Source organism: Pseudanabaena sp. FACHB-1998 (assembly GCF_014696355.1).
Classification (GTDB): Bacteria; Cyanobacteriota; Cyanobacteriia; order Pseudanabaenales; family Pseudanabaenaceae; genus Pseudanabaena.
In genome coordinates this window covers 57,672-115,342 of the sequence record NZ_JACJQA010000006.1, presented here as the reverse complement: position 1 = coordinate 115,342, position 57,671 = coordinate 57,672, and the positions used below count along the sequence as shown (strand labels likewise).

General features: G+C 43.5%; 42 protein-coding genes and 2 pseudogenes (2 of these 44 cut by a window edge). 17 read left to right on the top strand and 27 right to left on the bottom strand.

All coding sequences use genetic code 11. The annotated features are described in order from the left end of the window. Window positions 1-361, top strand: the 3' portion of a protein-coding gene (locus H6F42_RS03045) for a hypothetical protein (RefSeq protein ID WP_190397883.1). It extends 338 nt beyond the left edge of the window; the window shows 361 of its 699 coding nt (coding positions 339-699); its start codon lies off the left edge, out of view; it ends in the stop codon at window positions 359-361. Window positions 362-562: 201 nt separating this feature from the next. Here the strand turns inward: H6F42_RS03045 and H6F42_RS03040 are convergent, their stop codons facing one another. Beyond that, window positions 563-1,117 carry an Npun_F5560 family protein gene (locus H6F42_RS03040; protein ID WP_190397882.1) on the bottom strand — a complete coding sequence of 185 codons (555 nt, stop codon included), beginning with the start codon at window positions 1,115-1,117 and terminating at the stop codon, window positions 563-565. A 79-nt stretch (window positions 1,118-1,196) separates the two neighbouring features. Between H6F42_RS03040 and H6F42_RS03035 the strand changes: the two genes are divergently transcribed. Beyond that, complete coding sequence (locus H6F42_RS03035; RefSeq protein WP_190397881.1) at window positions 1,197-1,841, top strand: GAF domain-containing protein; 645 nt, start codon at window positions 1,197-1,199, stop codon at window positions 1,839-1,841. 74 nt (window positions 1,842-1,915) lie between these two features. Here H6F42_RS03035 and H6F42_RS03030 read toward each other — a convergent pair whose 3' ends face one another. Beyond that, a complete protein-coding gene (locus tag H6F42_RS03030) occupies window positions 1,916-2,458 on the bottom strand; it encodes a hypothetical protein (RefSeq protein WP_190397880.1) in 543 nt (180 codons plus the stop codon). A 387-nt stretch (window positions 2,459-2,845) separates the two neighbouring features. Here H6F42_RS03030 and aroH point away from each other — a divergent pair, with 387 nt between their 5' ends. Beyond that, window positions 2,846-3,226: a chorismate mutase gene (gene aroH, locus H6F42_RS03025; protein ID WP_190397879.1), complete on the top strand. Its 381-nt coding sequence runs from the start codon at window positions 2,846-2,848 to the stop codon at window positions 3,224-3,226. An 87-nt stretch (window positions 3,227-3,313) separates the two neighbouring features. Further along, a complete protein-coding gene (locus H6F42_RS03020) occupies window positions 3,314-5,389 on the top strand; it encodes a tetratricopeptide repeat protein (RefSeq protein WP_190397878.1) in 2,076 nt (691 codons plus the stop codon). 40 nt (window positions 5,390-5,429) lie between these two features. On the opposite strand, the pseudogene H6F42_RS22260 reads toward H6F42_RS03020, so the two are convergent. Both H6F42_RS22260 and H6F42_RS22255 read right to left on the bottom strand, forming a co-directional pair. After that, window positions 5,430-5,999, bottom strand: a pseudogene (locus H6F42_RS22260) (alpha/beta hydrolase); the annotation flags it as partial. Between the two features lie 60 nt (window positions 6,000-6,059). After that, a pseudogene (locus H6F42_RS22255) lies at window positions 6,060-6,653 on the bottom strand (transglutaminase family protein); the annotation flags it as partial. Between the two features lie 155 nt (window positions 6,654-6,808). Between H6F42_RS22255 and ccsB the strand changes: the two are divergent. Then, window positions 6,809-7,855, top strand: a complete 1,047-nt coding sequence (gene ccsB / locus H6F42_RS03005; RefSeq protein ID WP_190397877.1) for a c-type cytochrome biogenesis protein CcsB — start codon at window positions 6,809-6,811, stop codon at window positions 7,853-7,855. A gap of 147 nt (window positions 7,856-8,002) precedes the next feature. Here ccsB and H6F42_RS03000 read toward each other — a convergent pair whose 3' ends face one another. Further along, complete coding sequence (locus H6F42_RS03000) at window positions 8,003-8,665, bottom strand: hypothetical protein (RefSeq protein ID WP_190397876.1); 663 nt, start codon at window positions 8,663-8,665, stop codon at window positions 8,003-8,005. 211 nt (window positions 8,666-8,876) lie between these two features. Next, a complete protein-coding gene (locus H6F42_RS02995; protein ID WP_190397961.1) occupies window positions 8,877-10,142 on the bottom strand; it encodes an aspartate aminotransferase family protein in 1,266 nt (421 codons plus the stop codon). A gap of 168 nt (window positions 10,143-10,310) precedes the next feature. On the opposite strand from H6F42_RS02995, the gene H6F42_RS02990 reads away from it, so the two are divergent. From H6F42_RS02990 to H6F42_RS02980, 3 genes are all read left to right on the top strand, one after another. Continuing rightward, the gene (locus H6F42_RS02990; RefSeq protein WP_190397875.1) at window positions 10,311-11,999 is read left to right on the top strand and encodes an adenylate/guanylate cyclase domain-containing protein; all 1,689 of its coding nucleotides are present in this window, start codon (window positions 10,311-10,313) and stop codon (window positions 11,997-11,999) included. A gap of 300 nt (window positions 12,000-12,299) precedes the next feature. Then, on the top strand, window positions 12,300-12,506 hold the full coding sequence (locus H6F42_RS02985) for a hypothetical protein (RefSeq protein WP_190397874.1): 207 nt from the start codon (window positions 12,300-12,302) through the stop codon (window positions 12,504-12,506). Between the two features lie 179 nt (window positions 12,507-12,685). Then, window positions 12,686-13,387 (top strand): DUF1345 domain-containing protein, encoded by a 702-nt coding sequence (locus H6F42_RS02980; protein WP_190397873.1) that lies wholly within the window; start codon window positions 12,686-12,688, stop codon window positions 13,385-13,387. A 67-nt stretch (window positions 13,388-13,454) separates the two neighbouring features. On the opposite strand, the gene H6F42_RS02975 is transcribed toward H6F42_RS02980, so the two are convergent. From H6F42_RS02975 to H6F42_RS02955, 5 genes are all read right to left on the bottom strand, one after another. Further along, complete coding sequence (locus H6F42_RS02975) at window positions 13,455-14,630, bottom strand: IS4 family transposase (protein ID WP_242018306.1); 1,176 nt, start codon at window positions 14,628-14,630, stop codon at window positions 13,455-13,457. A gap of 14 nt (window positions 14,631-14,644) precedes the next feature. Next, window positions 14,645-14,839, bottom strand: a complete 195-nt coding sequence (locus H6F42_RS22250; protein WP_190397872.1) for a transposase DNA-binding-containing protein — start codon at window positions 14,837-14,839, stop codon at window positions 14,645-14,647. A gap of 56 nt (window positions 14,840-14,895) precedes the next feature. Beyond that, complete coding sequence (locus tag H6F42_RS02965) at window positions 14,896-15,183, bottom strand: Uma2 family endonuclease (protein WP_190397871.1); 288 nt, start codon at window positions 15,181-15,183, stop codon at window positions 14,896-14,898. A 139-nt stretch (window positions 15,184-15,322) separates the two neighbouring features. Further along, window positions 15,323-15,709, bottom strand: a complete 387-nt coding sequence (locus H6F42_RS02960; protein WP_190397870.1) for a DUF1818 family protein — start codon at window positions 15,707-15,709, stop codon at window positions 15,323-15,325. A gap of 60 nt (window positions 15,710-15,769) precedes the next feature. Beyond that, the gene (locus H6F42_RS02955; RefSeq protein WP_190397869.1) at window positions 15,770-15,994 is read right to left on the bottom strand and encodes a DNA-directed RNA polymerase subunit omega; all 225 of its coding nucleotides are present in this window, start codon (window positions 15,992-15,994) and stop codon (window positions 15,770-15,772) included. 330 nt (window positions 15,995-16,324) lie between these two features. Between H6F42_RS02955 and H6F42_RS02950 the strand changes: the two genes are divergently transcribed. Then, the gene (locus tag H6F42_RS02950) at window positions 16,325-17,020 is read left to right on the top strand and encodes a response regulator (RefSeq protein ID WP_190397868.1); all 696 of its coding nucleotides are present in this window, start codon (window positions 16,325-16,327) and stop codon (window positions 17,018-17,020) included. 122 nt (window positions 17,021-17,142) lie between these two features. Here H6F42_RS02950 and cruF read toward each other — a convergent pair whose 3' ends face one another. Then, window positions 17,143-18,111, bottom strand: a complete 969-nt coding sequence (cruF, locus tag H6F42_RS02945) for a gamma-carotene 1'-hydroxylase CruF (protein WP_242018305.1) — start codon at window positions 18,109-18,111, stop codon at window positions 17,143-17,145. Window positions 18,112-18,490: 379 nt separating this feature from the next. Further along, on the bottom strand, window positions 18,491-19,579 hold the full coding sequence (gene rseP, locus H6F42_RS02940) for an RIP metalloprotease RseP (protein ID WP_190397867.1): 1,089 nt from the start codon (window positions 19,577-19,579) through the stop codon (window positions 18,491-18,493). A 348-nt stretch (window positions 19,580-19,927) separates the two neighbouring features. Here rseP and H6F42_RS02935 point away from each other — a divergent pair, with 348 nt between their 5' ends. Both H6F42_RS02935 and H6F42_RS02930 read left to right on the top strand, forming a co-directional pair. Further along, the gene (locus H6F42_RS02935; protein WP_190397866.1) at window positions 19,928-20,458 is read left to right on the top strand and encodes a DoxX family protein; all 531 of its coding nucleotides are present in this window, start codon (window positions 19,928-19,930) and stop codon (window positions 20,456-20,458) included. A 614-nt stretch (window positions 20,459-21,072) separates the two neighbouring features. Beyond that, the gene (locus H6F42_RS02930; RefSeq protein ID WP_190397865.1) at window positions 21,073-21,399 is read left to right on the top strand and encodes an RNA-binding protein; all 327 of its coding nucleotides are present in this window, start codon (window positions 21,073-21,075) and stop codon (window positions 21,397-21,399) included. A 191-nt stretch (window positions 21,400-21,590) separates the two neighbouring features. On the opposite strand, the gene H6F42_RS02925 is transcribed toward H6F42_RS02930, so the two are convergent. The 4 genes from H6F42_RS02925 to clpS form a co-directional block, all read right to left on the bottom strand. Continuing rightward, window positions 21,591-21,986, bottom strand: coding sequence for a ferredoxin (locus tag H6F42_RS02925; protein WP_190397864.1), 396 nt, complete (start codon window positions 21,984-21,986; stop codon window positions 21,591-21,593). Next, window positions 21,979-22,365 carry a DUF1257 domain-containing protein gene (locus H6F42_RS02920; RefSeq protein ID WP_190397863.1) on the bottom strand — a complete coding sequence of 129 codons (387 nt, stop codon included), beginning with the start codon at window positions 22,363-22,365 and terminating at the stop codon, window positions 21,979-21,981. The genes H6F42_RS02925 and H6F42_RS02920 overlap by 8 nt, the downstream gene beginning before the upstream one ends. 86 nt (window positions 22,366-22,451) lie before the next feature. After that, on the bottom strand, window positions 22,452-22,685 hold the full coding sequence (locus tag H6F42_RS02915) for a DUF2997 domain-containing protein (protein ID WP_190397862.1): 234 nt from the start codon (window positions 22,683-22,685) through the stop codon (window positions 22,452-22,454). Between the two features lie 606 nt (window positions 22,686-23,291). Next, window positions 23,292-23,600 carry an ATP-dependent Clp protease adapter ClpS gene (gene clpS, locus H6F42_RS02910; RefSeq protein ID WP_190397861.1) on the bottom strand — a complete coding sequence of 103 codons (309 nt, stop codon included), beginning with the start codon at window positions 23,598-23,600 and terminating at the stop codon, window positions 23,292-23,294. Between the two features lie 348 nt (window positions 23,601-23,948). Between clpS and sbcD the strand changes: the two genes are divergently transcribed. Continuing rightward, window positions 23,949-25,241 (top strand): exonuclease subunit SbcD, encoded by a 1,293-nt coding sequence (gene sbcD / locus H6F42_RS02905; RefSeq protein ID WP_190397860.1) that lies wholly within the window; start codon window positions 23,949-23,951, stop codon window positions 25,239-25,241. On the opposite strand, the gene H6F42_RS02900 is transcribed toward sbcD, so the two are convergent. Together H6F42_RS02900 and H6F42_RS02895 are read right to left on the bottom strand one after the other, a co-directional pair. After that, on the bottom strand, window positions 25,203-25,865 hold the full coding sequence (locus H6F42_RS02900) for a TatD family hydrolase (protein WP_190397859.1): 663 nt from the start codon (window positions 25,863-25,865) through the stop codon (window positions 25,203-25,205). The two genes, sbcD and H6F42_RS02900, sit on opposite strands and share 39 nt — an antisense overlap. 179 nt (window positions 25,866-26,044) lie before the next feature. After that, complete coding sequence (locus H6F42_RS02895) at window positions 26,045-27,571, bottom strand: leucyl aminopeptidase (protein ID WP_190397858.1); 1,527 nt, start codon at window positions 27,569-27,571, stop codon at window positions 26,045-26,047. A 287-nt stretch (window positions 27,572-27,858) separates the two neighbouring features. On the opposite strand from H6F42_RS02895, the gene H6F42_RS02890 reads away from it, so the two are divergent. Continuing rightward, complete coding sequence (locus H6F42_RS02890) at window positions 27,859-29,487, top strand: TolC family protein (RefSeq protein ID WP_190397857.1); 1,629 nt, start codon at window positions 27,859-27,861, stop codon at window positions 29,485-29,487. Between the two features lie 38 nt (window positions 29,488-29,525). Here H6F42_RS02890 and H6F42_RS02885 read toward each other — a convergent pair whose 3' ends face one another. Both H6F42_RS02885 and H6F42_RS02880 read right to left on the bottom strand, forming a co-directional pair. Next, window positions 29,526-29,996, bottom strand: a complete 471-nt coding sequence (locus tag H6F42_RS02885) for a helix-turn-helix domain-containing protein (protein ID WP_190397856.1) — start codon at window positions 29,994-29,996, stop codon at window positions 29,526-29,528. A gap of 117 nt (window positions 29,997-30,113) precedes the next feature. Further along, entirely contained in the window at window positions 30,114-36,284 is a 6,171-nt protein-coding gene (locus H6F42_RS02880; protein ID WP_190397855.1) for a CHAT domain-containing protein, read from the bottom strand. 463 nt (window positions 36,285-36,747) lie between these two features. Here H6F42_RS02880 and H6F42_RS02875 point away from each other — a divergent pair, with 463 nt between their 5' ends. Together H6F42_RS02875 and H6F42_RS02870 are read left to right on the top strand one after the other, a co-directional pair. Next, complete coding sequence (locus H6F42_RS02875) at window positions 36,748-38,049, top strand: tetratricopeptide repeat protein (RefSeq protein ID WP_190397854.1); 1,302 nt, start codon at window positions 36,748-36,750, stop codon at window positions 38,047-38,049. Between the two features lie 2 nt (window positions 38,050-38,051). Next, window positions 38,052-39,131, top strand: coding sequence for a tetratricopeptide repeat protein (locus tag H6F42_RS02870; RefSeq protein WP_190397853.1), 1,080 nt, complete (start codon window positions 38,052-38,054; stop codon window positions 39,129-39,131). Between the two features lie 195 nt (window positions 39,132-39,326). Here the strand turns inward: H6F42_RS02870 and H6F42_RS02865 are convergent, their stop codons facing one another. From H6F42_RS02865 to H6F42_RS02840, 6 genes are all read right to left on the bottom strand, one after another. Continuing rightward, on the bottom strand, window positions 39,327-47,864 hold the full coding sequence (locus tag H6F42_RS02865) for a CHAT domain-containing protein (RefSeq protein WP_190397852.1): 8,538 nt from the start codon (window positions 47,862-47,864) through the stop codon (window positions 39,327-39,329). A gap of 310 nt (window positions 47,865-48,174) precedes the next feature. After that, on the bottom strand, window positions 48,175-49,620 hold the full coding sequence (locus H6F42_RS02860) for a mechanosensitive ion channel family protein (protein WP_190397851.1): 1,446 nt from the start codon (window positions 49,618-49,620) through the stop codon (window positions 48,175-48,177). Between the two features lie 66 nt (window positions 49,621-49,686). Beyond that, entirely contained in the window at window positions 49,687-51,813 is a 2,127-nt protein-coding gene (locus H6F42_RS02855) for an adenylate/guanylate cyclase domain-containing protein (RefSeq protein WP_190397850.1), read from the bottom strand. Window positions 51,814-52,225: 412 nt separating this feature from the next. Next, the gene (locus H6F42_RS02850) at window positions 52,226-52,924 is read right to left on the bottom strand and encodes a response regulator transcription factor (RefSeq protein ID WP_190397849.1); all 699 of its coding nucleotides are present in this window, start codon (window positions 52,922-52,924) and stop codon (window positions 52,226-52,228) included. A 91-nt stretch (window positions 52,925-53,015) separates the two neighbouring features. Next, window positions 53,016-53,783 (bottom strand): Uma2 family endonuclease, encoded by a 768-nt coding sequence (locus tag H6F42_RS02845; protein ID WP_190397848.1) that lies wholly within the window; start codon window positions 53,781-53,783, stop codon window positions 53,016-53,018. Window positions 53,784-53,947: 164 nt separating this feature from the next. Then, the gene (locus H6F42_RS02840) at window positions 53,948-54,748 is read right to left on the bottom strand and encodes a prohibitin family protein (RefSeq protein ID WP_190397847.1); all 801 of its coding nucleotides are present in this window, start codon (window positions 54,746-54,748) and stop codon (window positions 53,948-53,950) included. A gap of 177 nt (window positions 54,749-54,925) precedes the next feature. Between H6F42_RS02840 and H6F42_RS02835 the strand changes: the two genes are divergently transcribed. Beyond that, complete coding sequence (locus tag H6F42_RS02835; RefSeq protein ID WP_190397846.1) at window positions 54,926-57,259, top strand: transglutaminaseTgpA domain-containing protein; 2,334 nt, start codon at window positions 54,926-54,928, stop codon at window positions 57,257-57,259. Between the two features lie 139 nt (window positions 57,260-57,398). Then, window positions 57,399-57,671: the 5' portion of an allophycocyanin subunit alpha-B gene (apcD, locus tag H6F42_RS02830; RefSeq protein ID WP_190397958.1), read on the top strand. It continues 213 nt past the right edge of the window; only the first 273 of its 486 coding nucleotides appear in the window; its start codon is at window positions 57,399-57,401; the stop codon falls past the right edge of the window.

Sequence of the window (57,671 nt, the reverse complement as noted above, 5' to 3'; positions counted from 1 at the left end):
CACAACAAACGATACAGCTTTTGCGGGTGGTTCTGGGCTCGGAAGTCTGACTTTCAACTTTACATCAACTACTGAGTTATCAACTGGTACGCAATACTTTGCTGTATTTAATGCTCGTAGGACAGGACAGACTGTAATTATAAATAATGAAGCCTATGGTTTCGGCAATGCTTACACATCTACAGGTACAGATTTAACAATTAGAGCTGCTAACCCAACCGATGCACGCTTCATTGCTAGTGCAACTGCTGTGCCTTTTGAGTTTGAGGCTTCGGGTGGTGTAGCTGTATTGGGTGGTTTATTCTTGGCTAATAAGCTTAGAAAGCGCAATCAGAAAGTTGAGCTTGACGAACAATCCTAATTTAAAAAGTTCTGCGGCGCAGGACTTTTGATAATAAAAAAGCTCTGCAACGCGGAGCTTTTTTATTGCCTTGGCACTAGCACAACATTGCAAAAAAGAGAGAGGCGGCGCTTCGCGCCGCCTCTCTCTTTTTTGGGATTTAAACCAAATCCAGTAAATTTTTTAAATTAAGAAATGGCTACGCCATTTCTTAATTTAGTATTAGCCGATCGCTGGCATGACTCTGGGTAGCTCTAGGCGTTGTTGTTGGCTAGAGGGGCGACGGGTGCGACCTGAGAGGCGGAAACTGAGACTTTGTAGCTCGATGTGTAGCTGGCGGTTTTCCTTTTGCAGAGCCTCGATTTTTTGCTTGATTGGCACGATGCGCTCCGCAAACTTGGCGCGATAAATATTGGGCAATTCCTGCACTACTTGCTCGAGCATTCGATTGCGATCTGTCATTTCTTGGATCGTTTGACGTAATTCCACCGCTTCGCGATCGCGCTCTTGGATTTGTACCCTTGAGAGCATTAATTGGTTTTCGACAGCCGCCAACTTCTGCTCCAAAAAGCGCATCTCCTCAGAATGCTGCTCATGCACCTCTGGGTTAGGCAAAAAAGCCGTATTTCCCTTCACCAAGCGAAAAAGTTCTTCGGATAGCTGCTGCACTAGCAGATCCTTTTGTTCTAGCTCGACCTTGAGTAAACTTATTTCCTGCTGGAGCTTGACTGTCATATTTTCAGTGGGATTCGCTAGAGAATTTACTGTGTCATTCATAGGTGCGATTCGTGAGGGAATTTAGGCTAAGATTTATATCACACAAGTGCCAGATTGGCAATTTATATGGAAATCGTCCATGAATGCTAAAACGAGCAATATCCAAGACCAGTCAACATATCAGCGTTTGAATGTTTCTCCTTTTGATGGGCGATTGGATGAGCCAACTTTGCTCAAGGCGGCTCAATCCGCACTGCAATTGCAATCTGCCTTGCTCAAAAATTCTATTTCCTATGCCCAGTCAGTTAGCGGTCGCCTCATTCTCAAAACCACCCTTAAAAATACTTTAGAAACTCTTGTCTCCACGACCGATGCGGCAGAAGGCAGCATTTTTTTGATCGATGAAGATGGTGTAATTCAAGAAAGTATTTTGGCGCGGGGTCCAGTTACCCGCGATCTTAAGGACACAGTAATTACCAAGGTCTTAGATGATGGTCTGGCGGGTTGGGCGTTGCGCCATCGCCAAATTGGAATCATTTACGATGCGATGATGGACGATCGCTGGGTGCAGTTTCCCGATCAGCCCTACGATGCAAGATCAGCGATCGCAGTTCCTCTTATTTACGGCATTGATGCGATCGGGATTATTACTTTGACCCATGCTGAGCCTAATCATTTTGATGATGCGATCGCCACAATGATCCAATACAGCACCGAAAGCATCACCGCAATTATCGTCAATGCCCAACTCCACGCAGAATATCGACCTTTCGGTTTAGTTTAAGAACAAGGAAACCTCGCGTAGCGAGGTTTCCTTGTTCTTGCAAAAAAGCATCGCTTCGCGATGCTTTTTTACTCTTAATGGCTCAAGGTTAAGGCGGTATAGATTGTCCAGCTATCCATCAATAGCAACAGCAAGGTAAACACTAACAAAATTAGATACATCCAAGGTTGAGCAAGGGGACGCACATCGCGAGTATCAATCCCTGTGCGTTCCTGCACCTTTTCCACCAGTCGCGCAAAGCCGACTACGCGCATCGGTAGTAAATAAGCCCGATCCTCAGAATTTTTGCTAACAAAATAATAGACAATCCCCCCCTGTCCCGTAATTCTGGGCTTTAACGCCTTGATATCTTCCCAAGCCAATGACCAACCCTTCCGCAAAAAACTAGGAAACCATCGCGGATAGACCAGCTGAATTCCTTCATCATTTAAAATTACGCGATCGCTTAGCGCCCCATACAAAAACACAAAGCCGATCGCTAAGCCAAGGCTCAACCATGATGCAGGAACCGCCGCATGGGTAAAGTTGCTCAAAAATGGCAGAGGAGCCGTAAGCGCAACATAAAGCAAGAGTAACGTAATCCGAATTAATGGCGAAACTTTAAAAATGTCGGTCATAGATCTAGCTAGAGTAAAAACAGATGTGGGGCAAGCTTCCCACATCTGTTTTTACTCTACTTCCTTCTCACCGAAAAAATATAGCGGTGGTCAGTCTTGGACACAAAACCAGAAGACGAGTTGCGGCGCGAAGCGCCGCAACTCGTCTTCTTGGGTTAACCACAGCTATTTCTTGAGGGGAAAATAGACTTCTCCACCAAGGATTAGAGTGGCGGCGCGATGCGCCGCCACTCTAATCCTTGGTGGAGAAGTGAATAGCTATATTTCAGTCTTTTTGAATTTTTTAGATCGCAATTAACTTAATATTGTCTTTTAGGGGTAGGTTAAGAGATCATAGATATGATTAACAATCGAGATTACTTACATACAGTACGGATGGTGTAAAACGTGGGTTGGCGTGTACGTGGCGTTCGTGGTGCAACAACAGTTGAAGCTAATACTTACGAAGCCCTAGAGAGGGCTGTGCTAGAGCTTATGGAAGAGATCGAAGCACAAAATGATATTGATCCGCGTGAAATTGTAAGTGCCACCTTTTCAGCAACAACGGATATTGATGTGGTATTTCCTGCCAAAATCGCCCGATCGCGATCGCAATGGGAGCATGTGCCGCTTTTGGATGTGCAGCAAATGTACGTCAAGGGCAGCTTAGAGCGATGTATTCGTGTCTTAATTCATGTGAATACACCCCTTGAGCAACATCAAATCAAGCATATTTACTTAAATGGAGCGCGGGATTTACGCCCTGATCTCGTTTACGCCCAAATTTGAGCAACTAAATTTGAGAAAATAGAGGGAGCGCTAAGCGCTCCCTCTATTTTCTAGATACAATCAGTGCAAACGTAAGATAATAGCCCTATGGTCACAAGAATTTTTCTGTGTAACGAGCAGACCGAGCCTGAGATTCGCGATTTCATTCGTGAAGCGATCGCCGATATCTCGGAGGGGGAGCAGTATATCGTTACGTGGAATTGCGGCAATATTCAAACCCTTAAAGTAGGCGATCGCGCCTATTTCAAACGGATTGGCAGCGCTAATCAGGGCTATTTTGCATCGGGAACCGTTGTCCCCGCCGATCGCGAATATCAACTTAAACTGCGATCGGCGCGTTATCGCGAACTCAGCGAAGCCTACGACATCGACTCTCAGGCAAATAATTTGCGGGTGTGGGTGGCTTGGGATGCTTGTGTAAGTTTTGATGAACCTTTAAGGACGGATTATCTACGGCAGTTGCCCCATTTTCAGGGGATGCCCCTTGAGCCGCAGAGTGATGCGGGGGTATTTCGGGACGAATATGTGCGGATGCTCGATCGCGAGTGGGAACGCCAAACCCAAAAGGCTTTTCGGGCAGGGAAAGGGATTAGCCTCGTCGATGTCTATTACCGATGGGGCTTAGAGGATATTCAGCAAGGTTTTCCACAGGATGCGCTAGAGTCCTTTCGCCAAGCTCTGAAACTTAATCCTAATTTTGTAAAAGCATATCTGGGCTTAGGGGATGCCCATGTGAATTTGCGAGAATATGCCAAGGCTGTGGGCGACTATGGCAAGGCGATCTCCATGCGTCCCGATAAGGCAAGACTCGCCTATTACAAACGGGGAGAAATTAACTTTTTGCTGTCGCAATTGCAGCAGGCTCTAGCGGATTTTCAGGCGGCGATCGAGATTGATCCCAACTATGCCGACGCGCATATGTCCTTGGGCAATACCTATCTCAAGCTCAAAAGTTACGAACAGGCGATCGCTTGCTTTACGCGCACCCTTGAACTTGATCCCAATCGCGACCTTGCGGTATTTCGGCGCGGGCGATCGCATTACATTCTCAAGGAATATGCCGAAGCCATTCGCGACTTTAGCCATGCGATCGAGCTACAGCCTAGTAATGTCGATGCCTATTACTATCGCGGCTTGACCTATTCCCAGCCCAACATTGCCGATGAAACCCTTGCTGGTGACGATCTGCGTAAGGCGATCGTGCTTTATCAAACCCAAGGCAAGCCCGATAAGGCAAGAAAAGCTAAAGAGTTTCTAGAAACCTTGGCGATCGATTCTTTGCCTAAAGCGAAGCCTAGAAGCGCCTATGCGATCGCGCCATCGGAAAGCCCAACGGAAGCAGCACCCGAAGCCTTAACCTCTTCTAAACCCATGGTTGTGGAGGATGACGAAACCAGTGACCTGATCATCGCTGCGCCTACCATCGCCACCGAAGCACTGGAGCCAATTGTCACACCCATTTCTAGGGATGAGGCGATCGCGGCTTTTGCGACTTCTGACGAGGCGATCGCGATCGCTCCTGAGCCAGTCGCCAAAATTATCGAAGTCGAAAAAACGATCGAAGTGGAAAAGATTGTCGAAGTCGAAAAAATCGTGGAAGTTGAGAAGGTTATTGAAGTCGAAAGAATTATTGAAGTCGAGAAAATAGTTGAGGTAGAGAAGCTCGTGGAGGTCGAGAAGGTGGTCGATCGCGTGGTGGAAAAAGTGGTTGATCGCGTCGTCGAAAGAGTCGTCGAAAAGCCCATTCCCTTCTCCATCGAAGACCCTAGCACTGCCGAAAAATTGGCGATGATCTCGGTGATGGCTCAGTATATGCGTGACGGCTGGATGGTGCGCTCCGTCGATAAATCCCAATGCGGCTATGACCTCGAATGTCATAAAAATGACCTAAGCGAAGCCATCGTGATTAAAAGCTTTACCAGCGATCGCCAGTCCTTTGCAATTTCGGCGATCGAGATTGAAAATGCTCGCAGCAATAAAGACTTTGTGATGTGGGTCGTCAGTGGCGCAGCCGAAAATCCTGAAATGCGCTGCATCCGAGGACGCGAACTATTCGAGCAGTTTGATCTCGATCCCCTTGCCTTTGCCGCTAGGGTCAAGCAATCGGCAGTTCAGCTCGACCTATCCCCCATTGCCCTAGAAATGCCTCAGTTTGAGACATAACTCCCATCAATAAAAAAGGCGGCGCGATGCGCCGCCTTTTTTATTGATGGTCTAGGACAAACTGGTGAATGCGATCGCAGGTTTCGGGCAGAATCTCATGATGCATCTCGTACTCTTCATACTCGACCGTTGCGCCTAAGCTTTCAAATACCTTTTGGCTATTCCGCGCTGCACTAATGGGAACTACAGGATCGAGCGTACCGTGAGCGATCAAAATTGGTGGGAAAGCCTCATCTGCTAATTCTTGCAACTCCTCTTCGGCAATGTGTAGATAACCGCTTAGCGCAATTAGCCCTGCCAAGGGAAAGACTAACCCCACATCCAAAGTCATTGCGCCGCCTTGGGAGAAGCCTAAGAGAAAGGTCTTTTCTAGCGGTATTCCCGTTAGTGATGGTAAATCCTCAAGGAACTGACTGAGTAATTCACAGCTTTTGGCTAAGCCATCCGTATCAAGATTTTGGAGGTCATACCACATCTTGCCATTGGGCATTGGATGATCAAAGGGAGCTTCAGGAAAAATCCATTGATAGTTGGGCAAATTGATCAACGGAGTTAGAGATACTAAATCATCACAGTTGGCTCCCCATCCATGCAGGGCAACGATCGCACCTTGGGCATTGGGATTGGGTAACTGTTCAGGTAGCGATCGGTAATTTAAGGTCATGCTCAACAGTCCGTAGTTTTGGGCAGCATCTAGCGATATATCTGGAAGATGACGCAGCATATCATCCCATGTAGTTTGGGCTTGCAGTGACTCTACAACTAACGGTAATGGTTCGGCAAGAATAGCAGGAAAATTTGCTTCTTCGGGGAACTGGGTTTTAAAAGCTAGTTGTTCATCGGGCGGTGTGAATTGCGTGTTGATTCCAACTTTGTTACCTCTAGCATCCACTCTATACCAACCAAATTCAGGTAAATAGATCGCATTAAACCCATGCAAACTATAGGGAGCGCCTTGATCATCAATGCTTAATCTCTGATAACAAAATCCTGCGGGAATCTGATTAGCTCGGAGGAGAGCCGCGAGGAGATGGCTCTTGGCATAGCAATAACCTGTTTTGTGTTTTAGTACATCTGATGCTCGACAAGTCACAGGGTTCATTTGATAGTCAACGCTATGGCAAATTTCATCGCGTACCCATTCAAAACAAGCCTTGGCGATCGCCTCTGGTGTTTGATGTCCCAAGGCGATCTGATGGGCGCATTTAATGATTTCAGGATGTTGCCAATCAATAACTGCACTAACTTGTAAATATTCTTCCATCTTCAAAAGCTGGGATTCTCACCTGCGGGATTTTTGGGACTTTAAGGGGCGAATGGTAAGGCTTATCAACATCGCTTACAATAAAAACGCATAGAAAATGCACTTTTAAAAATCAAACCATAACACATTCTAAAAATTGCTGGAGAATTGCCTGAATGCAACTCGTCGCGCTTCAGAACTTACTGGATAACTCATCATTTGCCATCCTTTTTGCAACTATGCTGGTATTTTGGGTGCATGTGGCGTTCCCAAACCTACCCTACTTACGATCGCTAGGAAATGCAGGTATGGCGATCGCCAATCTTTGTATTGCCACCTTACTGGGAGCGCGTTGGATTGATGCTGGCTATTTCCCCCTGAGCAATCTTTACGAATCGCTATTTTTCTTAGCATGGGGCATGACCACCATGCATATTGTCGTGAATAGCATTGGCAAAACCAGCGCCAATGACAATGCTAAGCGACTCATCGGTGCTTTTACTGCACCTGTGGCGATGGGGATTACGGCTTTTGCAGCGCTTGCTTTACCCGCAGGGATGCAAGTATCAGAGCCATTAGTTCCTGCGCTGAAGTCGAATTGGTTAATGATGCATGTGACAGTGATGTTGCTGAGCTATGCGGCTTTGATGACAGGCAGTATTTTAGCGATCGCCTTTTTGATTGTTACTCGCGGTCAGGAAGTAGTGCTACAGGGTAGCTCCTTTGGCACAAACATGCGGAGCATTGCTACAAACCCTGAGAGCAATTCCTCAAATACTTTTGCTGCTTTTGCCGTTGAAAGTATGGGTAGTGCTTTAAATTCAACAAATAGCACCACCTTAACAGCGGAGGCGATCGCTACGCAAACAAGATCGACAACTAAACCGCTATCTTTGCGCCGCCTCACCCTTGGCGAGACTCTCGACAATCTGAGCTATCGGGCGATCGGCTTAGGCTTTCCCCTCTTGACGATCGGGATCATCGCGGGTGGCGTATGGGCAAATGAAGCATGGGGTTCCTATTGGAGTTGGGACCCTAAGGAAACTTGGTCATTGATTACATGGCTAGTGTTTGCCGCCTATTTGCATACGCGCATTACCAAAGGTTGGCAAGGACGCAAACCTGCAATTTTAGCTAGCGTTGGTTTATTAGTAGTGTGGACTTGCTATCTAGGCGTAAATCTCCTTGGTAAAGGTTTACACAGCTACGGCTGGTTTCTCTAAATAAAAAAGCCTCGCGAAGCGAGGCTTTTTTATAGCAATGTAAGTTTTGCTGAGGACATAAAACCCAAAAAGCGAGTTGCGGCGCGAAGCGCCGCAACTCGCTTTTTGGGTTTTGGTTTGTACTGGCTAACTCTTGCTTTGCTGTATTTAAAAATCTTCGCGCTTGCGAAGTTCTTGTTCTAATTTTGGCAAGCTGTCTAATTCAAATACCGTAATTTGTCCAGAATTGGCACTACCTTTGCCATTTTGCAGAACTTCCACCCAATAGCCATATTTTTTGCCCTTGCGAAGTTCTCCCTGCAAGGCGGCTAACAACGGTGAAGCATTTTTAGCTTGCGATCGCCGCACCATCGCCGCCGTGGGATAGGCATAGACCTTCTGAGCCTTGGCATAGTCACGCATAATTTCGGGGCCATAGATTGATCGCAAGGATTCTTCAAGGCGCGATCTAGTCACACCGTTGATAATGTCAAAAAACTTGATCTGCTCACTGCGAATTACCCTCGCCGAGCCTTGGATTTCAGCAATTCCGGGGAGTACCACACTGGCTTGAAACTGAAAGCGCCTAGAGGGAGTGTCACTTTTGCGGACTAACAATCTTTCACCGAGGGCGGGGCGGAGGGCGGGATTTCCTTTGATCCAATCGATAACTTGTTCAGGAGGTTGTCCGGGTAAGGCGATCGCCGAAGGCATGGCTTGCCACTGGGTAGGCAAGGCATAACTAAATACCTGTGCGGCTATTTGCGTCAAAAGCGTGGTGGCGATCGCGATTTTCGCACTGTGGATTTTGGCGCTCTTAAAGCAATTCATGGGACTCCTCTATACCAATCAAGCCTGAAGGAAAATTTTTATGAGAAATTTATTGGCAAATGATGGCAGAAAGGATATCACGGTCAGGCAAGTTTGTAACGACAATTTCTTGTTTTTTCTAGTTCTCAAGACAAAAGCCTCGCTAAGCGAGGCTTTTGTCTTGATTAAAGGCGGCGCTTTGCCCCACCTTTAATGATTTAGGAAAACTTGATTAAGCTTCAAAGGCGGCGATCGCCTGTTCGACAATGGCGAGAGCTTGATCGATCTCGGCAGCAGAAACCGTTAGGGGTGGCACAAAGCGCACCACCTTCACACCCGCAGGCACAAGCAATAAACCATGCTCGATCCCTGAGGCAACCACATCGCGAGCCTGAATATTGCTAGATTCTTGAAGCACTAAGCCATCAATTAAGCCCCATCCACGCACGGAGGCGAGATGCTGGGGATAGCGATCGCAAATAGCTTGCAAACCAGTTCGCAGTTGTTGACCGCGTTCTCTAGCGTTGGCAATCAGATTATCCTTAACCATCGTCCCACTCACTGCGAGAGCCACCGCACAGGCAAAGGGATTACCGCCAAAGGTACTGGCATGATCCCCCGCCTCAAACACATCGCAAGTGGATTTGCACATCATCGCGCCAATGGGAATCCCGCCGCCCAAGCCCTTCGCGGAGGTAAATACATCGGGCTGAATCCCCAGATTTTCATAGCCCCAGAGCATTCCACTGCGTCCCATGCCTACTTGCACTTCATCAATGATCAGCAGAGCTTTGGTTTCGTCGCAGAGTTCGCGGACACGGGCAAAATAGGCGCGATCGCCGGGGTTGACACCACCTTCGCCTTGCAGTGGTTCGAGCATGATCGCCGCCAGTCTGCCTTCGTATTTTTTAACCGCAGCTTCGAGAGCAGCAATGTCGTTGTAGGGAATGTAGTCAAATCCTGCAACTAGAGGAGCAAAGTTTTTATGATATTTGGGCTGACCTGTGGCGGTTACCGTGGCTAAAGTCCGTCCGTGAAAACTTGCATTAGCAGTCAAAATTACAGGCTCATCAATGCCGAGCTTGGTATGGGCATATTTCCGCGCCAACTTGATCGCGCCTTCGTTAGCCTCTGCGCCAGAATTACAGAAAAAAGCTTTGTCAGCGCAGGAATTTTGGACAAGCCATTTAGCCAATTGACCTTGGGGCGCAAAATAAAACAAATTAGAGGCATGGTGCAGGGTTTGGATCTGCTCAGTTACCGCTTTAACCATGGCAGGATGTGCGTGTCCCAACGTACAAGTAGCAATACCCGCCACAAAATCTAAATATTCCTTGCCCGTGCTGTCCCATACCCGACAGCCTTCTCCACGCTCGAGGGCGATCGGAAAGCGAGCATAGGTACTCATCACATATTGATTAAACTCAGCGATCGCGTCAGGAGCAGAAATAGCATCTACCTGAGCTTGAGATTGTACTTCTAGCGTAGTTGGAGACATGGATAAAAATGTAATAATGCTGTTAATTTTATTATGAATGATATAAGAATGTTCGCGGGGCTTCTGTAGTGGAATTAGCGAATCAAAAATCCAAGGATCAATTTTGATGACATGGCGAAGCGATGTCATCAAAATTGATCCTTGATTAAATTGCAGCAGGTATAAGGTATGGCATACATTATTCAAAATCAAGGAACTCCCCAAGAACGTGTTTGCGATCTCCGACAGGGCGTAAATACGATTGGGCGCGGACTAGATAACAGTATTGTGGTTGAAGATGATGCCCGTAGCCTATCTCGTCATCATGCCGAAATTCAAGTGACAGACAGGGGGATCTACGTTACCGATCTCAATAGCAGCAATGGCACATTCGTTAATCAAACCAAAATTGTCCAACAAAAGTTAAATCATGGCGATTTTGTACAATTTGGTAGCGTTATTTTTCGTTTAGTGGATGAAGCTAATTCTGAGTCTAATACTAGTGGCTCTCAAGTTCCCGCCAATGCGAACTCAGGCTTATCGATCTTAATGCGAGTCTCTCCCGAAAAATCTCGCGTGAATATGCAGGACTTACTGCAACACCAGCAACTAGAGCCGACGGGATCGGTTTTGCTGATTTCAGGTAATGATGAGACGCAGCGCACCTCGGCAAAGTTACGAGTTTTACTGGAAGTTAGCCAAGAGCTAGCTTCGCCCGAAGCCTATTCGGCTTTGCCCGAGAAGATTCTCGATCTGTTGCTAAAGATCATGTCAGTCGATCGCGCTGTACTGTTGCTAGTTGATGCAAAAACAGGGCAGCTAGAGCCAAAGGCTTACAAATTCAGTGATTCAAAATCTACCGCCAACTTAGATTTTTATAGCCGCAAGATTACCAATTTTGTCTTAAAACAAGGTGACGCGATCATTAGTGATGACGCTTCAGGCGATCGCCGCTTTGATAGTTCCCAATCAATTATTCAGCAATCGATTCAAGCAGCCATGTGTGCGCCCTTAAAACCTAGAGATCAGGCGATCGGCGTGTTGTATGTAGATAACCTTTCCCGAGGTCATGCCTATCACAAAGAAGATCTCGAATTTTTGAGCAGTTTGGCAAATCAAGCAGCGATCGCGATCGAAAATGCCAATCTTTATAAAAGTATGCAATCGGAAGTGATTCGTCGAACAAAACTAGAGCGTTTTTTCCCTGCGGCGGTCAGCCAAAAGATCGAGGAAGGCTGGGACTTAAATCGCATCGTCGAAACGGAAGTTACCGCCCTATTTTCCGATATTAGCGGCTTCACTGAAATGACATCGCAAATGCAACCCCGCAAGGTGTTGGAATTCTTAAATGAATATTTCAAGGTCATGGTCGAAGATATTGTGTTTCCCTATGGCGGCACATTGGAGAAATATATTGCCGATGCCCTCTTAGCGGTTTGGGGTTCTCCCTATCAAAAGGAAGATGATGCAATCATGGCAGTAAATGCCGCGATCGCTATGCAATGGGCGATGAAACAGCTTAACGAAGATTGGACAGAACAAGGACGTGATCTGCAAATCCAGATTCACATTGGCTTAAATACAGGCATGGTCGCCGCAGGTAATATTGGCTCCGAAAATCTTATTCAATACACCAATATTGGCGATACGATGAATGTGGCGAGCCGCATTTGTACGGCTGCTAAAGCTGGTGAAGTTTTCATCTCTGAAAGCACCAAAAGTCATATTTCTCAATTCAATCTTCCCTTAGAAAAATTGGAACCTGTAAAAGTGAAAGGGAAAGAAGAGGCTTTGCAGTTATATCGAGTCAATTGGCAAAATGTTGATGTCCGCGAAGTTTTGAGCAAAACTAAAACCATTTTCCCCAAAGGTGTTTAGTCGGTTTCCGTAGGCGTTAAAACAAAACGAGATCACGAAATTTTTTGTAGTGTGGGCTTTAATGTATGCCCAAAAGCAAACCAAACGCGCAAAGTCCTTACAATAGGATAGCTATATTTTTGATGAGGCTTTTCAAAATAGTCTTAAGTAGCAAGGCGAAATTAAATATACCCTCAAACCTGTGGCGCACACTGCGCGTGCGCCACAGGTTTGGGTTCTGTCTTTTTAATTATGTCCAGCTACTTATGAAGCCATCAGCAATCAATTTATTTTAAATATTAATCATTCAGAATACTAATTATGTCACCCGATTATATAAAGGCTCAATTAATTCTACTTATTTCTATCGTTGCAGGGATAGCCTTTGTGGGCTGCATTTACGAAATATCCTATGGCGCACCAGATTTTGGTTTTGCTACAACTTGGGCGATTTTATTACTGAGTGTCCCTGTGGGTGTCTATAGCTTTGTTAAAGCAGTCAGCCTCGCCCGAAAGTCCATGCAATAAGCTCATCAGTATCACAAAAGTGTCGCCCCACTGTTGTGATTTAAAAATCAAACCCAGTAAAGTTTTTTAAATGAAGAAATGGCTACGCCATTTCTTCATTTGGTATTAGGTACTGATCGCCTATTGCTTTAGCAACATGATAGTAATCTCACGGATATTTCTGATAAACCCAAACCACCATGACTTTACCTCAGGAATCTAAGCAAACGGCGATCAAACATAAACTACATCCTCGATGGAGAATTCGTTCTCGCCTATTTTTATCCTGTATTTTTGCCTTAATTGTGGCGGTTCTGCTTCCATCTTGGTTTAAGTTATCTACTCGGATTCTCTGTATTTGGGATGCTGGAATAATCTGTTTCTTAGCCTCAACTTGGTTCCTAATGCGGAAAGTAACACCAAAAACAATGCGTCTCAACGCTCAAAGTCAAGATGAAGGACGCTTTGTAATTTTGAGCTTAATTACGGCCGCCGCTTGCGCGAGTATTCTCGCGATCGCGTTTACTTTGCGAGAAACCAAAGGAGAGCAGTTAAATGTAGTGCTACCCCATTTACTTCTTGCAGCAGGGACAATTATTGGATCATGGTTGCTCGTTCATACTATTTTTGCAATGCACTATGCTCACAAATATTATCAAGACCATAAAATCCAGAGTGACTCTTGTGCAGGAGGATTAGACTTTCCTGACGATATTGAGCCAGACTACTGGGACTTTTTATACTTTTCTTTTGTGATTGGGATGACTAGTCAAGTTTCAGATGTGGCAATTACGTCGCAATCTCTCAGAAGATTAGCTTTAGTACATGGAATTCTCTCCTTTTTCTTTAATACAGCAATTGTGGCGATGAGTATTAATCTGATTGCAGGTTTAATTCAGTAAATATTGCTTGAGAAAGGGTGACCAAAATTTGATGGCGATCGCCTATTGATGTAGCTTACTTTTCCCGTTAAGTATGAATTTGCGCAAGAAGCCAGCCTTGGCAAAGTTCACATAGATTAGACCAGCCCCGCCAGAGGACTTGAATACCAATGGGAGATTTACGACGATGCTCAAGATACCCGCCAAGGAAAGCTATCGATTCGATAGCCCAAGCAACAGTTAAAACAGGAGGAGATTTAGGGAATCTAGCCTTTAAAACCTGAATTTGGACAGGAGAAAGAATCTCAACGGCAGGAGCATCAGGTTGATTGCGATGGAGATAAGTAACCTGTAAAAGTTCGACCGCACAGACACTTAAAAAGCCTAACAATGTCTTCATCCCTTCAGCAGCAAGTCTATAGCGCTCACACTGACAGCCAGACTTAAAGATTTTATGGAAATCTTCCACACGCCAACGGTAAGTATACCAACGTAAAATCTTAATTGCCGTCTCTAGTTCTTCTACGACTTCAGTGGTCAACAGCATCCATTCCAAAGAGGTTTCACCTTCTGGGCAATCGATTTCCGTTGCATAGACAGCATAAACGGTTAATGGGTCACGATTGTCAAAGCGATAGGGAACCCCTAGATGAACCTTAGAAAATCGTACTGCCAGCTTCGCGATACGGGCTTTACGTTTACCAGTCTCTGGTACTTTGATTTCCTGTTCAAATCTTGCGGGTTGTGACTCCAGTTTTTGCCATAGTCGTTCGCTATTTTGGTCTAAGCTACGGTCATGGGCTGCACGCACTAATACGCCTGTATGTTTCAGTTGTCGTACTTGGTCGAAGACTTCGGTGATATCTCCTTCACGGTCGAAAATATGAATTACATTGGTGCTGCTACTGACTTGATGCTCGACTTCGCTCATTGCTTCTACCCATCGATAAGATTCTTTATCGTTGAATGACCTTTGTCGCGCTGCTTTTCTCGCTATGGCAAGTCGCTGTTTTTTTGCTTCTGGAGTTTCATCTTGCGGTGGCTTGGCTTTCGGTTCGCGGTTCCACAGTTTCTGCCATAACAACCCGATTACTTGTCCTTGTTCGGGGGCGATCGCTAAGGCACTATGCAGAATTAATCCGTTCCCACCATTTCCTGTTGGTCCATACCCTTCCCGTTTGGCTTTAATTTTGCCATAATCTAGATAGGTGGTATCTCCTATGCATAAGACCAATTCTTGTTCTTCCACGGCTTCACTGGTCATTTGACAGTGTGGTTTTATGATCTTGCTAAATTCTGTTTTCCGATTGGCGAAAACTCATAAGCTCTTTTTAACTCAGAGCCACTTTTGAATATCTCGGACAACGCTTTCCCAAATCCTTCACTTAGTTTTTTGCCGATTGCGTACGCTCTGTCGCTTAGTCTCTCATCCCCTAATTCACAACTCGCAAAGTTTTTGTCCCACCAGTTCATCTTTTTTCTTCCCTGCTTTTTCTTGATTTTTTATACTTTAACCCCATCCGTACCCTCTACCTGAAAGGCTCTTCTGGTTTACCTTTCAAAGATGCCGTGAAAAGTAAGATTGATGTAGTGGCGATCGCCACCTGTCCAAAACCGTGAGACCACGATGATAGTTCGCTCCAAAATGATGCAGTTAAGCGGGAGTGAAAAAATTTAGGTGACATTTTTTTAATGGCTTCTCCTTCAACTAACTCATAACTTGCGTCTAGATCTGGCAAGCTCAAGAACTCAGCTAAAGTTAATGGTTGCTTTACCTCTGGGCTAGTTGCGCTTTTTTCAATGGCAATACTGGTCATGTTTTCGCTCCTAATCAAGTTAGGCAAGTCATGTCTTATCCCAAAACTAAAAATGGCATAGCCATTTTTAGTTTTAAAAAACCTTACTGGGTTTAATTTTTAATTCACAAAAGTGTTATCACACTTTCGTGAATTAGTATTAATTTAGCAAATGGGCGATCGCCTCCATCAAAAAAGGCACAGCCCCCTCATCCCACAGCCCCTCAGAGCGTCGTCCTGTTAATAACTGAAAATGTAAATTAAAAGCGTAAGGATAGCCATTCACCTCAAGGCAAATATCCTCAGTCTCCAACGTGCAACAAATTTTTTCCCCATCCGATAGCTCAGTCGCCATATATTGCATCGTCTCTGAGAGTTGCGATGCTAATTTACAAAAATCTTTAAATTCACCTTCAGTTAGTTCGATCGCCCAACTGTTTGCCCCCACTAGCCCCTTATATATATCCACATCTGCGCGAAAACCAATTCGCCAACCATCACCGCAGAGTAGTTGCTTTGCTGAATTTTGATCCGTGAAATTTAACATAGTCCTTTCAGAATTTATAGTTTGTCGCACTTGGCACGACAAACTATAAATTCAAGCCTTTCAGTCGCTTAGAATTTCAGGTTGGGAAATTTCGTCGGACATTTCCATAATGGCTCGCAAAATCGGCTTCATCATGCGATCGTCATAATCATCGTCTTCGTAGCGTCTGAGCTTAGCGCGATTCGCAACCTGCACCGTAATGCGATAACGGTTAGAAGAAGCGTTTATTAATTCCTCGACCCGACGAATAATTTGCGATGAATCAACAGCGTAACGTTTTGCCATAAATCCCAAAGAAAATGAGTTTTTCTAGTCTAACGCGATCGCGCCCCTCTTGCAAAGCTAAGTAGCGGGGCACAATTAAATATAAAAGCCCAAAAACTGTGGCTCACATAGCGCGTGAGCCACAGTTGAGATACCAAGAAACCCAAAAAGAGTTGCATCACAACTCTTTTTGGGTTTCTTACTTTAAGTAGAAATGACTGGATCACGGCGATCAAAAATTTGGCTCAGAACTAAATCAATGAAATTGATCAGAAAATATTTCAACCAACCGAGTTTTGTGATGTAATATGATGGTCTCGCATAGCTATTTGGGGCGGATTCTTCAAATCCATGACTGCAAAGAAAGTACTGGTAATTGATGACAGTATCATGATCCGCAAAATGGTTAAAAGCATTTTAGCGGGTAAATATGATGTTTTAGAAGCAAGTGATGGCAAATCAGGACTAGATGCCGCTCGTAGAGCCTTTCCTGACTTAATCTTGCTTGATTTCGTGATGCCCAAATACAATGGCTACCAAACTTTACAAGCAATTCGGCGTGTCGAAGGATTGCAAAAAGTCCCTGTAATCATGATTTCAGGGCTAAAGGAGCAGGTCACCGAACATGTTCCTGAACCATTTACTGAATTTGATTTTCTTGAAAAGCCCTTTGAAGCCGATGTACTGGTTTCCCGAATTCAAAACTTTTTAACCCCAGAGCCTGCTCAGCCTGTTTCAAGGGCATCATCGCGATCATCAGATCCTGTCACAGTAAGACAAGATCACACGGTGGCTGAAGAACCCAACCTTCAAATGATCCTCAATCGACTCACCTCCACGGAGACTTTGTTAGTCCAAGGGATCGAGAACTTAATCCAGCGCGAAGTTGTGGCTAGGTTTAATGACTTAAATACTCGGATAGAACACCAAGATCACGCTATTAAATCCTTAAATCAGCGCATGGAAAAAATCTCCGAGCAAATTGAGCATCAAAATAAAGGACTAATGGTGATATTGCGCGAACTAAAATCTCTGCAAGGCAAATAAAAAAAGGAGTCTCCTTGAGACTCCTTTTTTTATTTGTTGACTTATAAAAATTTTGCTTTGCTAGCCACTAACAAAACGCAAAAGTGAAAAGGGGTGATTTGCGCCACTCTTCACTTTTGAATTTAGCGAGTAGCGATCGTTTCCACTTTGGAAGTATCTACAGCTACTACTGGAATATTGACCGAAGCTGTAGCGCTTTCACTGGTCTCTAACTCACCTTTAGGAGTTGTAAAGTAGAGTACAGCTAGAGGTAACGCACCCACCACAATACCTAGCATTGCAGGAACATAAAAACCAGCATTAAAGCTCAGTAGCAAAGCAAACATAAAGTTGCCCGCATACATGATGGTGGGAAACAAAATCTGCTGACGATTGAGGATTGGTTGATTAGCTTTGCCCCAAATTAGGGAAGCTACAGTCATAAATACAGCGCCAGTTCCCATCCAGCCGACAAAGTTTTGGTAAGGCATTCCGTAGAACTCACCCGCTTGATGCCATTCCCAAAAAGGATAAGGCGTTTGACTCATGGCAGGATCAAGGACAAAATCCCACGATGTGAGCATTAATGCACCAAGGGCGATCGCACTAATTCTGGGGATAAATCCTGTACCAAAACGCATCACTGTCGCGGCAACAAGGAAAGCGGAAAAACCCATGTAAAACCAAGACAGGGGGATCGTAAATGGCACTAACCCAGCAATTTTATAACCTAGTCCACTTAAGTAGGAATAAGCACCAAAGGGGAAGCCTGTGCTTGTGCCTAGTAGTTCGCTAGTTACGGAAATACCGATCGCAGGAATACAAAATGCTAAAGTTCGCTTTAGCCCGATGGTTTGCTTGCCGTACAAAAATGCGGCGATCGCGCCAAAAATCATGTAGGATGCACCGCCATTTTGCATTCCCCATGAAAAGACTTGCAAACCAGCCTCTGACAAGCTTTCAATAAATGCGGTATTTGGTAGTACCAAAATTAAGCCAAATAAGCCAAATACCATTGAAACTAGGTGCATTCCTAAATTAACCCATTGTGCGGAGATCGCTCGCCTCATCACGCCATTTACTCCCAGAAATAGTTGAAATTTACTCGACAATATAATTTATGCGGATCGCTTAGAGCTTGATGCCACATATTCAGAATTACTAGTTGAGTTTGATTTTTTGCTTTAATTAACTTAACAAAAGTATAAGCTAGCATACCATTCATTTTTGAGTTTGATAGGAAGCAAGAAAATCTAGGGCTGACTTTGAGTGCCAAGCTTTCTTATATCTGTTGACATTCTTGTTAGAACACAAAAGCAGAGAACGAGTTGCGCCGCTTCGCGCCGCAACTCGTTCTCTGCTTTTGTGTTTGCAAATCCTTGCGGGGTATGATTTTCAACTCATGCAAGTGTTAGCACAATTTGGTAAATTAAAAAACAAACCCCGTATTAAAGTTGCGGCGCAACTTTAATACGGGGTTTGTTTTTTGCTTTAGAGAGGGCTTAACCCACTCTGTTGAAGTAAGTTAAACGAATCTTTGAAAATCATCACCACACCTAATCCCAATAAAATTACTAAGCCACCTTGCATGACATTATTTTGTAATTCTTCGGGCAAGGGTTTACCTCCTCGCAAAGCTTCGATCGCCAGAAACACTAATTGACCACCATCAAGGGCGGGCAAGGGCAAAATATTAATAATCGCCAGATTAATGCTAATAATTGCGGTGAAATCAAATAGGGCTGCGGCATCGGACTTTACTAGCTCGGAACCCATAGCAACGATCGCGACAGGGCCAGACAACTGGGAAGCTGTATTTTGGAAATTAGTAGCCAGTTGCTTTAAACCTTGGACAGTCATCACTACCAAGCGCTCAAAGCTCTGAGTTGCATTATCAAACGCTTCACCAATATTGCGTACCGCCCGACGATGGGGTTTGCCTGTAAAATCTAGCCTTACGCCGATTCTACCTTTACCATCATTACCTTCAGGCAAGATCGGCACTTGTAGCAATTGACCATTACGCATTACTTGCAAATCCACGGTTTGATTAGCATTTTTAGCAATCAAAGATTGGAAGCGATCCAAAGTCGTCAAACTGGTATCAAAAGTATTGCCATTAGCCGACAAGATGACATCGCCAGATTGTAATCCTGACATCGCCGCAGGAGCATTTGGCTCAAGGATTTTACTGATTCTCACGCCTGGTTGATCGACTGTGCCAATACCAACGCTCACAGTCATTACTAATAGGACTAGATAGGCAAATACAAAATTGGCAATCACGCCTGCACTAATAACGATCGCCCGATCTATGATTGGGCGATTCTTCATTAGGTTGGGATCGTTGGCGGGAATATCACTTTCTTCGTCATCGTCAGGAAACCCAACATAACCACCGAGGGGAATTGCCCGCAGTGCGTATTCCGTTTGCTTCCCCTGATATTTCCACAGCACGGGACCAAACCCAATCGAAAATCGATTTACATGAATACCCTGTACACGGGCCGCCATAAAGTGTCCGAGTTCATGTACCAAAATCAGAATCGCAAGGACAGCAATTGCAGGCAATGCAGACATAGGCTTAGCTCTAAAAGATTTAGATGTTTATTTAAATATTTTTTATAGTTGTGGTCACTTGCCTTAGGACAAAGCAAGACCTAAGGAACGAATTGCGGCGCTTCGCGCCGCAATTCGCCTTCTGGTTTTGTGTCCTAACAAGAATGGCAACAGCTATATGTTGTCAGCAATACACAAAATATTGCTTAGTCTGCGATCGTAACATAACCAAAAGCAGACCAATACTATGTAAGCTCGTACTTTTGGGTTAAGCCAATGGTTTAAACCCAAAATCCTTATGTTAAGATTAATGTATATATGTCATAAATTATTTCAATTAATTAATTTTTGTTAACAGGATGCTCTGACATGAATAATACAGTTCGCATTGCAGCTTCAATTGGTCGCCTAGTCTTCAGTTCAGACTCAGCACCTGTTTCCTTAACTCAAGCTTCGTTACTGTTGCTTCGGGTGGTATTGGGTACAGTCATGGTGCATAACGGCTTAGATAAACTATCTGATATTTCTGGTTTTGCGGAAGCCTATGTAGAGGTACTGGGCTTACCATTCCCAATTTTCTTTGCCTATTGTGCGGCTTTGACGGAGTTAGTTGCTTCGCCTCTCCTAGCTCTGGGATTCCTCACCAGACCTGCTGCCCTAGGATTGTTTTCAACAATGCTAGTGGCAAATTATCACCATATTTTAGTTGGTGGCTTCTCGATTCCATCCATTGAGCTATCCTCAATCTATGCGGTATCTTTTGCCTTTTTTGTTATTTATGGTGGAGGCAAGTATGCGATCGACACTTTGATCGCCAATACTTTAAATAAATTTTTGGGCAATAATGCCGAAAATATTGGCGTTGCTCAACCAGCAAGAGTTACTATCTCCCAAAAATAAGTATTTGTGCATAAAAAAATGTGGCTCCCAATCTGGGTAAGCCACATTTTTTTGTGAATAAATACTCACTCTATTACTGTCAGAAGAATTGTCAACATTAAAATAAATAATTAAGATTTTGCGACAAAATCGTATACCCCCTACTTATTCATTGGGATAATTTATTTTAATTTTTATTAAATCGTAGTTTAGGATACTTCATCGACATTTATTTTAAACAATACAATTTCTATATTGACTTATCTAAGTAGATCAGCACAATTAAATATAAAACCCTAAAAGTTATGACGTATACTCCGCCTGCACTATAACTTTTGGCTCTATTTTTTTAATTATGCCGAGTCAATTATATGAACTTGATACATTAATTTTATATAGTGATAGCTAAAACTTATTACTTAATTACTAACTCCAATATCTTCGCCACATAAGCAAGTATAAATATTTTCAAGATTATCAAATAATTTCAGATGACTGCGCTAGAATATGTGCGGATGAGTATTTCTTGATCGCATGTTTGTTTTCAGTATTGACAGTTGTCTTCTGTTTCATCGTGGCAGGCTTCTTTCCGAAATCTCTATCTCTACACATATCTGATTGTTGAAGCAAGTATTATGTCTATTTATGTTGGTAATCTCTCTTATGAGGTTACAGAAGATGATTTAAAAGCCGTATTTGCCGAATATGGCAAAATTACGCGCGTCCATTTACCGATTGACCGCGAGTCTGGTCGCCCACGCGGTTTCGCTTTTGTGGAAATGACTGCGGAAAATGAAGAAGATGCAGCCATTGAAGCTCTAGATGAAGCTGAATGGATGGGTCGTTCTCTCAAGGTAAATAAGGCTAAGCCCCGTGAAAGCTCTGACTCCTTTGGTGGTGGTAGAGGCGGATTTAAGGGCGGTGGTCGTCCTTCTGGCGGCGGTGGCGGTCGTCGTTACTAATCCATAAAAAAGGGGATGCTTGGCATCCCCTTTTTTATATAGCAATGTAAGTTTTGCTTAAGACATAAAACCCAAAAAGCTAGTTGCGGCGCTTCGCGCCGCAACTAGCTTTTTGAGTTTTGGTTTGTACTGGCTAACTCTTACTTTGCAATAAAAAGAGAGTTACGGCACTTTGCGCTGTAACTCTCTTTTTATTGGGTATTAAGGGCGCGTCTTAGGGCTGCCCCATCACCAATAATTCCTAAGTTTTGAATAACTTGATGTTTTCGGGCTTCTTCTAGTTTGTTTAGATCGTTATAGCTAACCCAAGCAATGCAGTCAACGGGGCAAGTGTCGATCGCCTCTTGTACCAAGTCCTGTTCATCGCCATCTTGGGCAATCACTCTAGCGCGTCCGTAGTCTTCTTCTAAAAAAAAGGTGCTACTGGCTGTGTGGGCGCAATGACCGCAACCGATACATACTGTCTCATCTACAAAAATTGCATTTTGCCTTAGCTCACCACCAAGTTCTGGCTCAAAGCCAGAGCGATCGCGCATTTCTGGCTCTGAGCTGGTAATAACGACAGCATGATCGGAGAAGTTATCCATTCCAACGCTGTAGGAATAGGCGTACTGAGCCGTCTTCGCGTACCTGCTGTTCAGAAAGGGAGAAACCTTGATTTTTAGATTCGCTCATGACTGTGGCGATCGCATAGCGCTGCGTGACTTTTCTTAAAAAGCTTTCAACTGTCCAAGGCTGTTGCCAAAACTGCATATCGGCAACTAGCGAATATTCGGAGCCATTCCACTGAAAGCCCACATCATAGCCATTATCTTGCTCAATTACCAGTTCCGCCTCAGTGGTTGCACCTTGATGTCCACGCATGGGAGATGCTCCTGATTTCCAGTTCACTCCTAAATCGGTGAGCGCCTTCTGAAGTGGCTCTAGGCTACGAATTTGGGTTTTTACTTGGCTAAAATGTGACATAGGGTATATCCTAACTTCTATCTAAACGGCAAATGGACGGAAATTTTGTATTTTAATCTGGTGAAACCTTGGATTTTTCTGTGTTACTACCACTGACTAAATCGGGAATCGCCCATGTCTGACACGCGATCGAGTTGCGTAGACGACTGAGATATGACTTGCTGCTGAGCAAAGTTTTCGGAGGTTAACTCTCGATGAGCCACGATGCCGAGTTGTGCTTCGATCGCTGCTGTCACTTCAGCGCAACTAGAACCGACAATACCAGTCACACGTTCTTCGACTCGTCCGTCTGGGTAGATAATAAATTCCAGAGTTTCCATGCTGGTTCTAGCTATTAAATTAATAGACAGTTTGACTCAAAGTTTATATAAACGTCAAGAAGTTAGCTCGGCAAAGTTAACAGGCTTTTCTGATGTGTTTAATAGAGCGATCGCAATGATTAGCAAGGATTTTCAGGTTTTTATAAATTAATTAAATTTATTTTAAATTTTTTGATTAGTGCTAAATATCCTCAAGACATATCTTAAGGCATAGTCTTTTCTAAGGGAAATTGTATAGCAAAACAAGAGTTAGCCAGTACAAACCAAAACCCAAAAAGCAAGTTGCGGCGCTTCGCGCCGCAACTTGCTTTTTGGGTTTTATGTCCTAAGCAAAACTTACATTGCTATAGATCGCGGATTTGGGCGATCGTATAGGAACATCGTGAAGGTAAGGGCTCGTGCAAAATCAAAATTACCAAAACCCGTAAAGTTGCGTCCCTACGGGGCGCAACTTTACGGGTTTTGATTTGTAATTAATTATGCCTAGCTACTTAGACCTTAACAGGGAATAGGCTGAGCTTTTTTAATTGCGCTTACTCCCTTCCCACTCAAGAAATAGATTTTAATTTTTAATTTTGCCGTAGACAAAATTAAAAATTAACACCCTTACTCAGGCTCAAGGGGAGCCATCGTTAATCCCGCTTGCTTAAGTTGTGCGTGATAAAGCTCCGCTTGCTCCATTGGTCCCACCCAAACGATCGCTAAGCCTTGATAATGCACTTGATTAGTTAATTCCCAAGCTAGCTCTTCATTCATATTGGGGATATATTTCATCAAGCAATCTGAGACATGCTCAAAGGTATTAAAATCATCGTCTAACACAATGACCTTATACTTTGGATAAGGCTTGCGTACTACCTCTCTCACGGTATCTTTAACTTTTTCGGGAGTTTGAACAGCAGCAAAAATAGCCATAATTTCAACAAAAGCATTACTGCTTGATTATCTCAAACTTAGCTGTAGTTGGATATGGTGATAAATCTTAAAATTATGGATTTTTTAATAACCCCAATTGGGGTTGACTTTGCCTGTGGTATAGATTCCGTCGCTTGTCTTACTCCCATCCCATCCAAGGATCGGTGGTGCGGCGCGAAGCGCCGTACCTCTCTTTTGGTGTAATCCCCTTGGTGGCAACTATATTGCTATGTATAACTGTTGCCATTCTTGAAACTAGAAGACGAATTGCGGCGCTTCGCGCCGCAATTCGTCTTCTGGGGTTTTGATTTAGTGACCACAGCTATATAAGCGATCGCTTTAGAACATATGGCTATTAAAATTCTGCATCTTTCTGATATTCATCTTGGCAGTACCACTCACGGCAAGGTAAATCCCCAAACAGGGTTGAACACTCGCCTAGAGGACTTTGTGGCAGCTTTGACCCTTTGCATCGATCGCGCCGTGAATGAGCCAGCCGATTTAGTGCTTTTTGGGGGGGATGCCTTTCCTGATGCTACGCCGCCGCCTTTAGTGCAGCAAGCTTTTGCAAAGCAATTTCGCCGCCTTGCGGATGCGGGGATTCCGACCGTGTTATTAGTGGGCAATCACGATCAGCATTCACAGGGTATCGGTGGCGCGAGCTTAGCCATTTATCGCAGTCTCGCCGTGCCAAATTTCACCGTCGGCGATACGATCGCCACCCATCGCATCACCACTCAGGCGGGAGCTATTCAAATTATTACTTTGCCTTGGATTACGCGATCGACTTTGCTCACAAAATCCGAAACGGAAGGATTCTCAATGAGTGAAGTGAGTCAATTCTTGATCGATCGCTTACAGGTGGTTCTCGAAGGTGAAATTCGCCAACTCGATCCGCAGTTACCCACGATTTTATTGGCACATGTGATGGTGGATACGGCAACCTATGGCGCAGAACGATTTTTGGCGGCAGGCAAAGGGTTTACGATTCCTCTATCTATGCTGACCCGTGAGGCTTTTGACTATGTGGCGCTTGGTCATGTGCATCGCCATCAGGTTTTGGCTACTCAGCCCTTTGTGGTTTATCCCGGAAGCATTGAGCGGGTAGACTTTGGCGAAGAGAATGAAGCTAAGGGCTATTGCTGGTTAGAAGTAGAAAAAGGAAATGTCAAGTTTGAATTTTGTGCAATTCCTACCCGTGCTTTTCGGACGATTGAAGTGGATGTTACTCAATCGGAAGATCCGCAGGGAAAGTTACTTAAGTCGATTCAGAAAGGAAAAATTGAACAGGCGATCGCCCGATTAATCTACAAAATTAAGGCTGAACAGTTGGCTTTAATTGACGATCGCCTGTTGCATGAGGCGATGGAACGCGCTCATAATTACGCCCTCATTCCTGAAGTGGTCAGCCAAAATCTTCGCACTCGTTTACCAGAACTCAGTACTGCCGAAGCCCTCGATCCGATGACGGCGCTCAAAACCTATCTAAGTACTCGCGAAGATTTAAAAAATCTGGAGCCTGAGATGTTAAATGCGGCTCAAGAATTACTGAGCGAAATTGGTTTGGGAATGGATGGGCTAGATCCTGCATTAACCCCAGATTCAACTCAGGCGAGTCAATTGGTAATAAGTTTCGAGTAATTGTGCTTGCAAAGTGGTTAATGATACTTGCCGCAGCGATGCAACTCGCTCATAAATTTGCTTAACGCTCAGATCATGGCGATCATCAGTTTCTAAGAGAAATTTGCCATCAGGGATAGTGGCGATCGCCTGATGTAACGGAGAGCGATCGCTTAAAATTGCTGCACCAAAGGAGAAATAGAAATCATGGCGCAGTAATTGCTGCAAGACTTCGCTCTTTTTGTTAAATCCATGAATAATCCAAGGAACTGAAGGTTTAGTTTTTTTCTTTAGTTCAATTAATTCCGCAAAGGCTCTGACACAATGAATTACGAGAGGTTTTTGTAATACCTCAGCAAGTTCTATCTGTTTCTGAAAAATGGTGATTTGCACTTCCAATGACAAAGGAATCAGCCGATCTAATCCACATTCACCGATCGCGATTACCTGTGGCGATCGCCCTAAAAGCTCTAAATTCGCCCAAGATTCTGCCCAAGATTTTTCCTCCACAAACCAAGGATGCAGACCCAAACTACAAAAAGTTGGTAACTCTTCAGAGCTTAATTCAGGGGTAACATGCAGGGTTTGCAAATTGAGCAGTTCAGGATCTTGGCGATCGCTATGGGTATGAAAATCAATAAACATAAAATTTAGAAGGTATAGCAAAGCCACACCCATAATTAAAAGTATAAGGTGCGGCAAAGCCGCACCTTATACGTAGGGAGGCATGATCAAATATAAAACTCAAATAAGCTGATTCGCCCGCTTCGCGGGCGAATCAGCTTATTTGGGTTCTTGGGGTTATTAAGCCGCACCTTGTATTTTTAATTAATAATCAGATTAACCAAAGTCCTGACGGCAAAACCAGTGCCGCCAGCATTGTTATAGCCAGACTCGCGCTCTGTCCACACAGGACCCGCCACATCAAGGTGCGCCCAAGCAGTTGTTTTTTCCACAAATTGCTTCAGGAATAATGCACCCGTAATTGCGCCGCCTGCACGGGAACCAGTATTTTTAAAATCGGCAACTACCGACTTCAATTGATCGAAATAGGGATCTTCGAGGGGCATCCGCCAGAACTTTTCACCAGCGTCCTTCGCAGCTTTAGCGATCGCCTCAGCCCAAGCCTCATCAATCGACCACATTCCCGCAATATCTTCGCCGAGAGCCACCACACAAGCCCCAGTCAAGGTTGCCAAATCAACGATCGCATCGACACCAAGTTTATCCGCATAGACAAGGGCATCAGCTAGGGTCAAGCGACCTTCGGCATCGGTATTATTTACCTCAATGGTTTTGCCATTGGAAGCGGTGAGAATATCTCCCGGACGCATGGCGCGACCACTAACCATATTTTCGCAAGTTGCTACGATGAAATGCACTTCGATATCGGTGGGCTGAAGCTGGGCGATCGCCTTCGCTGCACCGAGAGCGGCGGCAGAACCACCCATATCGGTTTTCATGAGTTCGATGCTGCTGCCAACCCCTGTTTTAAGGTTTAAGCCACCCGAATCAAAGGTTAAACCCTTGCCAACGATCGCCAGTTTGCGCTTCGGTGTGCCATTGCTATAGGTGAGATGAATAAACTTAGGCGGAATGTCTGAAGCCTTGGCTACGCCCAGAAATGCGCCCATGCCCAGCGCTTCACAATCAGCCTGTTCGAGAATTTTGGCGGTGAAATAGTTCGATTCTGAGGCGATCGCCACTGCGGTTTCGGCAAGCGTAATCGGTGTAACAATATTGGCAGGAGCGGAGACCAATTCTCGCGCCAAGATCACCCCATCCACAATTTGTTGCGCCTTAGCGATCGCAGGATCTCCCACTTCAGCATTAGTTTCTAAGATTTCCACCTTTTCGAAAATTAAAGGTTGAGCATTTTTAGACTTAAAGCGCTTATCTTGGTGCGTGGCTAATAAAACACCTTCCGCGATCGCTTGCGTGGTTGTGCTGACATCTTGGTTATAGCTCGGAAAAGATAGGGCTAAGGTTTTCGCCTTCTCCTTATTCGCCCATTTTGCGGCTGTTGCGGCTGCCTTGCGCCAAGCATCGACCGTGGTTTTAGCAGGATCACCCAAGCCAATCACCATGACTTTACGGATCGCATAATCTACCCCGACGCGACCACTGACCGACGATCCCACTTCTCCCGTAAATTCTGATTCTGTAATTAAATCCGTTAAAGTACAGCCCAAAACCTTGACATCTAAGTTCCCTAGCGCCTCAGATAGCTTAAATTTTTTGGGTGCGGTACTTTCGGATGATTCATTGTCCTTAGGACTAGCAAAAACGGCGATCGCTAAGGCATCTCCCTGCCAAACTTGAGCCGTATTTACTGATGTAAGAATATTCATTTTGTATAGAGTCTATAGATTGTGTCGCATTATTAAATCTATATTAACGTGAGTTCTTAGCCGCCTTTCTGTGGCGACTTAAGCAGGACAATGTCTCACTCTTTTAGATTTTATGTATTAAACTAAAATGTCTGTCGCTATACTACAATCTGAAAGCTACTTAGGTTACCCACACTTGCCATATGTCTACCCGATTGGATGATGATTGTGATGTGTGTGCTATCAGAAGATGCTGAAAGTAAGTTATGTTGGCGGCAGTTTAGATACGAGGAGTAACGGACTAGATTATGCGAATTTCTTCCAGTTGGTTGACGCTTGGTGCGAGTGTATCGCTTCTGATTCCAGCTTGGACAGCCAATGCTCAAGAGTTTACAATACCTCTACGCCCTGTTACCAAGGTCGTCCTAGAGCCTGACACCCAAATAACCTCATCCACTAATATATTTGAATTTAAAGTTGCAGCGAAGCCAGAGGTATTAACCCCAGAGGCTTTAACAATTCCTGTAACCTTAGACAATCAAGAAACTAAGCGATCGCAGCCTGTACTCATTAGCTCGACAGAACCCGCGAGAGTCTTACCCAGCGCTTCTGTATCCGCCCCCGGAAAGCTCGATCCCTCGCAGACCTTAGTTGTACCTACCACACCGAGCCAAGTTAAGTTAGAGAACACCAAAGCAGTCACGCTTCAGGAACTGCTGGACTTAGTCGAAAGAACTAACTCGGATTGGATTCAAGCCCGTATTGCAATTGATCGCGCCCGTGCGGCTCTAGCCGAAGCCGAGGCAGGGCGATCGCCAACTGTTACAGGTTCCTTGCAATATAGCTACAACGATTCCGCCCAATCAAGGTTGAGCAATATTAATAGGAGTACAAATAGCACAGGTAATATATCCAGTAACACCATCAGCAATCCGCTTTCGGGTACTGTAGGTGTTTCCTATAACCTCTTTGACTCTGGCGTTAATGATTACACAATTCGCGTAGCCGAAAATAACTTACGCATTGCTGAATCAGATCTAAATCGGGCTAGGCAAGCTCTACGCTTAGGAATTGTTACTGGCTACTACAACTTACAAAATGCCGATGAAACCATTCGCATTCGACGGAAAGCCGTGGAAAATGCGGAAAAGAGTCTGAAGGACACCCAAGCAAGGGAAAGGGCAGGGGTTGGGACGAAATTTGACGTTTTGCAGTCAGAAGTCCAACTAGCTAATGCAAAACAAGATTTATTTAATGCTGAAGCCGCGCAATTGGTCGCCCGACGCGAATTGTCCCGCCAGCTTAACTATCCGCCCACCGTGGAAATTACGGCTGCTGATAAAATCGAACCTGTATCCGAATGGAAATTGCCTTTAGAGGAAACCATCGTTCTTGCTGTCAGGAATCGCGCCGAATTAGATACTCGTAAGCTGGAGCGGGAAGTAGCCCGCGATCGCGCTAATACTTCCCTTGCCCGATTGGGTCCCCAAGTTAGTGTCTTTGCTAACGTGAATACTGCGTCTGAATTTACGAGTGGCGGGGGCATCGGCACGGGCTATCAGTTGGGCGCAAGACTGGAATGGAATCTGTACGATGGGGGCAGAGCTTCGGCTCAGGTGGATCAGTTTAAAGCCGATCAAGCCTTAGCCGAAAGTCGCTTTGAGCAAGCGGCTCGCCAAGCTCGCTATGATGTCGAAGAGTCCTTTATCAATCAGCGATCGCGTCGTCAGCAAATTGAAACCGCCACCAAAGCCGTGCAGCAAGCTGAAGAGGCTCTACGTTTGGCTAGATTGCGTCTTGACGCTGGAGTTGGCACACAGCTTGAAGTGATTAATGCTGAGTCGGATTTCACTCGCGCCGATGTTAACCGAGTCCAAGCGATCATTGGCTATAACCAGTCTCGCGCTAATCTGGAACGTGCCGTTAGCGGGCTTTAAAAAGTAAAAAAGCCTTGCTTTGCAAGGCTTTTTTATTTTTATGATTGTTCCGAAGTACTACTAGGGCTAGTAGTGTGTGATGCTTTGGGCAAGGCTTTGAGACGATATCTCACTAATTGATGCACCGTCTTATAAGTTGATACGATTCCCAATTGCTTTTCTAACCATTGACAAATTTCGTGGTAGCTTTTAAATTCCTCTCCCGTTTGCAAGCGTTGGCTTAAAGCATCCTGAGCCCATTGCGGAATACTATGCTTGCGACCGACGCGCGGCTTGTGGTTAAGCAATTCGATAATTCCACCATCGCGGTACAACTTTAGCCACTCTTGTACTGTAACTCGATGCTTGCCTAGCATTTTTGCCGCATCTTGTACCGTTTTTGTCTGTTCACTCTTGAGCAAATACAGCAGTTGTACCCGATCCTTATCGGATGGATTTTTTTGCTTTTTCATGATCTGCTTGAGTTCTTCAACACTTTCGGTGATGTTTAGTTTGTAAACTCCAGCCATTTTTTTATACTAACCTATCACCAAAGTTATACCATCTGTAGACTTAATAACTACCGCTAAAACCCAAAGAGAGATGCAGCGCGAAGCGCTGCATCTCTCTTTGGGGAAAATTTATATCTATAGCCAATTACCGACAAGAATGAAGGAAGACCAGTAGAAGGGATGACTGAGGTTGATAGAAGAACCCACTTCTAAAGGCAAAGAAATATTAGGAAACCCTTCAATACCTACTATTTGATTACCTTGAAGCTTGACTGTACCATTCAGCAAACTTTTTTGAGCTTTCTGTATGGCTTGAGCTTTATTTAAGGCTTCAGGAAAAGCTTTATAAAAACTAATCATCAATGGAGCAGTTCCAGCATCCGAAACCTGCCAGAGAGATGCTAAAACGCTCCGCGCTCCCGAATCCACCGCCAATCCAGCAATTCCTAAATTATTGCCTACGGCAGTCTCACAAGCACTCAAGGTCAACAGATCAATTACAGGATTATTAAAGTTCAATTTAGGAATTTCGGATAGACGTAAACGACTATCCCAGAACTGAATGAAAGAATCCTTACTCGTTTTGCTGACAAATTGAGCATGGGTTCCCAAATGGACAATGTTATATTGTCCTCGCTGGCGCTGGCTTTGCAGATTATTAACGGTAAATTCTTTATTTAAGAATATGCTGCCCTTGGAGAGATCAGAAGAAATAGTTTTAATTTCAGTATCCACAGAGGGCAACGCACTAAATCCTTGCACAGCTTCGGTTAAACCCATAGCCAAAACCTTTGTGGTTTTGCGATCGCGCTCTTCGAGACGAATAGCACGGAAAGAAGGAATATGCGCGATCGCATAGCGTTCGAGCAAAAACTGTTTGCCATCATAGAAAGCCGCAGAGGGCATTACCCGCAAGCCCCCATCCATCACAAATACTAAGGTCTGAGTTTTCATCGCCGTTAATTGACTATCGATGGGGCGAATGATCAAGTCATAGAGATCTTGTGATTGTTCTAGATAGTCATTGGAATTAGGATTTTGTAAATTACTACGGTACTCTGTAATTAATGCTTCCACAGTAGCTTTATTTGCTGCTGTAGAAGAACGACGGAAGGGAACCCCAATTCCTTTAGGAGGAATCACCAAAATATCAATGCGATCGCGGAGCAAAATTGGATAAATAAGTGTGGCGATATCACCAGTGCGATCGGCAAGTCGCCCAAGTTCATCCTGAGTTTGGTCGAGGGTTAACTCAGTGGAGTTAATTTTATTGCCTAAAAAGGCTTGTAGCTCGGAAACATAGGCACTCTCAATTGAAACAAATGCTTTGTCGAGATTACCTGCACTTAACTCTTTATCAGCATTTCCTTTGTTTATGTCGCTAGTGTCTATTACACCACCATTGCTATTATTCTGTTCACCATTATTGCTGCTATTATTACCATCACATACAACACAAGTCTTAGGTAGGGGTTCAAAGGGAGTAGTTCCTGAAGAACCTCCTGACCGAGTTCCGGGGAAGATGGAGATACCTCCCTCAATAAAGGTTTGCCCTAAAGCAACGGGAATACTTGTATTTAAGGCAATGGTGGAAATTCCTGTGGTTAAAATACCGACGGAACCGTTAGGGTTAGGATTGCCGACAATAAAGGGATTTAACCCTCCAGTTTGCAGAGAGATAGTGCCACCCGTACCGCCACTGGTGCAGATACTGGAGCCGTTACAGGAAGCTACAAGACTGCTGAGAATAGAATCTGTTATTCTCAGATTGCCACCTGTACTTACAAGCTTCACGTTGCCGCCTTGGATGAGGCTAGAGGCATCAATGGAACTTACGACCACATCACGCAAAGGGTCGAGAGTCACATTTCCTGCTTTGTCAGTTCCACTAGAGTTAATGATCCCTGCATTAATTGCTGTAGATGCCTTGAAGAATATCTCTCCACCAACTTTTCCTGAAGTGGTAATATTGCCTGTGGCTATGCTTCCAGTTTGACTAGTCAGTGATACTGCTCCCCCCTGAATAGTATTACCCCTAGAGTCAATATTTGCGATAGTTACATTTTGATTTGCTTGCAAGGTGACGTTGGCTGCTTGTCCCGTGAGGTTTGCGGTCGTGATGTTTCCCTGCACATTAATTGAACCCGCATTACTAGTTAGAGAGACTGATTTAGTATTGATGGGCGTTCCTGTGCTAGTGCTGATCGCCCCTGTGGAGATATTGCCGTTAGCAATTATGTTAATCACGTTAGAGGTTGTGAGTGTGCTTGTCGGGGCGATCGCTAGACTAGCGAGAGGAGTTGTGTTGCCGATCGCGGCATTGGCAAAAATAGGAGTGTTAGTATTCAAGATGAGGTCAAAGGCTCCATTAACAGGAGCATCAAATAGCAAAAAGCCTGATTTTAACTGAACAGCATTGGTGAGATTGACAGAATTTAAGTAATTTTGAAAAGATGAGGTAGTGATGTTGGCATTTAGCTCAGTAGTTCCACCACCACCGCTTGTCAAGGTTACGGCATTGACTGAACTATTAAATCTGGTAGTTCCTGAACTATTAGTCGCGAGAACTCCTAATATCCCAATTGCATCACCGAAGGTTATGTTACCATTTCCAGAATTGATATTTAAGCTTCGATCTCCATCAATCTTATTGTTAAAAGTAATCGCGCTATTAGTAGAGTTTAACTGAATTGGAATGACACTTGTAAAGATCAGACTGACAGCATCATTGTAGGTTTGTGTGCCTGAAGTGGTAATGTTGGCATTTAATTCAGTAGTTCCACCTACATCAGTAGACAAGCTTGCGGCATTGACAGGACTAGTAAATCTAGTAATTCCTGAACTGTTGAGAATGATATTACCCAACGGAGTGGTGTTTCCAATTGCTCCATTAAAGGTTATATTTCCAGTTCCAGAATTTACGGTTAAGTCTTGATTTCCATCAATTGTGTTATTGAAAGCGATCGCGCTATTAGTGGTTGTGAACTGTGCTGGAACCACCAAAGTGATTGTATCGTTGTAGGTCTGAGTACCTGAAGTCGTAACATTGCCCTTTAGTTCGATCTTGCCAACTGTTAAACTGGCGGCATTAATGCTGCTATTAAATATGGCTGTACTTGTGGCATCAATAGTGATGTTTCCTAAAGCACTTGTCGCACCGACAGCAACATTAAATGTAATATTTGATGTCCCAGTGCTTATGTTTAAGTCTTGATTTCCATCAATTGTGTTATTGAAGGAGATCGCACTGTTAGTCGTATTTAGCTGAACCGCATTGGGGCTTGTAAGAGTTACGACATCATTGTAAGTTTGTGTGCCTAAAGTGGTGATATTCGCGCTTAGTTCGGTAGTCCCCACAGCATCGGTGGTCAAGCTTGCTGCATTTACTGGGCTGTTAAATCTAGTAATTCCTGAGCTATTAGCAATGATGTTTCCTAAGGGCGTAAGGTTACCAATTGCTCCATTAAAGGTTATATTTCCAGTTCCAGAATTTACATTTAGATTTTGGTTTCCATTAATTCCATTAATTCCATTAATTGTGTTATTGAAGGCGATCGCGCTATTAGTCGTATTTAACTGAATTGGATTGAAGAGATTGACAGCATCATTAAAAGTTTGCGTGCCTGAAGTCGTGACAACCGCGCCTAATTCAGTAGTTCCAACTGCATCAGTAGTCAAGCTTGCGGCATTGATTGCAATGTTAAAGATAGTTCTTCCTGAACTATTGAGAATGATATTGCCTAACGGAGTGGTGCTTCCAATAGAATTATTAATGAATATATCGCCAGTTCCAGCATTTACAGTTAAATTTTGATTACCATCTATCGTATTGCTAAAGGCGATCGTGCCATTATTGGAATTTAACTGTAATGGAGATGTTAGGTTGACGGGAGTCGTTAGAGTGATTGGATTACTGGTTGTCGTGCTGCCAATTGCGATATTCGTAAAGCCATTAGTACCAGTACTAGCCGCAAGAGCATCAAAGAATGATTTATCTGCAAATACCTTCGTGGTGACACCTGAAGTATTAGTTACACCGCTATTAATCTCTAATGAAGTATTATTGCTAAAGGGCTGTAAGCTTAAAGTCCCTGATCCCTTGAAAGCAATGTTAGGGAACACACTTCTATCACTAGTAAACGTCAAATTGCCTGAGCCACTATCAATAGTTAATGTGCCAATCGGATTTGGAATATTGATACCCAATTGGTTAGGATTAGCCGTGTTGCCCCTGATATTGATATTGCCACTGATGGTTTGAATTTTTATTAAATTACCAGCACCAACAGAAGGATTAGAAGGTTCAAATGAGATGAATTCAATTCCACTAGACCCTAAAGTATTGGTAACATTGCCTATGAGATTAATATTTCCACTACCTGAGGTAATCTCAATAGAACTATCGCCAACTATACTTAAACCAACTCTGTCATTAGTAATATTACTACCAGTACCATTGAGTGTGATTGTGCCAGAGGTAGTAGAGATTTTAGCGCTATTATTCACCTGTATCCCAACAGATTGACCATTGCCAATTACATTAATATCGCCTGCACCAGACGAAAGATTTCCTCTGAGTTGAATAGAACTATTGGTAGTCCTAATATCAATCGCCCCATCATTAGTAGTGATTGGAGCATTAGTAGTGATTGGAGCATCAATACCAATGCCCCCAATGCCACCGCTATTTTGTAAATTGACCGCCCCGCCATTTGTTGTAATAGCATTGCCAATTGAGATATTGCCTAAACCTGTTGGAGCGGAACCAGTATTTGCTGTAAAATTAACATTGCCTCTATTAGTAGTAATGGAAGAGGTTACAAAAACACTATTACCAGCTTGAGCCGTAACGCCAATACGCGAAGTCGCAATATTAATTGGAGCGCCAAAAATTATATCCCTTGTGGCTTGCAGAACTACGTCAGAAGTTGCTGCATTAATTGTGCCATTATTAATGTTGCTTGTTCCAGGAGTAGGTGGATCGGCAAATTGATCGTTAGCGGCTAATTGAGCAGGAGCATCAATACCTGCGACGATATTAATATTTTGAGGATCGAGAAGTAGGGTTCCTGTTGTGCCATTGATAGCGCGGGTGTCCGTCTGACCCTGATAAATGAGATTATCTTTTCCCGATACTTCCACAAAGCCGCCATTGCCTGATATGTCGCCACCCCTTGCCGCGATCGCCCCATAAAACTGAGTCGAACGATCCGCCCAAATAATTACTTTCCCGCCATCACCAGTTAATAATCCATTCGCGAATATTTGCGAACTACGATCCACATAAGTCTGTAAAGCATTAGGCGCAATTCCCTTACCCTGAAAATCGCCACCGATCAAAACCGTCCCCCCACCAGTATTGCCAGAAGCATTAATCAAGGAATTAACCAATCCGACTTGATTCCCAAATATGCCAACATTTCCACCTTTCGCAAGATTAGAAGATACGTCGATCTTGCCAGAGGCGATCGCCATGCCATCCTTCACCACAATATCTGCGGCGCTAGGACTAGCAACCAAGGCAATACTTCCATCGGGCTTAACCACAACTTGATTAGCTTGGGCGGCTTGCCCTGTTAATAATTCCGCTAGTTTTGGCAAAGAGGAAATCGTGCCATTCCAATTAGTTGGGATAGCATTCTTAAGAACGCTTAGACTTAATACCAGATCAGGCGATCGCAATTCCACTTGACTATTTCCTGATACAGCCGTCAAGCTCACGTTGCCACTGGGTGCAGATAAATTACCCGAATTAATCACAGTGCCTGCGGTGATGGTAATATCCTTGCCCGCTGCAACACTCAGATTGCCTTGATTGATGATTGCCGCAGGTCGGCTAACTGCTAATTGAATACTTTTAGGATCACCACTGGGAAAATTGAGAGAGTTCTGATCTACGATAAATTTCTGGTTTTGATCAAAGCCTAATCCAGTACCTGTGCTGACATTAAAAGAGCCGCCGATATCTAACTTAGCGTTGGGGCTAAATATGACTCCATTGGGATTGAGCAAAAACAGATTGGCATTGGGAAAGGCTTGGCGGCTTTCAATTGTGCCGAGAATTGCTGATGGATTTTCCCCTGTGACGCGATTGATGATGTTATTAATTTTGTTGCCTTCAACCGTAGCCCCCCCTGTATTGAAAACGACTCCACTAGCCGGTACATTAAATTCTTGAAAGCTATTGTATAAATTGCCACCGTTGACTGTTCCTGCGCCTGTGGGAGAAATTACGCTTCCTCTTACTTCTGTTGCCGTGGAACCATCAACTGCGAGCTGAGCATAAGCATCTAGGGGGATAGTCAAAAAATTGACAGCAACAGCAAAAACACCCAAGCAATTTGCCTTTAGTAAGACGCTAAAATTTGAAGAGTTGTTTGGATTGTTACAGACTAAAGACATATTGGATGACTGTGAAATAATATGTTCGGATTAGTATAGCGATAACCAGTCTTGGTAGGAAACCATAAGAGTATGGATGACAGTGCGAAGTACTGCCACCAGCTTCTTGATTTTACGATTTGTCCTAATGCTGATGACTATTGCTAAAAATATCTAATGCTAACAATCATAGTAATCTAAATTAATCATAATTGTCTTACAAAAAACTTAGTTATTAAAGTTTGGCACTGGACAGTTAAGTAGTTCCGCACACTAGTCTTTGGATGGGAAGGGAGTAGCACTGAAAAGTACTATTAACTTATCCCTTTTTCTCGCATTTTAGTTTATGATAATCGCTTGAAATGGCTTGCTAATTTTGGATATATCTATGTCAGAGGATAAATCGATTTCTCAATATTTGTCGGATTATCGTACAGCCCTTGAGGACTTGAAATCTAGTAATAAAGAACTATTGCCCGATCTTGCCATTGATGCATTAATGAAGCGTGATTCTCTACAGAGCGTACTTTCTGAGCCTTCTAAGTTAACAATTAATGAATTAAAAGAGATAGAAAGTTTAGATAAGGAACTAGAAAAGCAAAAAAACACCATTCTGCAAGCTTCTAATTATGGAACATTACGATCGCTGATTAATCCACCTGAGTCAAATTGGTGGTGGTATTTTTCTTCAAGGTGGGATAACTGGGACTGGCTATGGAATGGTTTGACGATCGCGGCTTTGACAATTTCACTGAGCCTAGTTGTCGATACATCTTCAAGGATATTAAGTGGGGGGGCTAATTCGGAGAATACTTTGTATGTGATAGGACAGAGTGTTTTGACATTAATGGCGGGTGGTGGTGCGCTGACCCAAGTGGGACATAAATCCTATGAAAGAATTCTCATTCAGTTGCATATACCTAAGGAGTTTTGGCAGGAAACTAGCTGTGGTTTGTCTTGGCTGTTAATGATTTCTTTGTTGGGAATTAATTCTGCATTACCATCTTGGGCATATCGGGTCAATCAGAGTGGATTGGATAATTTTGACCAGAAGCGGATAGAAAGTGCCAAAGCAGATTTTGAGAGGGCGATCGCTATGCGTCCTAACTATGGAGAAGCTTATTACAATCTCGGTTGGTTGTACGAAGAAATAAATGATTTGGACAAGGCGAAGGCTCAGTATGAAGTAGCTGTACAGAGCGATCCCCAAAGGTTTGATCGTCCGATTACCTATGTAAAAGCTCTGAATAATTTAGGGCGTTTATATCTGATAAAAAAAGAATACGCAACGTCTATACATTTTTTAAGTCAAGGTATTGAAAGTTCTAATAAATTTAACTTACAAAGCAGTGCTGAAGGGAGAGATGATTATTACAGCCTGTTGAAGAATCTTGGTTGGGCAAGATTTATGCAAGAGCGTTACGATGAGGCCGAAGATAAACTGCGATTAGCAATTAAAGTAAACCCCGATCGCAGTGCGGCTTTTTGCTTGTTGGCTCAGGTTTTAGAGGCAAAATCCTCAAAAGATAAGACTCAGCTAATAGGGCATTGGACAAAATGTGCCAGTAACTTAACTCCTAGCGATCTTGCCAAGCCTGAAGATGATAATTGGCAAGGATTAGCGAATAAGCGTTTGAGTGAGATGTTTTCTGGTGATAATATTAATCGAAACAAAGGTAAGGAGAAATAGCCATGCAAGGAAGAATTAAGATTTGGCAAGGGATATTATTTTGTAGCGTGAGTACGCTTACAGCAATCAGTTTTCCTGAAATTACATTTGCCAATGCGCGCATTACTTCCTTGACTCCTAATGCGATCGTGGTTCGGGATGGAGCAAGCCAGCGAGCAAGGTTTGGGATGGTGATTAAACAGGGGGATTTAATCAAGCCTGAAATTGGTTCTGTATTAGAAATTATGTGTACCGATGGTCAAGTGCGAACAGTGGGGTCGGGTACTTTTTCAGGATTACCTCAAATCTGTCCACAATCTGTCAGGATAGCTAGCGTTACTAGAGGCGATCGCGATCCTTCTAATACACGCAGTGAGGATGACTTTTTGAAGTATCTCGGTTTGCGTTTTTATACGGTGAATTTACTTGATGCCAAGCAAGTAATTCGCTGGCAGCCTAGGAGTGGAACGACAGGATATCAGGTACAGGTGGGAACACGCCAAAAGCCAAATTTGCTCGATCGCCAAGTGAATTGTCCTAAGGTTAGCTATGTCGGTGATCAGCCTTTAGAAGCGGATACTATTTATAATCTTCTGGTTAAGTCTGTGGGAGTTAATAACTCTGAATTTCGATTACGGTTTAAGGTTTTGTCCGAGAAGAGTAGGAAAGAGGTAAGTAATAGTATTGCGGTGATTGAAAAAAATCAAGGGTTGCCCGAGATTGCGAAGGCGATCGCCTTGGCGGATATTTACAATGACTATGGATTGGCGGAACAGGCGATCGCAGTGTTAGAAAAGGCAAGTCAGTCGGGGCAGTCGGTGGCGATCGTGGAACAAATGTTGGGTAATTCCTATTTGCAGATTGGGTTGCGGGAAATAGCGGAGTTACATTATCGTAGGGCGTTAGATTTGGCGAAGTCGGCACAAAATCCAGAGGTTGTAGCGGAGGCGGAGATTGGTTTGGCGAAGGTATTTGTGGTGAATGGAAACAAGGAGGAGGCAAAGAAATATTTAGAGCTTGCTCTGGCTAATTATACAAGTTTAAAAGATAACGCTAAGATTCAGCAGGTGGGTGAGTGGATTAGCAAGGTTTTGGATTCGTAAGTATTTTAAAGTTACCGCGTCTGAAGAACTTACACATCAAGGTGCTTTTTGGGGAGATTTGTCCGCTAATCAAGTAGTTTGCGCTCAAACCCAAACCAATAAAAGTTTTGAAAGCGTTGCTTTGCAACGCTTTCAAAACTTTTATTATGGTTCGTTTGTTCGGCAATGTTGAGCGATCCATCTCTACTTGGGAATCTATAGCCAATTACCCACAAGAATGAATGAAGACCAATAAAAGGGATGACTAAGGTTGATAGAAGAACCCAATTCTAAAGGCAAAGGAATAGTCGGAAAGCCTTCAATACCTACTATTTGATTACTTTGAATCTTGACTGTACCATTCAGCAAACTTATTTGAGCTTTTTGTATAGCCTGAGCTTTATTGACTGCTTCAGGAAAAGCTTTATAAAAACTAATCATCAAGGGAGCCGTCCCAGCATCAGAAACTTCCCATAGGGAAGCCAACACACTTTTTGCCCCAGATTCTACAGCTAAGCCGCTAATGCCTAAGTTATTTCCCACTGCGGTTTGACAAGCACTCAAAGTCAACATATCAATTACGGGATTATCGAATCGCAAATTAGGAATTTGACTTAACTTAAGACGACTATCCCAAAACTGAATAAAGGAATCTTGATTAGTTTCGCTGACAAATTTAGCATGAGTTCCTAAATGCAATATATTATAGATGCCTTGTGTTCTCTGGTTTTGTAGGTTACTGACAGTAAAGTCTTTATTTAAAAATGAAGTTCCACTCAATACATTAGAAGCAATGGTTTTGATTTCAATATCGACCGAAGGTAAAGCACCAAATTCCTCTCTAGATTCCGTTAATCCCATGGCTAATACGCGAATTGCTTTGCGATCGCGTTCTTCAATACGAGCAGCACGCATGGTCGGTAGATTAGCAAGTGCGTAGCGTTCGATCAGAAATTGTTTGCCGTCATGCAAAGCCGCAGGTGGTGAAACTCGCAAGCCACTATCCATCACAAATACCAAGGTCTTAATTTTCATCGCCGTCAATTGACTATCGATGGGGCGAATGATCAGGTCATAGAGCTTTTGCGATTGTTCTAAATAGTCATTGGAGCCAACATCTCGCAAATTATTACGATAATCTGTAATCAATGCTTCTACAGTCGCTTGATTTGCGGTTGTAGAAAAACGACGGAATGGTTTCCCAGTTCCCTTGGGAGGAATGACTAAGATTTCAATCCGATTGTCTAGCAAAATGGGATAAATAAGCGAAGCCACATCGCCAGTCCGCTCGGCAACTATTTGAAGTTCGTCCTGAGCTTTTTCAAGGGTTAATCCCGTGAAATCAAGTTTATTGCCTGAATAGGCTTGTAGCTCTGAGTTATAAGCATTCTCGATTGCCTCAAAAGCTTTTTCCAGATTACCTTCTGATAAGTAGCGATCGACCTCTTTTTTGTATATATCGCTAGCGCCGATGGGAGTTTCGTCTTTGGGATCATTATTAATGATTGGCGGAGAAGTAGGTGGGGGATCAAAGGTCGTTGTGGTAATCGCTGGCAGAGTCCCGGGGGCGATAGAAATCCCTCCCTCGATAAATATTTTGCCAAATACCGCAGGAATACTCGTATTTAAGTCAATGGTGGAAAGTCCTGTAGTTAAAATACGAAAGGAACCATTCAGACGAGGATCGCCAACAATAAAGGGATTTAATCCTCCAGTTTGGAGGGAGATACTACCACCTGTGCCGCCACTAGTACAGATGCTGGAGCCAGTGCAAGAAGCTATAAGACTGCTCAAAATAGAATTCGTTATCCTCAGATTACCGCCTGTACTTACTAGCGTCACGTTACCGCCTTGGAGAAAACTAGAGGCATCAATGGACTGGACAACCACATCACCCGAAGGATCAAGAGTAACATCTCCTGCTTTGTCAGTTCCACTAGAGTTAATTACGCCTGCATTAATTGCAGTGGATGCATTAAAGAATATCTCCCCACCGACTTTCCCTGAAGAATTAATATTGCCTGTGGATATTACGCCAGTTTGACTAGTCAGAAATACTGACCCTCCCTGATTACTCTTACTGCTAGAGTCAATATCGGCTGTAGTCAAGTTACCATTTGCGTTTAGGGCAATGTTTCCTCCTTGTCCAGTGAGATTTGCGGTGGTAATGCTTTTAAAAATGGTAATTGCGCCTACATTACTAGTTAGGGATATCGGTTTACCTGCATTGCCGATCGCCCCTGTAAAAATATTGCCGTTGGTAATGATGTTAATTCCGTTACTGGAAGTGAGGGTGCTGGTTGGGGCGATCGCCAGACTTGCTAAGGGAGTCGTGTTGCCGATCGCTCCACTGGCAAAAATGAAATTGCCATTAGTATTTAAGACAAGGTCAAATGCACCGTTTAGGGGCGCATTGAAGGCGATCGCATTATTAGCTGTAGTTAACTGAATTGCATTGGTGAGATTTACGGCATCATTATAGATTTGAGCGCCTGAAGTGGTAACGTTGGCATTTAGTTCGGTGGTTCCAACCGCATCAGTTGTCAGACTTGCAGCATTTACTGTGCCATTAAATCTGGTAATTCCCGAACTATTGGCGGTGATGCTTCCCAAAGCTGATATCGCTCCCACCGAGCTATTGAAAATAATGTTTCCACTGCTAGCGTTAAGGCTAAGTGCTTGACTTCCATTAACCGTATCTCTAAATGTAATATTGCTACTGTTTATGGTTACATCCTTAGTTAAGGTTACGGGATTTCTAAAATCTAAAGAGCCATTGACAAAAATATCTTTGCTAAGTGTAGTGTCGCTATTAGTAAAGCTGATTCCTGTGATTGCATTTGTGCTACTGCCAATCGCCCCTAAAACAATACTGCCATTCCCTGCATTAAGAAAGAGAGTTTGATTGCCCGTAATATTGGCATTGGCTAGATTGATATTGCCACTACCTGCTAAGCCAGCAGTGGAGATAGTCACGTCTGATAGTAAAAGTAAATCACCACTAAATTCAAAATTGCTTCCCTTACCGTTAGCTGCTGACACATCGATACCCCTAGCTGCGGATACATTAATACCACCGCCGAGCGCTAAGTTATTAGTATTCAGTGTGACCAATCCCGCCTTAGAGTTGGGATTGGCGGATGTCGTGAAGGCAAACAGAAAAGGTGTATTGATAGTTCCATTAGGGGCGGCGATCGCGATGTTCCCACCATTGCCAGTGTTAGACGATGTGTCGATATTACCTGTAGTTACAGTAGCAACACCTGTGGTTTGAAGTGTAATGTTACCTCCATTTCCATTTGTAGCAGATGCTGTCAAATTTTGGGTTGTGATACTATCTCTAGCATTGAGTAAGATATTTCCAGAATTTCCATTAATAGAACTAACGCTAGATATGGCAAAAGCACTAATAGAACCACCTGTAGTGATAAAGGATATATTCGCTCCATTACCACTGCCAAGCAATACATTTGCATCAACTATATTAGCTGTGATATTGCCTACCGCTTGATATAAGATTTCTCCAGAATCCCCTCCATTAAAGCCTCTGCTTTCAATCGTGACCAGACTAGTATCAATGGAACCACCTGTAGATATTAATGATATCTTGCCACTGTTACCGGGATTCGCAATAGAACTAATCCTTCTAGTTGCCGTAATATTACCCGTAGCTTGCAAGAAAATACTACTTCCATTAGTGATTGTCTCTCCTGTAGTGATATTACCATTAGCCTGATAACTAATTTCACCTGAAGTTCCTTGGTCAGTAGTTGTAATAACTGTTCTTGTTAAACTAGTGTCAATATTCCCTGCTGAAGTAACAAAAGAAATTTTACCTCCATTTCCACTAAGTACATTTTTTCGTATGTCACCCGTTGTAGTAATGTTGCTATTAGCTTGCAGTGAGATATTCCCGCCATTACCTACTCCATTACTAGATTCAATAAGTCCCGTTGTAATACTATCTGCGGCTTGCAAGATGATATCAACACTATCTAACCCACCCGTAGATATTCCGCCAAAACTAGTATTGATTGAGCCGCTTGAAATTAGAGAAAGTTTGCCTCCATTAGCTTTTGGTGTATTGGAAACTATAACGCCAGTTGTAATATTGCCTGCGGCTTGAAATAGGGTATCTCCTGCATTTCCAGTATTGCCGTAATTGTAAATAAAAGAATTACGGGTATCAATAGAACCAGCAGTAGATATCAGGGATATTTTTCCACCATTACCAGTTCCTTCATTATAAGTAGAGATGCCACTATTCCCAGTGGCAATATTACCTGAAGCTTGATAGAAAATATCACCAGAATTTCCCGCAATAAAACTAACACTAGACACGGCAAAAGTACTAATAGAACCACCTGTGGTAATAAAAGATACCTTTGCCCCATTGCCACTGCCAAGCTGTACATTTGCGTCAACTATATTTGCGTTGATATCACCAGTGGCTTGATATAAAATTTCGCCTGAGTTTCCGCCATTAAAGCTTTTGCTCTCAACAGTCACAAGACTAGTATCAATAGAACCATTTGTTGATATCACTGATATCTTTCCACTATTTCCGAGATTGGCAATTGAAGATATATTGCCTTTGGCTGTAATATTTCCTGTCGCTTGTAAGAGAATATCTCCAGCTAAAGTAGCACTATTAGTAAGAACTCTTCCAACTGTAATATTTCCTGCTATTGTTCCTGTTGTAATTAGAGATACGTTTCTTCCATTATTGGTAATATTGCCTGTGTTAATATCACCTATAGTGTTAATTTCTATAGAACCTGTACTAGTTATTGTAGAGCTAGCATTGGTTGTCAAACTTCCTAAGGGTGTAACTCCTCCAACAATGCCATTAAAAAAAATGGATCTAGTTCCAGCGTTGAGAGAAAGTGCTTGATTACCATTAACGGTGTTATTAAAAGCGATCACGCTGTTAGTCGTGGTTAATGCAGCATTCCCTAATAAAATAACTGGACTGTTAAAGTTCAGAGCGTTAGTGGTGAAGATATCGTTGTTTAAAGTTGTATTTCCAGAAGTAACTATCAAAACTGTAAGGGGAACTAAACTAGTACCAACTGCCCCTAAAGCAACATTACCAGTTCCAGCATTAAGCGTAAGCGATTGACTACCTGTGATATTTGCATTGGCTAGATCGATATTGCCGCTAGTGCCTGTATTCGATGATGTAAGAAATGTCAAATTTGAAGTTAGCGGTAGATTGCCCTTTAAAGTAATATCTTTCGCAGTTCCTGCGATCGCAGATGAGCTAAGGGTGGGAATAAAGTTGCTACTAAATATTAAATTGAGAGCATCAAGAGAAATAGATCCAGCAGTGGACAATGGACTTGCAGAGAAAGTGCGTGCAGAAATAATATCTGAAGCAAAGATATTTCCATTCGTTGCATTGATTATGATATCACCTGCATTTCCATTGTCTGAATCTGATGAAATTGCAGCAGTTGAGATATTTCCAGAAGTAATCAAAGATATCAAACCTCCATTACCATTTCTTGCAAACGAAGAGATATTGATGGTGGAGATATCGCCTGAGGCAGTCAAAGATATCTGACCTCCATTACCGTTATTTGCAATCGAAGAAATACCACTAGATGTGATATTTCCTGTGGCTTGATAGGTAATATTTCCAGCATTTCCAGTAGTTCCACTATTCCCAACGCTTGCAGATACAAAACCTAAGGATGTATCTATCGAACCACCTGTGGTGATTAAAGATATATTTCCTGCATTACCGTTAAATAGAACAGATGAGGATAATGTACCAGTTTTGATGTCGCCTTGTGCGCGTAATAAGATAGATCCACTAGTTCCATTACCTAATACTGTAGTGACTATCTGTCCTAAACTAGTATCAATCGCGCCTAAGTTACTGGTAATCGCGATCGCATTTCCTGCTGCCGTAATATTTCTAGTCGTAACATTCTGATTAGCTAAGAGAGTAATGGAACCTCCAGTATTTGTTAAATTAAAACCTGAAGTATTGATCGTGCCAAGACCAGCAGGTGATTGTATCGTGGTTGATTGATTGAAAGTTGTGTTTCCTGCCAAGGTAATTGCGCCAGTGCCAAGGGGATTGCCAATTGTCAAAGAACCAAGCGTAACGCCTGATAAAGCAGAAAGATCGGTTGTAGTGATATCGAGAGTAGTATTTCCTGTGTCATTGGCTCCTGATATCGCGATCGCTTGACCAATGCTAAAAGGAGAAAGAACTAAATTCCCCGTGCCAGTTCCATTTCCTAATAAATTAATTTCATCGCCAGTTAACGAGATGTTACCGTTAATTGTAAGGTTGCGAAGTCTAATTCCATTTCCTTGTACTCCTGTTGCGGTTAGATTTCTATTAATAATCGTATTGCCAGAAGTAGAAGTAGATATAATAGTATTAGCAAAAACTGGATTGTTAAAAGTTGTCGCACCATTTGAAGCAATACTCAAATCGCCAAAAGATGTTGTACTATTCCCAACGGCTCCTAAAGTCACATTACCAGAGCCAGCATTAATCGTGAGCGATTGATTGCCTGTGATATTTGCATTGGATAGGTCAATATTCCCACTAATCCCACCACTGGTGGATAACGTCTTATTTGTCGTTAGATCTAGATTCCCCGTGAGGGTAAGATCTCCTGCTCTTCCAGACACAGCCGAAAGGTCGATATTACCGTCGATCGCTAAATTCAGACCATTAATGGAGATATTGCCAGCATTTCCGTTGCCATTGGCACTAGAAATAAAGAATCCTGTCGAGATGTTTCCTGAGTTACTGACTAGCGTGATATTTTCACCATTTCCAGAATTGCCACTAGAAGCATTAGAAGAACTTTGGAGATTGCCAGTGCTAATATCTCCTCTGGAAGTAACAGCGATCGCACCACCATTGCCAGCATCACCAACTACTATGAGATTAACTCGTGCTGTTAAATCGCCAGTTGTAATATTGCCATTGGGAGCAGAGAGAGTAATATTTCCAGCATTTCGATTAGGGTCAGATGTAATGTCCGAGCGAATGATACCCGATGTGATATTTCCAGTAGCCGCAGTAATTGTAATATCCCGAACAGATATGGTTGGTGCGACTCCATTGAAGTCTCTCCCTGCATTAAAAATAAGATTTGTACTGCCCGGAATAGCGATCGCGGCATTAAGATTGATATCATTATCTGCCTGTAACGTAAGAGTGTTGGTGCTAAATAAAGTAAGCGGAGAGTTGATAGTGATATTCCCTAATCCACCCAATCCCGAAGCAGTAGAAACAGTTACATTGCTTAAACCTAATTGAGCCTGTAGAGTGGCAATATTAAGATTGGAGGGAGTTGTGACAGCATCTGAGAAAACACCTCCTAAAGTGAGTGTCGGGGTATTTACAGATGTACTAATCGTAATATCAGTGGGATCTAAAAGTAATGTTCCTATTTTTCCATTCGCTGCCCTGACATCTACATTGCCATCAAAAACTAAATTCTGTTTACCCGATACTTCCACAAAGCCGCCATTGCCTGATATATCGCCACCCCTTGCCGTGATCGCCCCATAAAACTGAGTCGCACGATCCGCCCAAATAATTACCTTACCGCCATCACCAGTTAACAATCCATTCGCGAATATTTGTGAACTGCTATTCACATAGGTCTGTAAAGCATTAGGTACAACACCCTTACCCTGAAAATCGCCACCGATCAAAACCGTACCACCAGTATTACCAGAAGCATTAATCAAGGAATTGACCAATCCAACTTGATTCCCAAATATGCCAACATTTCCACCCTTAGCAATATTAGAAGATACATCGATCTTGCCAGAGGCGATCGCCATGCCATCCTTCACCACAAGGTCTGAGGCGCTAGGACTAGCAACCAACGCAATACTCCCATCGGGCTTAACCACAACTTGATTAGCTTGGGCAACTTGCCCCGTTAGTAACTCCGCCAGCTTTGGCAAAGAGGAAATCGTGCCATTCCAATTAGTGGGTATGGCATTCTTTAGAACGCTCAAACCTAAAACGGTATCAGGCGATCGCAGATCCACTAAAGAACCTCCCGCTACCGCAGTCAAAGCCACATTGCCACTAGGCGCAGTCAATACACCAGTGTTGACGATGGAACCCGCCGTAAAGGAAATACTTTTACCAGCATCAACTGACAAGTTCCCTTGATTGATAATGGCGGCGGGTTGGGCGATCGCAAATTGAATGTTTTGGACATCGCCACTGGGAAAATTTAAGGAGTTTTTGTCTACGCTAAATTGCTGATTGTTGTCAAATCCTAGCCCCGTTCCCGTAGTGACATGAAAAGAACCACCAATGTCCAATCTTGCATTGGTTCCAAAAACTACACCGTTAGGATTTAGTAAAAAGAGATTGGCATTAGGAAATGCGGAACGACTTTGAATTGTGCCAAGAATACTAGAGGGAGTCTCACCAGTAACCCGATTAATAATATTGTTAACTTTTGTACCATCAACCGATGAAGTACCTGTATTAAAAATTACGCCCGAACTCGGCACGTTAAATTTATCGAAGCTGTTATACAGGTTGCCGCCATTGGCAGTTCCTGTCCCTGTGGGCGAGATGATATTTCCTTTAACTTCCGTAGCAGTAGTGCCATCTACCTGAATTTGCGCTTTTGCTGCCGAGGGGAATAAAGCGATCGCGGTAAGCGTGATTATAGATAAAGCACCAAATCTCTGAGCCTTCAACCAAGCGCTAGATATTAGCGAATTTCTACTACTTTTTAAAGGAATCATAATACTAAGTGGCTTCTAAGTCCCATAGTTTTGATTATTGTGAATATACCATAAGTTTATTCAAAAACAAAAAGCAATATAGATATAAAAAACATTATATTTATATATATTAATTAACAAAAAAAATAGGATGATACTGGAATTTAAATTACTATCTATCCATAGGAAATTCGATTTACTATGGATAGATAATAAGGTCATAATTATTTGCCAAGCCGAAACTAAATACCTAAGTATCATTAAATATAAACCCCTCCAACCTATGACAAAAGCTGCGCGTGAATCATAGGTTTTGGCTGTGTTTTTTAATTTAGCTAACAAGAATAGTATTAACAACTCGGCGGCGAGTTTCTAGGATTTGACTGATTTCACGGGCAAAGTTGGGCTGGCGATCAATCATTTGATTAACGGCACTTGCGGAAATCATCATCACTTCCAAATCGTCGATCGCCGTAACTGAAATTGGGCTTGTTTCCCCTGAAAATAGCGTCATTTCTCCAAAGAATTCGCCTGTTTTAACCATCAACATTTCGTGATCGAAACCTGTACTATCTTGTACAGTCATCATGGCGCTACCTGAAACTACAATATAAAGAGAATTATTTTCAGTGTCTTGCTTGATTACTTTTTCACCTGAGCCAAAGTGCTGCAAAGAAATTCCTGAAGCCGGGACATCGGTATGATCGGATTTGTCCAATGGCACAAAAGAAGGAAGAGATTGCAGACTTTCGGTAAACTTTTTGGAAGTTCCCTCGGCTCGTGAGGTGGGCCCATGAAAATGATAGAGCGTGCGAATCGGAAAGGGAATCGTCAGGCTATTGCGTTGGGCGGCATACCACAGCCGACTCATAAAGCGATCGCGTATTTCTTCTAGTTCGCTATAGTCAGCGATAAAAAACTTGACCTCATAGGTAATGGAAGAGTCATCATAGGAAATTGTAAAAATCTGCGGATCAGGTTCTTTGAGGATTCCCTGTGTTTCGAGAGCAGTATTGTGGAGAACGTGCTTAGCTAAGTTAGGCGGATCGTTATAGGAGAAACCAACGCGAATACGTTCAGCATGGAGGGATTGGGGACGGCTGAAGTTACGGATGATTTCATTTCCCATCAATTTATGGGGAATAATTACCATCTCGCGCTCAAAGGTAATCAGACGCACAGCCCGCCAATTAATATCAATCACCTGTCCTTGAATATCGCCCACCTCCAGCCAATCGCCAACAGAAAAAGGTCGTTCAAATAGAAGTGCGATGCCTGACATGACACTTCCAAGCGTATCCTGAAGTGCTAAACCGATCACAATTGAACTCACGCCTAGAGCCGTGACTAATCCCGCTAAGTCGGCATTCCAAACCGTCGCAAGGACGATCGCTGTACCGAGTAATACTAAAAACAGGCGAAACAGATCGATTAATAATTTGGGAACCCTAGCCCGCCAAGTGTCCGCCTTAGCTTGCTCAAAAATCACCGCATTTAGCAATGAAAGCGCCGCATGGAGTACGCAAATCCAAAAGAGAGTTTGCACACTCTTCACCAGATCATCACTAGCAGGGCGTTGCAGGACATACTGCACAAACAGCATGAAGGCAAACATCGGCAGCACCAAGTTCCGCACGACCTGTAATGTCGCCGCGAGAGGACGGCGGCGATGTTGGAGGCGATAGATAATTTCGCCAAGAATAATAACGGCTAGGGCAAGTCCGACAATTAAGGCGATCGCCCAAATAAATAAATGATTAGAGCTAGTTTGCAACATACACTTTACAAATTTAAAAATAGAAGTAGAGAGCTATCAACCTTTCTGCGAAAGGTTGATAGCTCTCTACTTGGGCTTTATTTGCCATGCTTTTAAAATATTTTTGCCATTCTCCACCTTGGCAGCGATCGGAATAAATTCATAGAGATCGCTTAAGCGGTTATAAATTTCATTGGAGACTAAAATTGCACCTTCGGGACAGGAAGATTTCAGCGCACTGGCGACATTAATCGTGTCACCCCAAACATCGTAAATAAATTTATTCCGCCCGACGATACCCGCCACGATATCCCCTGAATGGATGCCTAAACTAATATTTAGTTGGAAGTTTCGCTCTTGACTGAAGCGCCGTACGATCGCTTGCATTTCTAGCCCAAAATCGATCGCCCGTTTATCATGGTCGAGATAGGGAACCGACAGCCCACAAACAGCCATGTAGCTATCACCGATGGTTTTAATCTTTTCCATGCCATAGCGTTCTGATGTTTCATCAAAGATGGTAACAATATCATTGAGAATGCTCACAATTTCATAGGCTGTGAGGGAATCAGATAATTTAGAGAAACCAGTCAAATCGGAAAATAACACCGTTACATTAGAAACACTTTCGGCAATATTCTTTTCTCCTTGTTTGAGTCGTTTAGCGATCGCCGCAGGGAAAATGCTGAGCAATAACTGCTCATTCTCGCGATTTTTTTCCTCCACTAAATTGGTTTGATCTTGTAAACTCAGTACCATCGCATTAAAAGACTGCGCTAATTCGCCAAATTCATCTTGGGTTTCTAGGGCGGTGATCGCATCTAATTGACCCGAGGCAACCTTCCGCGCACTCTCAATCAATTGGTTAATCGGTTTCACAAATACTGAAGCCATCGCCATTGCTAAAAGAATCACAAACAACATTAACAGAGTCGCGGAAATCAATAGCTGACGCTCAAAATCATAGATCGGCGCATAGGCTTCAGCTAAATTTATTTCCGATAGAATTGCCCAATTTAATCCTTCTATTTGTAAGGGCGCATAGGAACTTAACACGGGAATATCGCGATAATCGCGCACGTTTTTAATACCTTGCTTACCTGTGATCGCCTCCTCGGCAGCCAAAGTCCGTACCTTCTGCTCTAAAATCGAGGTCTTATATTGACGAATGCGATTAATCGCTTCCTTATTTACGCCCAAAGTGGCGAGAGTTTGCAAATATTCCTCTGGAGTTTCCACTAAAAATCGAGAAATTGATCGCATCAGGTAATCTTGACCAACTAAATAAGTCTCACCACTTTTGCCTAAGCCATCACTTTCCCATTTGCGATTGCCCGTCATCACATTATTAATTTCATCAGCAGGCACTTGAATCGCGAGAACGCCCATAAACTTGGATTGACCATTAACTTGAGTGTAAATGGGAGCCGCAATAAAGGCGGCTGGCGCACCATAGGAGGGAGCATAGGATTCAAAATCAATAATTCTGGCATAGTCGCGTTCCTTAGAACGACGCACTGATGCAAACAATCGCGCCAAGTTACTATCGTTATAGGCTCCAATAGTCAGACTGGTGGCAAAATCTGTCTCTTTATAAACGGTATAGACGATGCGACCTTCAGGATCGATCAGAAATAGATCGTAATAGCCAAACTTCTCAATGATGTTCCGAAATATAGGATGGTAGCGATCGTGGAGACGGCTGTATTCGCTGCCATCATTGGCTTTATCTAAAAGATGCTTTTTCCCGATCGCATTACTATTGGCAGCGATGTAATGATATTGCAGATAATTACTGGCAATTGATTCTGGTAAAAAGGAATTAATAACAGGAGAACCCTGCTCCGTTTTCGCTAATTTAGGCAGAAATTCATTTTGATAGTAGCTATTGATTTTGGCTGAAGCATCGGACGGTAAATTAACTACATCTAGCTGGCGATAGGCGTTGGTAAATTCCGTCAAAGCCAAACCCACGGAAGGATCATTACTTAGAGTTTGAATGTGATTACGAATTATTTTGAAATAGGACTCAATTTGATAAGCCTTAGAAGCACGCACACTAGTTAACTGATTAAAAGCGCGATCAGTCAGATTAGACTTGCCGCTTTGGTAGCCCAGATAGGCAGTCACCACAATTGAGCTACTACTAACCGTCAATAACATGACAATCAATTTTGATTTGATACTCAGCCAATTGAATTTAAACCATTGCATATAAAAATCACATATTAGCTGCATCAAACTTGGCATAGCAATTGATAGCTTGTGATATGCGGCACGAAGCGCCGCCCATCACAAGCCTAAAATTCTGCCATTGTGATGCAGTATTAAGGGCAATGTATTTTAGATTGGAACTTTCTCAAAAAATGTTATTGGCTAACCCAGCAAAAAGAAGCGTCACATGGTGACGCTTCTTTTTTACAGCGTTTTGCGCTTAAACCGAAACCAAAATCTTTAAAAAAAAATCTTATAGCAAAGCCAGAGTTAGCCAGTACAAAACAAAAACCAAAAAGCGAGTTGCGGCGCTTCGCGCCGCAACTCGCTTTTTGGTTTTTATGTCCTAAGCAAAACTTACATTGCTATATTCTTAGTAGATAAGGTTGGGGCTTCGCCCCAACCTTATCTACTAAGAATAAGAATCAATCAAACCATGCTGTAGAGCGTATCTCACCAATTCAGTGCGGCTACTTGTCCCTGTTTTGCTAAACAAACGGCTGACATATTTCTCCACATTACGGATCGTTGTGCCGAGACGCTTAGCAATTTCTTTATTCATTAAGCCCTCAACCACAAGTTCTAAAACACTCTGTTCGCGAGGCGTAAATTCGATCTTGATCGGGGCGGGAGTGATATTAATTGCAGGTTTTTGCTTGAGCAAAGCCTTGATTTCGGCTAGCTGACCAGCGAGATCGGTCATTTCTGAGGTATTGCTGTTAGCTGTAACCGCTTGCATAGCGCGACGAGCGATCAAATTTTCGGCGATCGCCACTAGTTCATCGGGGTCAAAGGGTTTTGACAGGTAGGCATCACAACCCGCGTTATAGCCTTCGATGCGATCCTTAGTCATGCCCTTAGCGGTCAAAAATACCACTGGCAAATTTAAAAACCTAACATCTTCACGCATTTGTTTCAGGAATTCATACCCACTCACCTGCGGCATCATGATGTCCGATATCACAAGATCGGGGGTAGTTTGCTCTAACAATTGCCATGCATCCCTAGCATTATTGGCAACCTGCACGGCAAAGCCACTATCTTCGAGATAAGCCTGTACTGCTTCTCTCAGCCCTGGTTCATCATCCACAAGTAGGATATGTCCTGACATAATTACCCTTGGTTATCCTTTCTTTTCGCGGGTTTACGCGATCGCTTTATCAATCACTATATAGCATTAGGATTACTTGACTCTTACCCGTTTAGAAACTGTCAGGATCGAGTCCTAGCTGCCGCAGTTTATCAGCCAATTTATCGGCGCGTTGCTGTTCCGCCAACTTCTCAACCTCAGCCCGTTGCCTAGCAATTTCTGCTTGTTGCCTAGCAATTTCTGCCTGCTTTTGAGCATCTTCGGCATCCCGCTTGGCTTGGGCTAATTCTTGATGACTAAGTAACTTGACTCTAGGCGTAGTTTGATAAAAACGCATTGCGCCATCATCTTGTCTACATAAATCTAGTCCCAGCACTTGAGAAAAAATACATAGCCCTTCTTCTTTTTCTTGGGACAAAATTGGTAAATAATTTCCTTCAATTAGCCTAAAACCTTGCAGAGATGGTTTTAGATAATCAGAAGTAGGATCATACTGAAAATATTCTTTAATTCCTAAGTAGGCATATAGCCCTTTTTTCGTTCCTTGATCTTCGCTGACGGTACTTTTAGAGGTAACTTCAAGCACAAAATCGGGCATCTTATAGTTTTCTTCCCAAACCTTGTAAGATAGACGCTTTTTATTTGTTGCGCCAATTACAACAAATACATCGGGCGCAACGACCGCTTTAGGGTTGCCTTGCTCATAATAGATAAATAGGTTGCCAGATACATAAACTTCTGACTGGTTCTGAAAATAATTGGTGAGAGATTCTACTCCATAAACTAGATAATCTCTTGCAGGATCACTCTCTGCCATCGGTAAACCGTCACTACTAGGATATTCAAGATCAGGGCTTAGATATTTGAGGGAAGTTGTCATCACGAAACTCCGAAAGCTCAATCTGAGATTTAGATTGTAGCAGTTTTTAAAAAGGAATATGCACTTGGGAAAGCTGAGATCGCTGTTGCCAAATGCATCCAGAAATTAAAAAAGTGGCGATGTTTTGCACCGCCACTTTTTTTGATTTCTTAATGGCGAAGCTCTTATTTAGCAACTTCGAGATTGAGGAATGGAATTGCGCCATTGCCTCCCAACACTTGAGGGAATTTGCCATCCCACTTCTCGATCGCTTGTTTTTGTAGAAGCTCAGAAGTTAGAGTTTCACGCAAGAGGCGCTGGGCTTCCGCTTGACCCTTAGCGCGATTGATCGTGGCTTCCGCTTCTTGTTCCGCTTCTCTGGCAATATATACAGCGCGTTGGGCGCGTTGTTCAGCGATTTGCTTCTCTTCCACAGCCTTGGAGAACTCCGTGGAGAAGTTCAAATCTACAACGCTGGTATCTAAGACGATAATGCCATATTTGCTCAAACGTTGACTGAGAGCCTCATCGAAATCTTGCTTTAATTCATCCCGCTTGGTGATCGCTTCTTCCACTGTCCGTCTGGCGGCGGCGACTTTAAAGGATTCTTGAGTTTGCGGGGCAATGATTTTGGAAACAATATTTTGCAGAGTGCCTTGGGTACGGCGAATTGTAACTACTTCAATGGGATCAAGACGGAAGTTGATCGCAAAACTTGCGGTTAACTGCTGCAAATCCTTGGTAGAACTTTGGGCAGGAACTTCAAACTTCTGAACGGTCAGGTCATAGACATCCACTTGCGAGATGACGGGTGGTTTAAAATGCACACCTTCGAGGAGTACGCCATCTTTTGCTTTTCCCAGAATGCTTAATACGCCTGCTTCTCCAGGATTGATGATGATGAAGGAGTTAAAACTAATGACAGCGAGTATTCCTAATATGGCAAATAGGACTAAGGATTGCCAGCTTGTTTCTTGGTCTTGCATTACTTTTGCCTATGATCTACGGCTTCCGATCATACAGTGCAAAGCGCTGTAAAACCCCAAAGGTAAGTGGCGGCGCGAAGCGCCGCCACTTACCTTTGGGATTTTGATTTTCGCCTATTGCGTTAAAGTAAAGGAGCGTGCATTTTACCCCTCACTCAATGGTTTTATATAGCGGTTATGGATACAATTGAGCAACCTCGTGAGCAACCTCGATCAAAGATTGGTGCATTTGATAAACTGCGGCAGGCTTCGGAATTTGCGTTGGTAGGGGTGGAGGACTCGATTCCTTTGCGGGTGCTGGTACAGGTTTTTGTGTTTATCAGTATTGGGGCGGTGGATGCTGTTGCTAGTACGAGCAATAGCGGCTGGGCGATTCCTCTTAGTGCAATCGGCGCAGTTTGGGCTTGGTATGCCCGCCGCAAGCGCAATATATTAGTGAAGCTATGTATTGCGATCGCTATGATTGCAATGTTAGTGATTTTTCTCGGTGACATTGTCCGCCAAGCAGAAGAAACGCGCCTACTATTGGCAAGATTACTGATTCAGTTGCAGGTATTGCATAGTTTTGACTTACCAAGACGGAAAGACTTAGGCTATTCGATTGTCATTGGCTTAATCTTGATGGCTTTGGCGGCTACCTTGAGCCAAACGATGATCTTTGCTCTGTGGCTAATTGCCTTCTTATTGGTGGGGCTACCCATTTTACTGCTCGATCATCGATCGCGTTTAGGCATCAAAACGGTGGGCTTTAATCCCGAAAAAATTGGGCTTTCCCTATTGCCTCTATCGGGATTACTGGCGATCATCTTAGTCTTAGGTTTAACGATCTTTGCCTTTTTGCCACGTTTACCTGGGTTTCAACTTCGCAACTTTCCTGTGAGTGTGAATCTCTCAGTACAAAGGCAAATTCCCAGTGGGGGGATTTTGTCGCGTCAACAGCAAAATCAGCAACAAAATGGAAATAATGCCACGGGAGGCAATGGCAATGGGGGCGATGGCAACCTGAGCGATCAGGAAACCTTACCGCCATTATTTGCGCCTGAAATTGATACAGCTTCCTCTGGTGCAAAAACAGTTAGTACAAAGCGCAAACCTGAATTGGTGATGCGGGTGCGATCGCAAGCAGAATTATTTTGGCGCGTAATGGCGTACGACGAATTTACGGGCAAGGGTTGGCGGATTTCGCGCAACGATCCCAAGCAAATCCGCACAATTAGACGAAATCCCATCAATTACGAATTTTTCTTACCCATTCCCACCCATGCCTATATCGGTTCTAGCAAAAAATTAAAGCCTCTAACCACGCAGGAGGTGGTGCAAACCTACACAATTACTTCCAAAAATTTTCCTAATCTTGTACCTGCGGCAGCCGTTCCCTATCGGATCTTCTTCCCTAGCGAAGAGTTAGATGTCGATATGGAGGGTATGATCCGAGGACCAGGTCCATTGCCTGAGGATCTGACCTATACGGTGCTGTCCAATGTGGTTGAGCGCAATCCCCAACAACTCAGACTTTTGGGCAATGAATATCCCCGAACTATTCGTAACTATTATTTACAGTTACCTGAGAATTTATCGCCTCAAGTGCGTAATGCCGCTCTAGAGTCCGTGGCAAGGGCTATGGATGAGGCGGGTAATCCGATCGCGATTAATAATGCCTATGACCTAGTGGTACAAATCGCGCAAACCCTCAAACAAAACTATCAGGTGCAGACCCTCAAGTTTGATGAGTCCAAAGGAGATTTAGTATCGCAATTTGTTGCCCAAGGTGGCGGCGAGGAGAGTCACTTTGTTTCGACCCTCGCCGTAATGTTGCGATCGCTTGGTATTCCTTCTCGCTATGTGGTGGGTTTTGCCCCAGGCAAATTTAACCCCTTCACAGGTTTATACGAAGTCCAAAATATTGATACCCAATCCTTAGTAGAAGTTTATTTCCCTATCTACGGTTGGGTTGCCTTCGATCCCGTCCCCGGTCGTCCCCTATTTCCACCCTCAATCGAAAACAATCGCACCTTTGGGGTATTGCAAACCTTCTGGAGTTGGATTGCGAATTTGCTACCCACACCCGTAAACAACTTTTTCGGAGCAGTGTTTGGGGCGATCGGTAAGTTCCTGACAGGAATCCTGAATTGGCTAATTGAAATGGGCTGGGTGGGGATCGCCTTCGGATTGGCGATCGCCTTTGGGATTGGTTTAGGTGGCTGGGCTTTATGGCAAGGGAGTTTGTGGTGGTGGCAGTTGCGCCGATTGCAAAAAATGCCCATTCCCCAACGCATCTATCAACAAATGCTGCAATGGCTCTCGGAGCAGGGTAAGCCCAAATCACCACATCAAACACCTTTGGAATATGAAACTAGTCTGCGCGATCGCCTGTCAGAAAAAGAGCTAGGGATCGTTTCGCAAATTACTCAGATCTACCAAGATTGGCGCTATGGCGATCGGCAAATGAGTCAACGCGATCGGCACAATGAGCTTAAAGCTCTCTTTAAAAGCCTCAAACGTAAGGTCTAAAAAAGGGTTGCGGTGCTTTGCACCGCAACCCTTTTTTTTCTGAAGTATATAAAGTTTTGTGATTTTATTACAAAGTCTTGGCTCATTCACCGCATTTGGTAGACTAGATGGCGAATATATTAAATTTCCTATTTTAATCATGAGTGTAGTTATTCAAGTTTTAGAAAGAGCCGACGAAGAACTCCGCTATCCCAGCATTTCTGAGTTGCAAAGCGTCCAAAGCTTTCTTGCCACAGGCGCTCAAAGAGTGCGGATTGCCACAGTTTTGGCAGAAAGCGAAGATAAAATCGTCAAAAAAGCCACCGAAGAACTATTCAGAATTCACCCAGATTACATTTCCCCTGGTGGTAATGCCTATGGTCAGAAGCAACGTGGTCAATGCCTGAGAGACTTTACATGGTATATCCGCCTT

Excerpts from the sequence above, each read along its gene's own strand:
- H6F42_RS03040 (WP_190397882.1), bottom strand. The coding sequence starts at position 1,117 with ATGAATGACACAGTAAATTCTCTAGCGAATCCCACTGAAAATATGACA.
- H6F42_RS03035 (WP_190397881.1), top strand. The coding sequence starts at position 1,197 with ATGAATGCTAAAACGAGCAATATCCAAGACCAGTCAACATATCAGCGT.
- H6F42_RS03030 (WP_190397880.1), bottom strand. The coding sequence starts at position 2,458 with ATGACCGACATTTTTAAAGTTTCGCCATTAATTCGGATTACGTTACTC.
- H6F42_RS03020 (WP_190397878.1), top strand. The coding sequence starts at position 3,314 with ATGGTCACAAGAATTTTTCTGTGTAACGAGCAGACCGAGCCTGAGATT.
- ccsB (WP_190397877.1), top strand. The coding sequence starts at position 6,809 with ATGCAACTCGTCGCGCTTCAGAACTTACTGGATAACTCATCATTTGCC.
- H6F42_RS03000 (WP_190397876.1), bottom strand. The coding sequence starts at position 8,665 with ATGAATTGCTTTAAGAGCGCCAAAATCCACAGTGCGAAAATCGCGATC.
- H6F42_RS02995 (WP_190397961.1), bottom strand. The coding sequence starts at position 10,142 with ATGTCTCCAACTACGCTAGAAGTACAATCTCAAGCTCAGGTAGATGCT.
- H6F42_RS02990 (WP_190397875.1), top strand. The coding sequence starts at position 10,311 with ATGGCATACATTATTCAAAATCAAGGAACTCCCCAAGAACGTGTTTGC.
- H6F42_RS02985 (WP_190397874.1), top strand. The coding sequence starts at position 12,300 with ATGTCACCCGATTATATAAAGGCTCAATTAATTCTACTTATTTCTATC.
- H6F42_RS02980 (WP_190397873.1), top strand. The coding sequence starts at position 12,686 with ATGACTTTACCTCAGGAATCTAAGCAAACGGCGATCAAACATAAACTA.
- H6F42_RS02975 (WP_242018306.1), bottom strand. The coding sequence starts at position 14,630 with ATGACCAGTGAAGCCGTGGAAGAACAAGAATTGGTCTTATGCATAGGA.
- H6F42_RS22250 (WP_190397872.1), bottom strand. The coding sequence starts at position 14,839 with ATGAACTGGTGGGACAAAAACTTTGCGAGTTGTGAATTAGGGGATGAG.
- H6F42_RS02965 (WP_190397871.1), bottom strand. The coding sequence starts at position 15,183 with ATGACCAGTATTGCCATTGAAAAAAGCGCAACTAGCCCAGAGGTAAAG.
- H6F42_RS02960 (WP_190397870.1), bottom strand. The coding sequence starts at position 15,709 with ATGTTAAATTTCACGGATCAAAATTCAGCAAAGCAACTACTCTGCGGT.
- H6F42_RS02955 (WP_190397869.1), bottom strand. The coding sequence starts at position 15,994 with ATGGCAAAACGTTACGCTGTTGATTCATCGCAAATTATTCGTCGGGTC.
- H6F42_RS02950 (WP_190397868.1), top strand. The coding sequence starts at position 16,325 with ATGACTGCAAAGAAAGTACTGGTAATTGATGACAGTATCATGATCCGC.
- rseP (WP_190397867.1), bottom strand. The coding sequence starts at position 19,579 with ATGTCTGCATTGCCTGCAATTGCTGTCCTTGCGATTCTGATTTTGGTA.
- H6F42_RS02935 (WP_190397866.1), top strand. The coding sequence starts at position 19,928 with ATGAATAATACAGTTCGCATTGCAGCTTCAATTGGTCGCCTAGTCTTC.
- H6F42_RS02930 (WP_190397865.1), top strand. The coding sequence starts at position 21,073 with ATGTCTATTTATGTTGGTAATCTCTCTTATGAGGTTACAGAAGATGAT.
- H6F42_RS02925 (WP_190397864.1), bottom strand. The coding sequence starts at position 21,986 with ATGGATAACTTCTCCGATCATGCTGTCGTTATTACCAGCTCAGAGCCA.
- H6F42_RS02920 (WP_190397863.1), bottom strand. The coding sequence starts at position 22,365 with ATGTCACATTTTAGCCAAGTAAAAACCCAAATTCGTAGCCTAGAGCCA.
- H6F42_RS02915 (WP_190397862.1), bottom strand. The coding sequence starts at position 22,685 with ATGGAAACTCTGGAATTTATTATCTACCCAGACGGACGAGTCGAAGAA.
- clpS (WP_190397861.1), bottom strand. The coding sequence starts at position 23,600 with ATGGCTATTTTTGCTGCTGTTCAAACTCCCGAAAAAGTTAAAGATACC.
- sbcD (WP_190397860.1), top strand. The coding sequence starts at position 23,949 with ATGGCTATTAAAATTCTGCATCTTTCTGATATTCATCTTGGCAGTACC.
- H6F42_RS02900 (WP_190397859.1), bottom strand. The coding sequence starts at position 25,865 with ATGTTTATTGATTTTCATACCCATAGCGATCGCCAAGATCCTGAACTG.
- H6F42_RS02895 (WP_190397858.1), bottom strand. The coding sequence starts at position 27,571 with ATGAATATTCTTACATCAGTAAATACGGCTCAAGTTTGGCAGGGAGAT.
- H6F42_RS02890 (WP_190397857.1), top strand. The coding sequence starts at position 27,859 with ATGCGAATTTCTTCCAGTTGGTTGACGCTTGGTGCGAGTGTATCGCTT.
- H6F42_RS02885 (WP_190397856.1), bottom strand. The coding sequence starts at position 29,996 with ATGGCTGGAGTTTACAAACTAAACATCACCGAAAGTGTTGAAGAACTC.
- H6F42_RS02875 (WP_190397854.1), top strand. The coding sequence starts at position 36,748 with ATGTCAGAGGATAAATCGATTTCTCAATATTTGTCGGATTATCGTACA.
- H6F42_RS02870 (WP_190397853.1), top strand. The coding sequence starts at position 38,052 with ATGCAAGGAAGAATTAAGATTTGGCAAGGGATATTATTTTGTAGCGTG.
- H6F42_RS02865 (WP_190397852.1), bottom strand. The coding sequence starts at position 47,864 with ATGATTCCTTTAAAAAGTAGTAGAAATTCGCTAATATCTAGCGCTTGG.
- H6F42_RS02860 (WP_190397851.1), bottom strand. The coding sequence starts at position 49,620 with ATGTTGCAAACTAGCTCTAATCATTTATTTATTTGGGCGATCGCCTTA.
- H6F42_RS02855 (WP_190397850.1), bottom strand. The coding sequence starts at position 51,813 with ATGCAATGGTTTAAATTCAATTGGCTGAGTATCAAATCAAAATTGATT.
- H6F42_RS02850 (WP_190397849.1), bottom strand. The coding sequence starts at position 52,924 with ATGTCAGGACATATCCTACTTGTGGATGATGAACCAGGGCTGAGAGAA.
- H6F42_RS02845 (WP_190397848.1), bottom strand. The coding sequence starts at position 53,783 with ATGACAACTTCCCTCAAATATCTAAGCCCTGATCTTGAATATCCTAGT.
- H6F42_RS02840 (WP_190397847.1), bottom strand. The coding sequence starts at position 54,748 with ATGCAAGACCAAGAAACAAGCTGGCAATCCTTAGTCCTATTTGCCATA.
- H6F42_RS02835 (WP_190397846.1), top strand. The coding sequence starts at position 54,926 with ATGGATACAATTGAGCAACCTCGTGAGCAACCTCGATCAAAGATTGGT.